The organism is Paraburkholderia sp. DHOC27, assembly GCF_003429005.1.
In the GTDB taxonomy this organism is placed as follows: Bacteria; Pseudomonadota; Gammaproteobacteria; order Burkholderiales; family Burkholderiaceae; genus Paraburkholderia.
Genome location: NZ_QVQV01000011.1, coordinates 184 through 56,000 on the forward strand (window position 1 = coordinate 184; position 55,817 = coordinate 56,000).

Consider the following 55,817-nt stretch of genomic DNA (forward strand, 5'->3'; position numbering starts at 1 on the left):
GAGATCTTCCCGGGACATGCCGTATCGTCCCAGAACGAACCCCGGAAGGCCGCCACATGGGCCTTCCGGGGTTTTTTCTTTTGCCGGACCTTCCCGCTTCATACCCCCCAATTGCAACCAGAAGTATGGGTAGTAGTATGGGTAGAAAGGAGGTCGACATGAGCACAAATCCGCGTTCCATCCACCGTCTTTCCGCGCTCGGCGTCGCGCGCCTGAAGAAGCCTGGCCATTATTGCGATGGCGGTGGTCTGTACCTTCAGGTGTCGGCGGCGCGTACACACTCATGGGTCTACCGCTTCCGGCGCAAAGGCCGGTTGCGTGAAATGGGGCTGGGGCCCCTGCATGTCGTCTCGCTTGCCGATGCACGCGAACATGCAGCGCGCTGCCGCAGGATGCTTTTCGAAGGTGTTGATCCGATCGAGGCACGCCGCGCCGAGCGCGCACAGCAGCTCGCGATGGCCGCACGTAGCCGGACCTTTGATGAGTGCACCAAGGCATTTATCAAGGCCAACCGCGCAGGCTGGAAAAACGAAAAACACGTCGCTCAGTGGGAAAACACGCTGGCCTCGTATGCTTCACCCATCATCGGAGCGCTTGCCGCACGCGATATCGATACGGCGCTCGTCGTGCGTGTGCTCGAGCCGATCTGGCAGACAAAGCCCGAGACGGCCAGTCGGGTTCGCGGACGCATCGAGTCAGTGCTCGACTGGGCTACGGTTCACCGGTACCGGGAAGGCGAGAACCCGGCACGATGGAAGGGCCATCTCGACAAGATCCTGCCCGCGCGCACGAAGGTGCGGAAGGTCCAGCACCATGCCGCTTTGCCATACAAGGACTCGTCCGTGTTCATGAAGGCATTGCGGGCGCAGGACGGCCTCGCGGCCCGGGCGCTCGAACTGCTCATCCTGACTGCAGCTAGGACCAACGAAGTTATCGGTGCTGTGCGCAACGAGTTCGATCTGGACGCGGCCACGTGGACGGTGCCGGCGGAGCGGATGAAGGCCGAACGGGCACACCGGATTCCGCTGTCTGATCCTGCGCTTGCACTGGCGCGCCGGCTGCTTGAAGAGACGGACGGGGACCTGGTGTTCCCGGGCGCGAAGAAGGGCAGGCCGCTGTCCAACATGGCCATGCTCACGGTTCTGCGCCGGATGAAACGCACGGGCCTGACAGTACACGGTTTTCGGTCGACGTTTCGTGACTGGGCGGCCGAGTGTACAGCCTATCCCAACGAGATGGCGGAGATGGCACTGGCGCACACCGTGGATGACAAGGTCGAGGCCGCCTACCGTCGCGGCGACATGTTCCAGCGTCGTAAACAGATGATGGACGACTGGGCGGCTTACTGTGCCGGCAAAAATAGCTGACCCGGGACTGCTCAGGAATGCTGGTCCTGGTCGACGAACGTCAGCGGCGACATGCTGCGTGTCGTAGTCCGTTCTCGCCGGTCGTTCTCATGTCGACCGGCGATGAAGGAAATAGCGAGGATTTTCTCCTCGACAGAAGGGTGTCGCAAGAAATGTCTTGTGGAGGTGGTTGAACGGGAACCGGTGGGAAGCCATGGGATGTCTCCCAGGGAGTTAATGGTTGCAATTCCCGCAATGATTCTCCTGACCGCGGCTTTGATGCGCCTGTGCACGTGCGTTAGTCTGGCAACGTCCAGTCGCATGCGACATCATCACGAGGGCCCGCATCATGAACGAGCACATTGGTGATCACAGAGGTACGAAAGCCCGCCTTGTTCGCCTCAGGGAGGTGCGCGCGCGGGTCGGGCTTGGCGCGAGTACAGTCTACCGCTACCTCGCGGCCGGCAGGTTTCCCAGACCTGTCGAGATCGGTGGCGGACGTGTAGCATGGATCGAGAGCGAAATCGATGAATGGATTGCGAGCCGGGCAGAAGCGGCGCGGCGCGGTTCGCGATAGCCTACTTGGTAGTCGCCGGAGAGGCTCGCAGCACTCGCAGCTCGGTCTGCCGACTAGTTGCACCTGGTGTGATCGCGACGTCGGTCGAGCAGATAGGTTGCGCCGACTTTGAGCGCGGACAGATCAACACCATCAGAAAGACCTACGACGATGCAACAACTTTTCGACGGCGCGAGGACGTGGATGACGAGGCGCGCGGCCTTCGGTGACCGTTACGTCGCAGCCTGCTTAGCGAGTAGCTCGCTAGGGCACGGCAGCGAGGGAGAACGTGCTGAATGTTGATGCATAGCGCCGGTTCGGTCTTCTATCGGGCGATGCAAGAGGCCGATGCTATCAGCTGGATTGCAACGTCACTGCCCGTCGAGAGAACGTAGCCGCCCTCCATTAGAGAACAACGGCTCGTACCGTGTGGGCGCTGCCGTTCAAGACCGATGTTTCCCGTCTGGTTACACGTCGCGCGCCGCAAGATCGACATGGTTCAGTCGAAACAAATAAGTCATTAGAAAAGTTGGAAGCCCTGCCACCGATTGCTTTGGCGAACGCCAGGTGATCGCGGAGAGGAGGGGCTGTGGATGCTAACGCTCTTAGTGATCGAAGCGCGCTGAGTGCGCTAGGCGATTGCGGCACGGGGCAGCAGAACCAATCACGGACGTGAGCGCCATCTCAAAAAAGTCTGTATGTACGAGTGGAATCTTTTCCTCCCGGCCATCACCAATTGGTAACTGACAAGCCGGGGCATCAGAGTAGGGATCATTGAAGGACATTTTCCGCGATCCAGTGGACATGGCGAGTCAGCTCTAGTGGCAGTAATTCCCTTTTGCAGACGTTCTCTACACTGTGTAAGCGTAGCAGAAACTTGAATCGTTTCGGTATACGAATTACTGTTGAAATCCGGCTGGCTGCCATATTTCAATGCAGCGTGCGACGAACGAGACTCACCCGGTATTCCTTTTGCCGGCGCACCTATGCATTATGTTTCGCCTTATCCATCGCAGGATGAATGGCCTCCATCCTGCCGCGTATCAAGCGTCTGTCGCCGACCGTGTCGCCGGTCGTCGGATTGCCCGCATTCGCGAACTCTTGCCTGGGGACGCCGATCAGTTATTGCCAGATACCGCACACATCAAGCCGATCAACTAGCGCATTTCCATGTCACCGTTGCACGCGAACTGCAGGTCGTCTTGCGTGATGGCGTAACGCCTGCACGGCACGCTGTTATGCATAAGTGCACGATATGTCATGCCTGGCTTGGACGTCACGCGTATTGATGTGCGGGTCTCTGGATGAATGTCGGCCACAATCTCCCGCAGTACGAGTTGGTGAAGTGCGTAGGTTGCCGCTGGATGCGCTGCCTCTGTCGCATAACCGTTTTCTCACGCTTCCCTGATCTCCATCATCTCAGGTCCAACAGCATGGTATGGGATGAGTAACACCCGCTCGAGAAAGCGCGCGGAATCCGCTTTGAGAACCTGGTCCAGTAACGCAGCCCTTCATCGAGCTCGCTTCGATCTGGCGCGTGCAAAAGCGTTGGTGTGTTCCAGAGTATCGCTCCATGGCCTGCGACAAATCGGACCGCTCCAGATCTCGATCCACGGCATGACAGGCGTCAAAGTTTTTCATCGTTCTAGATCGAAGCACGAGACGGCTGTTATGAAATGTTGCAAGCGGCATGGCTCAATTCGGCAATCGGGGACAAGTAGAAGAATTTTGTATCCTCCATTGGACGATGTTCGGACAGCGCCGCATCGTCAAGACTATGTTCCCTGAATGCATACATTATTGGAACCATGTGCATTATCTTTTGCCGGCGACGCCCGATCGCGTTTGCTGTGTGGCTAGTCGAAAGCCGACGCAGAGCGTTTGCGGACGTGGCGTAGACAGCACAGACGCGCGATTCACGCGAAGCAGCCATGACCCTCAATGACCGAATCCGAATATCCAATTCATTCCGATCAATTCGGACACAACCTGCTTTCTTTCGCAGTTGATATTTCGTCTGAGAAAAACGAAAAAGGAATTATATGCATGAGCCCTGACATGGATTGCCGTGCGATACAGCCGCGAGCGAGCCCCACGGAAATGGACAATTCCTTCCATCTCGTTCGGATGCCGGGAAGTCGCGTTCTCGAAACAATGCACATGCGCATTTGAGGCAAGCAAAATGATGAAAGAACTCAATGCTTGGACGGCGGATCGCTCGGAGGACCGCTTCCCGGTGCCGCCCACTCAGGGCACCCTCCATACGCGTCTGCTTCGGGCGGAAGCCGAGATCGGCCGGCTTAACAGGTGCGTGGAACTCAGGGACAGGCAGCTCTGCGAGCTTCGCAAGGCACTTGCCCATTCAGCGACTATTCATTATTCGGTGGAAGACCGCCTGCAGCGTGAGCTGGATTCACTGAGAATCATGATGCCTGCCGAAAAACTTTACGCACAGTGTCACCGCTGCACCTCCGGCCGGACAGAAAATGCCATCGTGATAACGCTGCCTTACGTGACTTCCATACTGTCCGTTCTGTTCGATGCCATGCGCACGTTCTGGGCGGACTGCGATCGCGATCATCCACCGAAGTCTACGATCGTTGCGCGCGCGATTGACGAGCGCTTGGGCCTGAATTCACAGGCGAATGGAGAGGCATCACGTAGCGGTCAGGCGTATGCATCGGCGATCAGACCAGACTGGATGAAGGAGGCCGACAACCGGCACCATTGTCGGCCAGGCGGGGTGCGCTGATGTTTTGGTCGGTACGTTAGATAGCCGGGCGCGCAGGAATCGTTCGTTTGCCATCAGCAGTGAATGGTGCAATGTTCCCAGACTCGGCCGAAGATGGTCGGGGCACGTGCGGTCGGACCGGCGTGCCGTGCTCGGGAAGACAGGGATGTCCGAAGAACGAAATCGAGTTCAACAGAGCGTCCGGATCGCATTGGATTTTCTGGAAGGTAGTGGCATCGATATCGATTGCGCATGCAACGATATCAGTGTGGTCCGGCGACGTGCCTGCGCCGATATCGTGCAGATCGAGTCCGAAACGTCGGTACAGCCGCGCAACGGAGCGCGAGACGACACCGATCACTCGTGTCGCGCCGAACGAGATGGCGAGTGCCATCGCATAAGGAAACAACGACATGCCCGAGGTTGAACCGGTGCGGTGATCCGGCAGCCCTGAACCCGCGAATCGCGACATCTCCCATACCGAAGGCGACGATGGCGGGAAATCGGGACCTGCAAGTTCCGGGAATACATCGCGAAGCAGATAGGGGCCAGTTGTGGGCATCAACCGCGCACATCCGCAGACCTCGCCGTCGAGGGAAAGTGCAACTAGATGGACCGTGGCGCTTCCGTCGAATGCATCCCACTCGCTCAAGGCATCGTGGGGCACGCCAGGTATTTCCCAGTGCAGGCGCTGGACAAAGACCTGGTGGCGAAAGGTTCCGAGACGGTGACGGATAGATGATGGCAGGTCTTCAAGCCTGCCGGCGATGATTGATGACATGAGCTCCTCCTGGTGTTAGCCGTCGACACGAAACTATCAGCGGCTCCGTGACCCAGAAACCCGGAGCTTTCGGAGGGGTGGCAGGCAAATCTGCGCGCACGCTTGTCCGTGCGCGTTCGGCGCAGCGGCGCGGGAATCTGGTTGTGGTACCGGGAAAAAGCGATTCAGGGTTTGATGATGCCCTGCACGGTGGCGTGGACGGCGGCGGCCGTCCTGCTGTGAAAGTTGAGTGCCTCCATCGCGCCTTCGATGTGGTAATCAACGGTATAGCGGGAGCGCCCGATGATCCCAGCGATTTCGACCGAGGTTTTTCCACGGGCAACCCAGGTCAGGCATTCGAGCTGACGTCGTGTAAGCAGATGTGCCGGTCTTTTTGCATGTAACAGGGCGAGGCGATGTAGTTCGTAGTGAAACTGCGCGCTGACCAGATATGCCATCCGTAAAATGATGGCGTCGTTGACGGAGCGCAGAGGGCCGGACAGGTTGAACAGCAGGATACTGCCATCGGACTGATGGACGGGGATGCTGAGTCCTGCGGGTAACCCTGCCTCTTTTGCTTCGTCAAGCAGAAGACGTTCGGCTTTACTCAAGCCGACAATGTCGTGCCACCGGTAAGGAGCGGACTGGATGAACGCGGCCCGGTGAACAGGGTCGGTGGACGCGTAATCGCGTCCTTGGTAATACCGCACCCATTCTTCGGGGTAATGGGCGCCGATCATTTCGAGCGCCGTTCGGTGCGGACGGGTCGAGCGGCTGCGCGTAACACGGCTGATCACGTAATGCGGGAAGCCGAGTGTGCTGGCCGCACTGCCGAATGACTCAACGAGCGAAGGAATGTCGGTGGCAGATGCAAGACGCATCACCAGCGCTGGTGCACCGGGCAGCACATTTTCAGGTGCAGGTGATGGACTGCTCTGGAGCTCGTTCGAACGGCGTCGACAGACATGTGTCATCTTCGTCACCCAGGTGCTGTCCCGCACAATCCGGAACCCCGTCTGTCACACTAAAAGCACAGATATCCGTGCCACGATAGTAAGTCGACACACGCTTTCCGGGAATGAAGAGGCAGTCAAAGGATCGCGTACGACTGCCGCAGGCGCGGCGCTCCCAGTGGCGAGCGGAGACCTGCCGAGGGCTAGGCCAACCGCATCGAGCGGTTTTTTTATTATAGTCTGTAGATTGCTGCACGCTGGTTCACGGTGCACATTTTGGGAGGGCAGAGCAGGACAGGGTTTTAGCGGACGACTGAAGAGCAAGTCAACCCTCCGGGCGAACTAGCGGACCAGCAGCGCGGCAGCCGAAAACCCGCCTACGCCGCGTGCAAAAAGCAGGAACGGCCTGCCAGGAATGAGGCCGTCGCAGTCGGCCAGATTGATGAATGCGTCGCTGACGGTAACGTGACCGATCCGGGCAAAATTGTCGGCGAAAAGCCGGTCCTGGGGGATCCGAAGCGAGTCGAGCAGGCGGTGCCACGCAGGCAGATCGAGGTGTTGGGGCAGGATCCTCTGGATGTCGTCCAGTGTGAAATGTGCCTGCTGCACGGTGTGGGTGATCAGTGTGCGCGCCGTGAAGAAGTTCTGCGCCGCCAGGCGCGGTTCGTCATTCGCCAGTACCCCACGCCAGCCCTGGCCGCTGGCGTGCGTCGCGATCGCGACCAGGCGGTTGACGGCGGCGTCGCGCTCGATGAATGCAGCAAACGCACCATCACCCAGAATTCCTTCGGCTTGCATTAACCTTTCGGATTCGAGTGGCATCACGTCGGCGCCGACAAGCAGGACCCGTTTTATGTGGGGCCGGGCGATGAACATCGCGCGAATCACGCGCAGTGCGCCAAGTGCGGATGCACAATGTTGCTGCGCGAACGAGAAAGCTTCAGCGTTGGTGAAGCCGAACCGGTCACAGAGCAGGCCGGGTAGCGACTGAGGTGGCGGTGCAACGCTGCCCTGGAGCGTGTGTACGTAGACGATGCAGTCAACTTCACCGGGTGGGATACCGGAGGCGAGCAGAAGACGCTGGATCGCGCTGGCCGCGAGTCCAATTGCGCTCTGCCCATTCGCATTGCGGTAGTAACGCATCCCGGCCTGCTCCAGATTCTGCACCGTGGAGAATTTTTGCCGGGTTCGCTTTCCCCAGAAGCGGACTTCGTCAATGTGTTGGGGAAGATGGCAGGCGACGTGCGGTATGCCGAGATCGGGGATCATGAGACGGACCGGACATCGTCCTGCCGATAGCCGAAGGGCATGCCGCGCGCCACCAGAAGCGCAGTGCCGACAAAACCGCCGATGCCATAGCTCCAGAGCAGGATGTGGTGGGGTCGAAGACAGGTGGCGCGACGGAGCGTCTGCGCAAGTCGCACGATGGATTCGGCTGTGCCGAGATGAATCCCGACCTCATGCTGCGCCCTGGCATCTGGCCGGCCGACATGTTCGCGTACGGCATCCGCGAGCGACGGTATGCCCGGGTGCCCGACTATCTCATCAATTTCACCGTGACGAAGGCCATGTCGGGCGAGGGAAAAGTCAATCATCGATAGCAACGTGAATGTCCTGGCATCGGGGACGCCGGCGGTACGTCGACCGATGTCGACGGGAACGTGCCGGGCTGCAGCATCGAGCAGGTACAGGCCGTCTGTTCCATGGTCGGCTCGTTCGACGAGCAGCGCGCCGGCGGCATCACCGTGGACCATATGAGGTCCGCACATTCTGGAAAACGGTGGAGACCACTTCTCCGCTGCGACGATCAGTATCGTGTGGACGTCCGGCTCAGCGATGAGCAGATCGGAAGCAAGCCGCAATGCAGTGAATGGCGACACACCATGCTGCTGGGAGACTGAAAAAGCAAAGCAGGGTGATCCGATTTCGGCACACAGACGCCCCGCAACCGTGGTCGAAACGTGCTCATCGGGAGTGCTGTGGCAGAACATCGCGACGTCCACGGGGCGCGCCCCATGCGGCCGTACCGAACAGATTTCGCTCGCCACTTTGGCGGCGAGTCCTGCCAGATCGGTCCCGGTTTCGACCGGCACCGCGCAGGCCGGGTCGAGTGGCAGAAGATCGGGAAGCACAGGTAGAGAATCACTTGCTTCCCCGCCTGGCCACGCCTCGAGCCAGTGCCCGTAGTTGGGATGCCATGACTTCACCCACGCATCCCAGCCGGAACGCCCAGTCGTGCGCAGTGACGACTCAATCGCCGTCCATTGGGACAGCGGTATGGCGTCTGGCACCCAGGCCGTCACTGCGGTGATGACGGGCAGGTTCATGCGCGATCCCCGGCTGACCCGGAGCCGTTGGAGAGATTGGCTGGCAGCAGATCATAGAGGACGCGCCCAAACCGCGATCCATGCATGACGTGGCAATCGCGCTGCAGCCCGATGAGGCGAAAGCCGATGCGTTCGAGCAGACGCCGGGAGCGTACGTTGCTGTCCACAGCCCACGCAGTGATGCTGTGCAGCCGGCCGGTTTCGAACGCCTCGCGGAGGATCTCCGTGGAGGCGAGAAGCGTCATGTCCGTGCATGCCGGGCGCCGGCTGTCGCGCAGTACCCAGAACGAGCCGGTGCCAAAAGCATGCGTGAGATCACTGACGGCCACAAGTCCGCTGGGGACGTTGTGGCCTTTGGGTCCGAAGACGCGGAGACGGTGTCGACCGCTTTGCATCATGAGTTGAAGAGCGAGTACGGGAAGCGCCTGACGACCCTGCCCGAAGTCGAACCACCGGTTGATGTCCGGATCGGCGAGCCACGCAGCGATGTCATTGACGTCATTACCGTCGGGTTCACGAAGCCAGCATGAACCGGATTCTCCGCCCATCTGGCGGGATCCGTCAGTCTGGTGTGCGGGTTCTGCCGACGGACCCTGGCTGCTCACGTTAAATCCCCTGCTGGCGAGTGTCGGGCGCAGTGAGCACGCGTAGCCCGGCTTCGAGCTTCAATAGCAGCATCGCAAACCAGTGCACCGTCTGGAAGCGTGCGGCTGGCGGCAGCCCCTGCACGTAGCCATGGCCGCCGCAAAGCTGCACAAGCTCCCGCACAGTATCCAATGCCTCGGTGGCAACGTGGCGGGCCATTGACCGTATGGTTTCGATCAGCGCGCGCGTGTCCTGTGCTCCGACGGACCGGAGAAAGAGGTGGATGGTGTGGGCCGATATGAGCATGTCGGCGAGCCGTACGGCGACGAGCTGATGTGCGGCGATCGGCTTGTGAAACGTCTGCCGGGAAGCGCTGTAGGCAAGGGCGAAGTTCACGCCGTGCTGGACGGCGCCCGAGAGCAGCGCAGCGAGGTAGGTTGTAGCATCGAGAAACCACTGGCGTACCGGATTGCCTTCCGGGGTTGTGCCCTCGGGCACGACCAGACGCTGCACATGGCCGGTTGACGCTGTGGTATATCGCTCGATAGAAAGTGCACCGGGCAGGGCAACGGCGAGCCCCTGAGTGCCCTGTGTTGCAGGCAGCGTGGCGAGCACGAGCTGCGGACGTTCACCGTCCATCCGGACCATCATTGCCTGCGAGCATGCGTGCTGGCGCAACACCCAGAAACCCGAAGCATCAACGTCGGGGATACCCGGTGCAACCGATGTTGTGCCGTCGAAGTAATGCTGGATATTCCGATCAGGTAGCAGGTCAAGCGCATTGAATTCGCGTAGCGTCATCAGCGCGGCACTGCTGAGTGTCAGCTCGGCGGCCCGCTCGAGCGGGCCTGCCGCGAACTGTTCAACGACAAGTGCAAGGTCGTGCCGGCTGATACCCATGCCGCCCATCTGTTGCGGCAGGATCATGGTCGCGAGGTCCAGCGTCGCGGCGAGCCGGACCGTTTCGCCCCACCGGGCGGAATCTGGCTGATTACCCAGCAGTGGCTCGAGGCGATCACGCGTAAACTGTCCTGCGGCCGTAACCAGGCCCTGCTGGTCGTCGTTGAGTGTCCAGGATCCCGGTGCGAGGTCCGCGACGACGGATTCACGGAATGGCATGACGTTTCTCCGGATGTTGTGGTTTCACACGAGCATTTCCACGGGTTCGGGATGGCTGAGGAAATGCACCGGACTCGCCGAGCGGCCATAGGCACCCGACTGCTTCACCACCACGAAATCCCCGATGTGCGCGTCAGGAAGTTCAACGTCGTCCGCGAGACGGTCGAGCGGCGTGCAGAGGCACCCGACCACGTGACACCGCTCGCGTGGTTCGCCGTCGGGACGGTTCCCGATCACGACCGGAAAGTTGCGGCGCAGGACCTGGCCGAAGTTGCCGGAGGCCGCCAGGTGATGATGCAGTCCGCCGTCCGTGATGACGAATGTCCTGCCGCGCGACACTTTCCGGTCGATGACACGGCACACATAGATGCCGGCCTCGCCCACGAGGTAACGCCCAAGTTCGAGGATCGGCGTCGCTCCGGGCAGACGTTCGCAAAGCGGTGGTAGCCAGTCGTGCATGGCTTCGCAGACCGCCTTTACATCGAGCGATGTCTCGCCGGGAAAGTAGGGGATGCCAAAGCCGCCGCCGAGGTTCATGAACTGCGGCGGTTGCGGCAGACCGCTGGCGAGGCGAAGGATGAGGGCTGCACTCTGGCGCTGGGCCTCGATGATGGTTGGCGCATGCAGGCATTGCGAGCCCCAGAAGATGTGGAAGCCGGCGAGCGCGACTTCCCGCGTTTCGAGCTCGCGCAGCAATGCCGGCACCTGATCGACATCGACGCCGAAGGGCGCCGCACCGCCGCCCATGCGCATGCCGCTGTGTCCGACATGAAAATCCGGATTGACGCGGATCGCCACGTTGGGCTGCACGCCCAGCTCCCATCCGAGCGCGGTAACAAGCCGCAACTGGGTTTCCGACTCGACGTGAACATTGACACCGCTGGCAACTGCGCGGCGCAGGTCGTCGTGAGACTTCCCTGGCCCGGCAAAGCCGATTGTGTCCGCAGCGGCGCCGGCATCGAGCGCCAGCGCCATCTCCTGCGCAGAGGCAACATCGAACCCGTCGACCCGTTGGGCCAGGTAGTGGATCACGGCGGGCATCGGATTCGCCTTGATCGAGTAGTGCAGCTGCATGACGGACGGCAGCAGGCTGCGCAGTTTTCGCACGCGGGTGTCGATTGCAGAGCGGTCGTAGGCGAAGAACGGCGTACGCCCGGCGCGGTCGGCCAACTGGCGCAAGTCGATGCCGCCGAACTGCAGCCCGGGGGGCCGCCTGATGAAGGTGAGGCTCATGATGGTTTATCCCCTGAATCGCGTGGGAGCGAGGTGAGCCCGGACGACGCAACGCCGGATGATGCAATCTCGACACGCAGTGCTGTCCGGTCGAATTTCCCGTTGGGATTGCGTGGAATATATGGATAACTAACGATGTGTCGCGGAACCATGTAACGCGGCAGGTGCTGCGTGCACCAGTTGCCTAGCGCTTCGACGTCTGAATCACCGGTCAGGACGACGAGTAGCACTACGGCTTCGCCCAGCACGTCATCCGGGATGCCCAGCGCGACGGCTTCCACGACAAGTCCACTTGCGTGGACCGTTTCCTCGATCTCCTCCGGACTGATCCGGTAGCCGGAACTCTTGATCTGGGCGTCGTTGCGGGCGATGAAATAGAGAAAGCCTTCGGCGTCGAACCGTACGAGGTCCCCCGACCACACCGCCATATCACGTGCGGCGCCACCCGGCTTTGCCTCAGGAGAAGGGCGGTAGCGTTGCGCGGTGCGTACCGCGTCGTTCCAGTAGCCGAGCGTGACGCATGCGCCGACATGCACGAGTTCGCCTGCTTCGTCTGGGGCGCACGGCGTACCGTCTTCATGGACCACGAGGATCCGCGCATTGGGCACGGCCTTGCCGATCGAGTCGGGCCGACGGTCAACCTCGGCAGGGTCGAGGAAGGTGGAGCGGAACGCCTCCGTCAACCCGTACATCAGGAAGGGTGTGGCCCGCGGAAACAGCGCTCTCAGCTTCTGCAGGACAGGCAGTGGAAGGCGACCCCCGGTGTTCGCGAAGTAGCGTAGGGTATTGCGCGCCCCGTCTGGCCAGCTTGCGCCCGTGAGCTGCATCCATAATGGCGGTACACCGGTGATCGCGGTGATGTGTTCGCGCTCGCACGCGAGGACAGCATCGTGCGCCGTGAGGTAGTTCAGCAGCACCGCTGTCGCACCTGCCGACCAGGCCGAGGTCAACTGGCTGAGGCCCGCATCGAAACTCAGGGGCAGGACGGCAAGAATGCGGTCCGACGGATCGTGCCGCAGATACTCGGCGACGCTCCAGGCGCCTTCGAGCAGGTTCCGGTGGCTGAGCATCACGCCCTTGGGCAATCCGGTCGAGCCGGATGTATAGAGCAGGGCTGCGAGGTCGGTGTCGATGCATGTTGCAGCCGGGGCCGGCATCGGCGCGTCGTCGGGGCTGGAGATCGAGTCTGGCCAGCGGTGAACCCTGAGCCCGGTCGCCTGATCAGAAGGAGCCGGGTCTGGTTCGTCTACGAGAATGACATCGGACGCCGGCGCAACACCCGTAGCGGCCAGGGAGCGGGCACGCAGCGCAGTGGTCACGAGGCACCGGGCGCCGCTGTCACGAAGCACATGAGCCACCTGGTCCGGTTTCAGGAGTGGATTCACCGGAACGAATACGCATCTTGCGGCACAGGCGCCGAGCATCGACACCACGGTCTCGATCCGTTTGTCGAGAAAGATGGCGACGCGTTCGCCTGGAGCCACGCCGAGGGAAGACAGGACCTGTCCGAAAGCATGACTGCGCTGCAGTAGCTGGCGGTAGGTGAGGCGCACATCGCCGCAGACCAGCGATGGCGCATCGGGTGTGCGGCGCGCTGCCGACTGGACAAGATCGAGGAGGTTTCTCATGGCCGGGTAGCGATCAGGTTCGGGATCAGTGGCGGATCACCATGGCGCCAAAGCACCCGGCAAGTCCGCTGGAGAACAGCAGGGAACAGGAGCCCGGTTGCCCGCGTGGCGCGGAGTGGAAGTTGATGAACGGATCGGCACCGAACACGTGGCCGATGCGGCCGAAGTTCGCTGTGTAAAGACGTTCCGGTGGTACGGACAGCATGGCCGTGAGGCGTCGCCAGCCGGGGAGGTTCACATGGTGAGGCAGAATATGGACGAGCTCATTTCCGGTGATGCCTGCCTGTTCCAGTGCCGCACGCATCGTCGTAAATGCCGACCAGTAGTAACGGTCATCCGGTACGGGCTGAAGGTCATCGTCGGTGCCGCGGAAGTAGCGACCGTCGGTATAAAGGTGCAGCCCCACGATGCAGTTGCGGTCGGTGCCGCGCTCCAGCAGGATTGCGCACGCCCCGTCGCTATGTAGCGCGAGGTCTTCGATGGCGCGCAGATGGTCACAGCCCGAGCCCATCACATCTGCACACACGACAATTGCCCGTTGGATGGGGCGACCTGCGAGGGTGAGCACGCGCAGCACGCGGATGGCGGCCATCGGTGAGACGCAGTTCTGCTGCATCACCGAGAAGGCGAGTGCGCGCTCGAAGCCCATACGGGACTGGATGAACGCGGCAGTACCGGCGGGCGGCGCCATGACACTGCTCTGGATGGTGTGGGTGTAGATCAGGGCATCGATGCTTGCCGGCGTCGTGCCGGTATCTTCAAGCAGGGCGGAAACCGCTTCGCATGCCAGTGTGACGGGTGAAGCTGCTGCGGCGTCGTGGAACTGCTGCACCCCATTCCTCAGCAGTGCGCTCGTGCGAGCCTCGGGAAGTCCGCAGCGACGGACCCAGGTGTTCGCATCGACCGTCTGGGCCGGAAGGCTGAATGCGATGCCGGACAGCGATAGCAGGCAAGGGGTTGGGCGCGCAGGCATCGCTAGCTCCCACAATATTGGAGGATGGCGCAGCCGGCCTGCCCCTGGAAGCCGGTCCCCCAAAGCAGGATGCGTTGCCCGTCCGTCGGAGCAACCGATTGCAGCAACACGTGGAGCTGCGCCAGGGCGTCTGCGGCACACAGATATCCGATGTCGCCCGGTTCGGGGTACCACATTCGCCACACAGGAAGTCGGGCATCTGCGCTGACGTCGCATGCCAGGGTGGTATTGATGCGCGGGGGCACGACCCAGCTGATCTCCGTGGGGTTCAGGCCTGCCTGTGTGCACGTCTGCCCGATGACTTCGACCAGGACCGCTTCGTCGACACACATATCGGGGGACGGGATTGGGAGGCCGGGCGTGTGGACGATGACGTTGAGCAGGCGCCATGCGGGTCCCGCCTGGCGCATGACCAGTGCGGCGGCTGCACCGTCACCCAATGCGGTGAGCGTCCCGACCGTCCGGGAGAAGGGCGGCAGCCAGCGTTCAGCGCCGACGATCAGTGCACTGCGCATGCGCTCGTCGCTGGCCATCATGTCGGACACCATCTGCAGCGCAAGAAAGAAAGAGACGCCCTGCAGCTGTCCAATCGCGAACGGCACACCTGTCGATCCCAGCTCGCTGTGCAGCCGACCCGCGCACGATAGCGCGAGATCGTCCTCAAAACTTGTCGCACAGACTATGACCTGATACGGCGGGAGGTTGTCCTTCCCGCGAGACCGGCGCATGGTTTCCCTTGTGACCATCGATGCCATCTCGGAGAGCAGGAGGCGTTGCTCGCAGGCGACGTACTCCGGCATCGCGGTGCTCAGCGGGCTCGCTGAATCATGGACGGGCGCTGCATCCACCTTAGGGCGCCAGCGCAGCGTATCGGCATAGACTGACCGCATGACGGCCTCACGTGCGGATGAAGGGATCGCCGGGTACTGCGAAGCAACGTCGGGCCGCGCGCGCACCGCCGGTACATACCGGGCCGTGGCCATGATGCATGGCCGCTGGCGAACGGCGTCAGTTGCGGCGGACATGGGATTCCACGAAGGCGACGAGGTTGGCGAAACGCATGAACAGATCGGCCGAAAGATCCTCCGGTGCGAGCGTGAAGCCGAAACGCTGCTCGAGCTGCAGGAGCAGGTCCGTCATGTTCATGGAGTCGATGCCGACGTCGAACAGGTTCGTGTCGTCGGCGATCAGGTCCGCAGCCATGGTGCTGCCAATGGCCGATACCAGGCATGACCGGATGGTGGCTGCGATTTCTTCGCGCTCGGGGCTGTGCGTGTCATGCGTCATGAGATGTCTCCTGCCCGGATTGATGAGCGTTGGCGTTGTCAGGCGATGAGTCAGGTGTGGTGGGGTAGCTGCCGGGCGGTGCCGCGATGTCCCACGGACGCGACGTCGATCGCTGGGCTGCCCGCGCAATCATGAGTCGCTGCAGCTCGCCGGTACCTTCCATGATGTCGAATGCCCTGGCATCCCGGTAAGCCTGCTCAAGTGACGGACAGGCAATGATTCCGTCGATACCGGCGAGGTCCAGTGCCGCACGTGTGACCCGTGCGGCGACACGCGAGGCAAACGCCTTGGTCATGGATGAATCCATGGATGTCGCGATGCCGCGATCCGTCTTCCAGGCCGTGCAGTGACAGAGCAGCCATGCGGCCGCAATCTGGCGGTCAATGTCGAGCAGGCACGCCTCAACGTTCGCCACGCTGCGATGCCTGTCCGCGGGCGTGCCGCCCGCATCGAACCAGGCCGCAAGGTCCGCGCGCACCCGCCGGCAGGTGCCGACCATGACGGCGGAAAGCAGTGGCCTGAAATAGTCCCAGGATCGCTGTGCACCCGAGAAGGCGTCATCGAGCGGCTTTTCGTCGCCGCGGGCAAGGAGCGCATCATCGGTGAGTTCGCAGTCGGCGTAGGAGAGCACGGCGAGTTGGGTCGCGCGCAGGCCTGCCATCCGTTCGATGCGCGACACTGTGAATCCCGGTGTATTGCAATCCACCAGGAATGCGCGGATCCCATAGCGACCCATCTGCCGGTTGATCGTTGCAAACGTGATCACGCAGTCGGCGCGCGCACCGTTCGTGATGAAGCACTTGGTGCCATTCAGGATCCAGCCGCGACCGGTTTTTCGTGCACTGGTGCGCATGGCAGTTGCGTCCGAACCGCAGTCTGGCTCGGTGATGGCGAAAGCGCCCCAGCGTGGCGTGCCGGACTGGAACGGCTGGAAGAACCGGGCCTGCTGTTGCGTCGAGGCGAGGGCAACGACAGGCGGCATGGCGAGCCCCGGGCCCGGCAATGCCAGCGCGAGGCTTGCGTCGGCCTCCCCGAGACAGGCCATCAACTTTACCTGTGCCATGAGGGATTCCAGCGCCGGGCAGCCGCCGTACCGAGCGGGTACGAGGTTCATGTTCAGGGCGCTTACGTCATCGGCACGCCAGGGAGGACCGGCGATCTCGCCGGTTGCGTCCGATTCCGGACTGGCGGTGCGCATACGCCTGGCAAGCAGGTCGAGATCGAGCCCACGATCGGCGAGCGCTGTGCTGATGTCGTCGATCGTGTGAGCCTGCTGTGACGTCTGTGCATCTCGCGTCATGACGACTTCTCCCAGGTGGGCGAATCAGCGCCCAGGACCGAAATTCGCGCGACCCCACGGATGAGGTTTGCGTTTCGTATGGCAATGAGGGTAGGTATGAGGGCGGGGGGCGTCACCTCCGAACACTAGGAGGGTGTTGTATCGGGACGTTTGTGGGGACGTTGGGGCGATCACGCGGCAGCGGATGACCGATAATGACGTTTCAGACCAAACGATGATGGCCAACTACGGGTGTGACGTATGGCAGCACGAAAACAGACGACAGAGAAAAAACCGTTGCTTCAGCCAGACAACAAGGGCCCGCGTACGACCAAGCGGGGAGATCAGGTGGCCGAGCTCATCAAGAGCTGGATTACCGATGGAAAGCTGCGTCCCGGCATGCGACTGAACAAGGAGGCGGAGCTTCAGGAAATGTTCAACGTCAGCCGCGGCTCGATGCGGGAAGCTCTCAAGTCCCTGGAGGTACAGGGACTTGTGCGTCTGAGTACCGGGCCGGACGGCGGAGCGACGATTACACGCGTACCGCTCGCCCGCGCATTCCAGTCACTGCAGAACTACCTGTTTTTCGAGAGCATCAGCCTTGAGGACATTTATGCCGTGCGGCGTGTGCTGGAGCCGCTACTTGCGGCGGGCGCCGTGGAGCATCTGACGGACGCGGATATGGAGTCGCTCGAACGCAGCGTGGAGGTGTGCGAGCCATTCGCCGCGAGTCATGAACGTGCCCTCGATCAGCGCCAGGAGGACATCCGTTTTCATGACGTGCTGGCTGGGGCCAATCCGAACGCGTTCCTTCGGTGCGCCTGCCAGATCATCAACCAGATGCTGCATAGCCTAGTGATCGTTGCGGGAAATGTGACGCAAGATGATTATCAGGCGTTTGGTCGGCAGACGGTCGCTGCTCATCGTGCGATCCTTGATGCGGCGAGGCGCCGGGACGCAAGGGCCGTCGAGAAGCTTATGGCGACTCACATGGAAGAAGCGGAGGCGCAGCTTCGCAAAGTGCATGCAGCCTTGCGGCAAAAGCTGGTACTGGATTCAGACCTTGGTCTGCACGCGGGCAGGAAGGGCGCTTCGTGATACCGCGTGTGGCACGGCGGACAGCCGGTCCGGATATCCGGGCCGGCGTGTAGTGTCAGTGCGTGTTGCGGCCAATAATGGATGAGGAAAGCGTGCGCGCTAGCTCAGCTAGCGGAGCGCGTCCGAGCGCGAGTTCGAGGATGTGGCTTGCCCAGAGCACAAGCGCGTCGGCATGACGGCCGCCGACGATCTGTATCCCGACCGGTAGCCCTTCTGAAGTGGTGCCCGTGTAGACGCTTGCCGCAGGAAGACCGAGCTGGTTGCACCAGGCAGTGAAATGGGGAAACAGCCCGTCGCTGGCTGGGAGTTCCGCAAGCGGCATGGCCACTCGAGGATACACCGGGCAGATGACAAGATCGTACCGCTCGAAGAACGCGTTGACAGCGGCGCCGATCTCCCCTCTTTCTATGAGGGCGCCAAGCAACGTCTCGCGCGATATTGCCGCGCCCGCATCAGAATAGGCCTGCAATGACCGATCGAGCGTCGCGCCTCCGTCAGCCATGCCTTCGGTGAGCTGGCGACAGCAGGCTGGCCAGATGGTGGAGTGGATCGCGTTACAGCGAGCGATACCCGGCGGATCTTGCGCCTGAACCCTGGCGCCAAGCTCACGGAACGTGTCGACCGTACGCATGAGCCCGTCGTGGACGGCGGTTTCGGGCGTGACAGCGAGGCCCAGGGACGGACTGTACGCTATGCGGACACCGCCTGGTGTTGGCTTGCACTTGAGGCCAAGTTCATAGTCGCTGGCGTCGAACGGCAAGGCGTACCAGTCGCGGCTGTCAGGGCGGCTGATGACGGTCAGGATGCGTGCGGCATCAGACACGCAGCGGGTCATGGGGCCAACGTGGCTCAACAGCCCGAACGGCCCGCGTGGCGCATGCGGAACGCGTCCGAAGCTCGGCTTGAAACCAAATGTGCCAGTGAACGCGGCTGGAATCCGGATCGATCCACCGCCGTCGGTACCGATTGCTGCGGGCGCCATGCCAAGCGCGACCGCCGCGGCGGCTCCGCCACTACTTCCGCCGGGAGTACGGTCGGTATCCCAGGGATTGCGCGTGACTCCGGTAAGCGGACTATCGGTGACGATCTTGTGGGCGAAATCGGGCAGGGTGGTCTTGGCGAAGCAGATCGCACCGGACTCGCGGAGCCGGGCTACGCACGGGCTGTCATCAAGCGCTGGCGTTTCGTCGGTGACGCGTGAACCGTATCGGGTAGCTAGTCCGGCGACAGCAACGTTGTCCTTGATGCTGACCGGCACGCCATCCAGCGGCCCAAGCGGGCGCTTGCGGTACCACCGTGTTTCGGACGCACGGGCCATGTCGAGTGCATCCGCTGCTATCTGGCAGAAGGCATTCACGGCGGGATCGAGCTGTTCTACGCGCAGGAGTACGGCCTGCATGACCTCCACGGGGGAGGTGCCGCCTGTTTTATAAAGCGCATGAAGCTCCTGCGCTGTCAGATCGCAGATGTCATCGCCCATGTTGTCTCCAAATTAATCATCATAAATAGACCATAGATGTGAGGCTCGCTCATGTCAAGTGATCTCGAAGTGGTGAAAAATCAGGGTAAACGAGCGATTATTTGGCGTTGACATCCAGATTCTGTGGACGTAATTTTATGATCACAAATCGTCACGCGAGCCCGCTGCCAGTGACCGGTAGTCTCGGCTTGATACGTGACGCAAGTTTGAAGGGCGTCGTGGTTTTGCGGCACAAGCGGTTCACACGGGTTGTTGATCAATCGAGGCTAATGCTGCGATCCGGCGAGGGCGTCAGTTATGGCGCCGTCTGAGTTTGGTCCGGAGACTCAGGAAATCTTAGTTTATTCCTGGGCCAGCTTCTCGGCGCTGGCGAGGAGGGCTCTCTTCTTTTCTTTGCTGAGCCTGCCGGCGATTGCCAGCAGGTTCGCCAGCAGATCGTCGTCCTCGTAGAGGAAGCCCGTGGGGACAAGGAGTGCTCGCGCCAGACGCTGGCTGGTCTGTATGGCAGGGGTGTGTTTGCCCTTTTCGTACTGGTTGACGCGGGTGCTGGCTGAGAATTCGTCGATACCGGCGTGGATGCCAAGCTGCTCCTGGGTCAAGCCCGAGCGCAGTCGCGCCTGTTTCAGGCGTCGAGGGAAGACGGCATCAGAAGTGGGTGTATCGCGCGACATCCGGCGAGTGTCCCGGATTCGCTCAGGGATTTTACTAAGTAATTCTTAGTTGCAAGGCTAAACATTACTTGGTTTTGTCGCCCTGGAGGACGCTGATTGTCTCAGCGTCTCGGCATTCGCGAGGAGGATCTTCTTTTTTCCCCGCGTGAGCCGGGCCGCAGTTACGAGCAGATCGGCGAGCAGATCGTCCTCCTCGTAGAGGAAAGACGTTGGGACGTGCAGCGCCCTGGCCAGACGTTGCCCCATCAAAAGGTGGGGCAGGTGCTTGCCTCTTTCGTATTGATTGATGCGGGCACTGGCGGAGAATTCGTCGATTCCCGCATTGATACCGAGCTGCTCCTGGGTCAGGCCCGCGCGTATCCGTGCCTCTTTCAGGCGTCTGGCAAAAACGGAGGATGTCGTGTGCTTAACCGGCATCCTGCGAGTCTCTGGGAATTGCTTGCCATTTTTACTAAGAGTTTCTTAGTCTTCTACCTAAGAAATTCTTGGCTGTGAGGAAGGTGCCGCAATACGGCCCGTTTGCCAATTACACGCGCGGGGTAACAGCTCCGCAGATATGAAGACCGGGACTTATTCATATGACGACGATTCTTAACATTCTGGGGTACGTGAGCATTCTGATGCTGGTGGCGCTTGGGCTCGCGGTCGTCTTCGGCATGATGGACATCGTGAACCTTGCACATGCCGAGTGGGTCACGATCGGCGCATACGCGTTAGCCATCGCGCAGGCAGTCGGCGGGAAGGAGGCTTTCTGGCTTGCCTTGTTCGTCGCGCCCGCTGTCGGGGCAGCCCTTGGATGGTGCCTCGAGCGTTTCATCATCCGGCTGCTCTATGACCGGCCACTGGACACGCTCCTCGCGACTTATGCGGTGAGCCTGATCCTGCAGAAGGCACTGGAACTCGTCTTTGGCACCCAGCCGATGCTCGTGTACGCCCCGTTCAGCGGGGCCGTCCCGGTCCCGGGCGGAAGCTATCCGGCCTACCGGATCTTCGTGATTGGCGTCGCGCTGACCGTGACGGCAGGGTGCTGGCTGCTGTTCGCCCGCACGCGTTTTGGTACCCAGTTGCGTGCCGTGATCCAGCACCCGGCGATGGCCGAGGCCACCGGCATCGACACCCAGCGCCTGAATCGCATTGCTTTCTGCGGCGGCGCGGCGCTCGCCTCGCTCGCTGGCGTGCTCATTGCGCCCATGGTTTCGGTGGAGTCACATCTGGGCGTCTCCTATCTCGCCAAGGCGTTCTTCGTGATCGTGCTGGGCGGCATCGGATCGATCGCGGGCAGCATCCTGGGCAGCGCAGTCATCGGCACTGCCGAGACGTTACTGAGCTATCGCGTCGATCCCTCTCTCGCCTCGGCTGTGGTGCTGGTCCTCTCCATTGTGGTGATCCGGTTCAGACCGCAAGGGCTGATTCCAGGATTCAGCGCGGCCCATCAGCTTCTCGGAAAAGGATAAAGCGTATGTCCGGAAAACACGCAGGCTGTCTGCGGCTCTGGTTCGCACAGACCGCCCTCGGCCCCAGGGATGTTTCGCCGCTGTTGATGTGGAGCGTGGCGGTGGTCGCCGCGGCGCTCGTGCCTTTTTTTGCCGGTCCCTGGTTGCTGTCGACGGTGCGCGATGCACTGGTCATGGGGATCCTCGCATTGAGCTATGACCTGCTCTGGGGACGGGCCGGGGTGCTCACGCTCGGGCACACCACGTTCCTGGGTCTCGGCGCCTACGGATTTGCCATTACGACCATGCAGTTCGGACATGCATCCGTGACCGGGTTGGCGGCGGGTGTGGTCTGCGCTGCGGCTGTCGCCGCCGTGATTGGCTATTTCCTGCTCTTTGCGGGGGTAAGGCTCCACTTCTTCGCCATCATCAGTCTGGCCGTGCTGATCGTCGCCCAGCAGCTCGCCGTCAGTTGGCAGTCGGTTACCGGAGGCGACACGGGCATCCTGGGCATCCCGGGACTGTCATTCAGCGTGGCCAACCACACGTTCGACATGAGCGGTCCTCGCGCCTCCTGGTACACGGTAGCTGTTGTGCTGCTTGCCGCGACTGGCCTGATATGGCTCGTGTGCCGCGGCCGCTACGGCAAGGTGCTTGATGCGATCGCCACCAACGAGTGGCGCGCAAAGGCGTGCGGTTATCACACGTCGCTTCACCTGCTGCTCGTCTTCGTCGCTTCGGCGGCGCTTGCCGCAATCGCCGGCGCGCTGATGGCGGCCTGCTCGGGGGTGGTGGCCCCGGACGTGTTCTCGCCGCTGCTCGCGACCGAAGTCATCCTCTGGGTGGCCATCGGCGGCCGGGGAAGAATTGGTGGACCCGTCGCCGCCGCGGTCGTTCTGACACTGCTCAGGCAGACCGTCTCCAGCTACAGCACGGACGGCTGGCCCCTGATCCTCGGCGGTCTGTTTCTCGCCTGCGTGCTGTTCATGCCGAACGGACTGCGACTCCATGAATTGTTGGCGGTTGCGCGTCGGGCTGGTCGAGCGGTATGGAGCAGGCCGCCGGTTCACCGCGCGGGACATGCACCGGAGGAACGGTAATGGATGGCCAGCTTCTACAGGGCACCAACCTGTCACGCGCGTTCGGTGGAATCAACGCCGTGGCGGGCGTCGACATCAACATCGCGCGACGCGATCTGCTGTGCGTGATTGGCCCGAACGGCGCGGGCAAGAGCACGCTTGTCGGCCTGCTCTCAGGCGCGATTGCCCCCGGATCCGGCGAACTGTATCTCGATGGTAAGCGGATGACCGGCCGTCCGATGCACGCGTTCTGCCGGCGCGGCGTCGTGCGCAAGTTCCAGGGAACCAACACCTTTCTCACAATGACGGTGCGCGACAACCTGGTGGTGGCGGGTCTTGGCGTCGCGGCTTACCGGGCGACGTCGATGCCCGATCCCGACGCGGTGCTGGAGGAGGTGGGTTTGGTCGGGCAGGCGGGCGAGCTCGCATCGCATCTGCCGCATGGTGAGCGGCAGTGGCTCGAAATCGGCATGGCGATCATGTGCCAGCCCGCACTGCTGCTGCTCGACGAACCCGCGGCCGGACTGTCCGCGAAGGACGCGCAGCGGCTGGTGCGCCTCATTCATCGGTTGCGTGAGCGATGCGCGGTGCTCGCCATCGAACACGACCTCGGCTTTGTGCAGTCCCTCGCATGTGAGACCTGGGTGATGCACCGGGGGGAGGTGGTCCGGCGCGGATCGTATGCGGAGATCGCTGGTGACGAGGAGATCCGACGCATCTATCTGGGCAGGGGAGCGACACATGCTGCGCATTGAAAACCTGTGCGCCGGATATGGCGATGTGGATGTGATCCATAACCTCTCGCTGGACGTGCTGCCGAACGAGGTGGTCGGTGTGCTCGGGTGCAATGGCGCGGGCAAGACCACCCTGGTGAAGGCTGTCATGGGGCTGCTGCCTCGTGTGAGCGGACAGGTCGCTTTCCTGGGGCAGTCGGTGGCCGGCCTGCGTACACATGAGATTGCACGCCGGGGTATCGGTCTGGTCCCGCAGGGGCGATGGATCTTCCCGAAGTTGACCGTGCGGGAGAACCTGCTGATGGGTACGCAGGCCGCCGGTGGGGCGGACATCCTCGATGAGGTATTCGATTACTTCCCGGTGCTCAAGACGCGCCTGTCGCAGCAGGGCGGCACGCTCTCGGGTGGCGAGCAGCAGGTCCTCGCTATCTCACGCGCCCTGTGCGGCCGTCCAAAACTGCTCCTGCTGGATGAGCCCTCCGATGGCGTGCAGCCCAATCTGGTCGAGCGTATCGGCGAGGTGATTCCCGAGCTCTGCGGCCGTTCGAAGCTGGCGGTGCTCCTTGTCGAACAGAACCTCGACTTGGTCGTTCAAAGCGCACGCCGTTGCATCGTGCTCAGCAACGGGCGGCTCGTGCATGCCGGCGCCGTTGAGCCGCGACACAGCGGGAGGGGCGAACACCCGCTTGCGCGCTATCTGTCTCCGGCGACGGACAACGCGCCGGAATTCCATCAACAAAACATTCAGTGAATCGAGTGAGAAGACGCATGAACCGACGTGAATTTTCCCGAACCGTGCTGCTCGGCGCAGCGGCATCCCTCGCCACATCGGCTGTCTCTCCGTTCGCGCGTGGCGCCGAGCCGTTGAAGATCGGCCTGCTCGCGCCACTCAGCGGTCCCCTGACACGCGTGGGACAGACCAACCGTAACTGCGCCGCACTTGCGGTGGACGAGATCAACGCGGCAGGTGGACTGCTTGGCCGACCGCTGCAGCTAAGCGTCGAGGACACGCAGATGTCGACAGCCGTGACGCTGGAGAAGGCGCGGCAGCTTTTTATGCGCGACGACGTCGCGATGATCACGGGCATGGTGCTGCCGTCGGAGCGCGAGGCGGCCCTTCAGGCGGCGAGGGCAGCGCGAAAGCTCATCGTCTATCCGAACTTCGACGAGGGGCGGTGCGACCCGCAACTGCTCACGACAGGCCTCGCCGCGAGCCAGCGCATCGAGCCACTCATTGCGTGGCTCATGCGCGGCGGTGGACAGTCCGTCTGCGCAGTCGTCTCGGACATCGGCAGCAACCGGAAGGTGCTGATCCCGCAGTTGCAGGCGGCGGTGGCGCGCCACGGCGGGAAGTTCCTCGACGTCTTCTGGCTGCCCTTCGGCACGCGCGACTACGGGGCCGTCCTGCAACAGGTCGCCAGTGCTAATCCGCAGATAGTGTGGCACAGCATCGGGGACGACCCGGTGACGTTCGTGAAGCAGTACCGGTCGTTTGCGATGAAACCGCAACTGGTGACGGATATCGCACACGAATCCCTCTCGATCGCAACCACAGGTGCATCGACCGGAACGATCGGCGTGTCGTCGTACTTCATGAGCATCGACAACCCGGAAAACCAGTCATTCCTCGCACGCTATACGGCGCATTACGCCGATGCACGCGATCCGAGGCTCGGGCGCTATGCCGTGGTGCTGCCGCATGGTGAGAACACCTATGCGGGTGTTCGTCTTTTCGCCGAAGCCGTCCGGGCGGCGGGAAGTGTTGATGCTGCTCGTGTCAAGGCCGCGTTGTCGGGCGTGTCAGTAGCACTTCCACGTGGCAAGACTGGCGTGAGTCGCGATGGTGGTCATGTGCTTTGCCAGACGCGGATCGGCCAGGCCCTTGCCGATAACAGCTTTTCGATCCTGGAATCCACGGGCCCGGTTATGCCGGTCTGTGAAGGATAGACGTCTTCTCGCCACGCTTCGGAATTGTTCGTGCAAAGAAATAAGGACTGCAAAATGAGCGAAATTTTCATGTTGAATGCGACTCAGCTGGTTGCCGGCTTCCGGCAGCGCAGCCTCTCGCCTGTGGAGGTCATGTGCGCGGTACTGGACAGGGTCACGAAACTCGATCCGGTGGTCAACGCCTTCTGCGCTCTCGACGAGGAAGGGGCGATGTCGGCCGCCGGCGAGGCCGAGCGCCGATGGATGCGGGGCGAGCCGTGCGGTCCGCTTGATGGCGTCCCGGTATCGGTCAAGGATCTCGTCACCGTGGCCGGTTTTCCGACACGGCATGGGTCATGGACCGCTTCGCCGGACCGCGAGAGCGTCGATGCGCCGGCCGTAGCACGGTTGCGGCATGCGGGCGCCATACCGTTTGGCAAGACCACGACGTCCGAGTTCGGCAACAAGATCGTCACCGACTGTCCGTTGACAGGGGCGACGCGCAATCCGTGGGACACGCGGCTCTCGCCTGGGGGCAGCAGCGGCGGATCGGCGGTCGCGGTTGCGCTGGGCATGGGCCCGCTGTCGCTTGCGACCGATGGGGGCGGGTCTATCCGGATTCCGGCCTGCTGGAGTGGTGTGGTCGGGTTCAAGCCTACGTTCGCGCTGGTGCCGGCGGGCAATGCGGCGTCGTGGACTGCACTGTCCACGCTCGGCCCGATTACGCGAACCGTGCGCGATACAGCGTTGATGCTCGATGCGATGACCTGCGCGAACGACGACAGCCCTCCTGGAACCGGGAGTCCGTCTGGCTATTCCGCCGGACTGGACGATGGTGTAGCGGGTCTGCGGATCGCCTGGTGCCCCGCCCCGGACAGTGTCTCGGTGACGCCGGAGATTGCGGCGTGTGTCGAGAGGGCGGTGGGCACGTTCGGGGCACTCGGCGCGACGGTCATCCAGACTGACGTCGCGCCGATCGCGGACTACTACGGCAATGGCCGCATGCATTCGGTCCAGTGGTCCGTGTTCTTCGCGCAGCGTGTGCGGCATATGGAGGCAGCCAACAGGACGCTGCTTGATCCTGATCTGATGGCACTGTCGGATGCAGGAACCCGGATCGACACCGCGACATTCGTCGATGCGCTGCTTGCCCGTCACGCCCTCGGCGCATCGATGGAAACGTTCTTCGAGCGTTACGACCTGCTGATCACGCCGACGTTTCATTGCGGGCCACCTCCGGTGCCCGGCTTGCCCGGCCATCTGCGCAAAGCACCGCTGCTGACTGCATGGTGCAACCAGGCTGGCGTGCCTGCGATATCCGTGCCGTGCGGATTCGCGGGGGATGTGCCCACCGGCCTGCAGATCATCGGGCGTCGGGGCAGCGATGCCCTGGTCCTGCGGGCAGCGCGCGCATACGAACTGGCGAGAGGGGATTTTCCGGCACCAGGACCGGATTTGCAGCTTCCGGACGGCACGGGGATCGCGCCATGAACGTCCAGATTGCGCGGATCGTGGTCAATCTCGTTGAACGGCGCGCGGAACTCGGCATGCCGGTGGCCCCACCGCACCGTCAGGTAGTGGCTGCGGCGGTGCTGAAGCCGACTGACCTGGATATTGCCGGCGAGCTTGAGGCGCTCTATGCGACGGGCGCCGATCTCGGCCAGATGCTCACCGCACGGGCGCTGCTTGCGCTCGGTTGTACAGGGGAAGCCATCCAGGGTTATGGGAAGGCCGCGCTCCTGGGCACAGCGACACCGCTCGAATGGGGAGCGGCGCTGCTGCATCCACGGCTCGGCAAGGCGGTGCGCGACTGCCTGCCTGGCGCGTCCTCGATCATGCCATCCGTCACGAAGCGCGGGCCCCCTGGTGCCTGCGTCGATATTCCCTTGCACGGCGTCACGGACATGTGGAGCTTCGACCACTTCGACACGGTGTCGCTCTGCATACCTGACTCCCCAGCACCGGACGAGCTGCTGATTGCCATTGCGCTCGCCGAGCGCGGCAGGCCGCTCGCACGCGTCAGGCCGGGGTGACGCGCGGCGATAAGCCGTGCCGTCAGGCAGGCACACATCAAACGAACACTCACAAGCGATGAAGGAGAAAAACATGGGCAGGGATGTGCGGGGAAGATGGAGCAAGGGGCTGACAGCGCTGTCGTTATGCGTCACAGTGGGCGCCGCACACGCCCAGTCGTCGGTCTCTCTCTATGGGCTGGCTGATGCATTTGCCGGGGTGGTGCGTACGCCCGGCTCGGCGGGCAACGCGTGGCAGGTGGGCTCGGGCGGGCTCTCGACATCGTATTGGGGCATGTCGGGCGCCGAGGATCTGGGCGGTGGCATGAAGGCGATTTTCACGCTCGAAAGCTTTTACCGGATCAACAGTGGCCAGTCAGGCGCGTACGACGGGCAGTCATTCTTTGGGCGCAGGGCATTCGTCGGCCTGAGCGGGCAATTTGGTCAGGTGACGCTGGGGCGTAATGATTCACTGCTGTTCGTCTCCACGCTGCTGTTCAACCCGTTCGGCAACTCGTTCGTCTTCTCGCCCATGGTGGTCCACACGTTTCTGGGTTCCGCCATGGGCGCGGCGTCCGTGCAAAGCGATACGGCGATTGACGACTCGATCGTCTACCAGTCGCCGGAGGTGGGCGGTCTGACAGGAAGTGTGCTGTACAGCAATGCAGGCATCGCGGGCCACGCCGGACAGGCGAACTATAGCGCGAACGTGCTGTACTTCGCGGGGCCGTTCTCGGCGACCGCCGCAGTCCAGAGTCTTCACACTGCATCGCTATTCCTGAACGGCGCCACGGAGCAGACAGCGTGGATGGCCGGAGCGGCCTATCGCCTGCAGGCAGTGAAGCTCTATCTCCAGTACGAACGGGTGACCAACAACAATGACCTCACCGACGATACCGTTCAGGTGGGGGCGAGCGCGCAGGTCGGCACGGGCAGCATACTGGCGTCCTGGGCGGGAACGCTCCGGCGGCCTGCACAGGGCGCCGATATCCGCTGGTCGACAGTGGTGCTCGGTTACGACTACCCGCTCTCGAAACGCACGGATGTCTACGCCGCGTGGCGGTACGACACGATGACCAGTGTGTCGTCAGGCAACAGCCTGGGTGCGGGCATCAGGATGAAGTTCTAGCTGGCCCTGACCAGCATGCTGGCATGCCCGGAAGACCGGTGACCAAACTGGCAGGTCGGCGCATCGGAATCCTTCCATAAAGCGGCGGATGACGCCTCGGATCCCAGCGGCGCGTTGCAACGTGTCGCACTCGCGTCGCGAGGGCAGTCGGCGCATGACGAAAAATCTCTGTAGCGCATGTCGTGTGCCCACGCTCGGGAAGCCAGGGCGCCCGGTCGCGCGACGTCGCTGGCGATTTCCTCTGAGGCGCAGTTAAATCGCTCCGGACGCGCGCGCTCCAGTGACTTGCAGGCCCGCGACGCGTGCGCCTGTAGCCGTATCCGGGGTTCCATGCCGGGGTGCTCACTCGCTTTCTGGCGGAACAATACCTCAGGCGTTGCCGTCCTCGTTATTGCTTCCAGGCACGCACCCGATCAGACCAAACATGGCCTGGAATTCGTACCCGCAGTCTTCACACACATACTCCTGGTAGACCGTGTACGCACCCACCGCACAAGCCCCCATCGTAACATTCGGCGTGTCGCATGCCGGGCAGCGCACGGCGCCCTCGTCAACGGTACGCTTTTGCCATTCATCGGAAGACAGCACGAATGTCTCTCCTGGTTGGTGCGAGGGTACGACCTTTGCCGGACTACCGCCATACGTCTGGTGCTGGTCATTCTACGCTCTGCGTTCGTGAGACTGGCCGCGATAATCATCGCCGGCGTTCCCTGATACGTTACGCGTTGCCCCGCGTCGTTCGCGATGCCCGACGGGAGCTTCCCGTCGATAAGACGGGTTTGGAGGAGGGGCCCGACTGCTGCTTGAATGCCCCCATGTACCGGCAACACCAGACCGGCATCTTTCCTGGGGGAAGACCATGTCAATCGCGAACAGTGAGGCGCACAGGATCCTGCGCCGCAAGCAGGTCGAAGAGAGAACGGGGCTGTCGCGCTCAACGATTTACCGTCGTATGCAGGCGGGAACATTTCCACAGGCTGTGCCGTTGGGCGGTCGCCTGGTGGGATGGCGCGCGGCGGACATTGAACAGTTTCTGGAAAATCCCGTGCGCTACCGGGCGTCTGTGCCAGCGCGCGACGACATGGGGGGCACGCCATGAGTCGCGATCTCGCTTCGGCACCCCTGCGCCGGCGGCTGGAGAACTGGGGCAACGCATCGCGCGGCGCCTACGATCCGGTCGATGCGGCGCGTATCACGAAGGCCTGGCAGACACTCCATGTCCGCCATCGCGATATGCTGCGCATGGTCTATCTCTGGCATGCGCGTCGGGAGGTGGTCTGCCGGCGACTGCGTATTCCGCGGCGCCCCGCCCAATGCTTTGAGCTGGAACTCGCCGCAGCACGGGCCGCGCTCGCACGGGTCCTGGATGGCGGGAACCCGGATCGTGAAGGCAGTTAATCTCCCAAGGACGGGGCAAGTAGTGGGCGCATCGCCGATCCGGTTCGGGTGGGTGCGCAGCCGGCACGTTGTGCCGGTGAGCGACGCCGCTGCAGCAGGGAACTTCAGGGTGAAGGTGCGGATGTGAAAATTTTTTTGGGACGCCGTGGGAACACCTGGGAACACGTGGGTAAAGGCATGGATGGCGGGGCGCCTGAAGGTACTTGCATAGCGTCGCGCGCCCGCCTACATTGAAGCCAACAATCTGATCCGGTCAACGTGCCACGCACGACCGAGTACGCGTTAGCGGCCCCGCAGTTCGATGTCTGTGCGACGACGTGGTGTGCCGAGACGCGTTCGCAAAAAGCCTGCATCTGCAGGCTTTTTTGCTTTCTGGCGCCGATGCAATGATCCCCCGTTGAGCCCGCGGTCAGCCTCCCTGGCGCCGCGGGTTCTTTTTTCGCAGGTTCATCGACCGCGGGCGCGGCTGAGGACGATGAGCCATGAAATCGCTTCTGATCATTTCGGCGAAAGGCAGTTCAGGCAGGACGACACTGACCTGTCTGCTCGCCCGCCACCTGCAATTCACCTGCCACTGGCGCGTGCTCGTGCTGGACCTGGCTGAGCCGCCGCGCTGCGCACAGATGCTCGCCGGCCGCGGACATGACACGACAGGTTCCGGCAACCGTGCGCCGGATCTGCCTGAGTGCGCCAACCCGATAAGGGGTGGGTGCCTTCGCGTCCTCAGCGCCGACGCCATCGACGCTCTGCACTCGCCCGATGATCCCGCACGCACCCGCTATTACGCGAACCTTCGTCACCTGCTGTCTGCCGTGGCGCCGTGGTTCGACGTGTGCCTGATCGATGCGCCCGTCCTGCCGGACCTGCGCGCTGTCTGTGCGGAGGCGCTGGCGGATGCGGTGCTGAGCCCTCTCTCGATGTCGCCGGAATGTATCGAATGCGCGTCCGCCGTCATCAATGGTACATACGGAATCCGCAATGTCCGCGCGCGACTGAATCCGGCATTGCGCTTTGCCGGCCTTCTGCCGGTTGTCGATGTTCCTTCGCCGATGGAAGAGGCGTGGGTGAAGATGATGGAAACGACGCTGTGTGAATGGCTGATCGCGGACCCGGCCTTTCCCCACGGATACGCGTGGCTGCCGCGTCTGAGCTCCGTCGGGCGCATTGAACAACGCCTGGTGCCGCACGGCGATGCTACCGCGCTGGACGTCGGGGTAGCCGAAGCGTCGCGGACGGTGACCGCCTGTCTGAATGTGCTCACACGGTGGCTTGATGCAATCGGGAACGATGCGGTGCACGGCCTTGGCGATGCGGAGGTGTGCGATGCATGACGCTGCCATCTCATTCGATTTTGCGGGCCCCGATCGCGCGCTGCTGCGGGCGTTGCGTCGCTGGTCGAGCGTCATCGCTGCATTCGTCGGCGTATCAATCCTGGCGCCGGGCACTGCCCGCGCCGATGACTGGGGCTGCCAGGTGATCCTGTGCCTGTCCAATCCGGGTGGTCCTGAACAATACGGTGAGTGCGTTCCGCCAGTCGAGAAACTGTGGGCGGCCTTGCGCCACGGCGACCCTTTTCCGACCTGCGACTTCGGCGCAGGCGGCTCACAGGGAACGTCGGCGGTGAACGTCTTTGCGGGTGCCGGCTACTGCCGCGAGGATCTGCTGTACTGGGGTGGCCCCGAGCAGAGCGAGCTGCTGTGCAACGCGCGTGGCGCGATCAACGTCGAGATCGACGGGGCACTGTACACGCGGGTCTGGTGGGACGCGAGAGGCGCCGACCGCACGATCACGGAGTTCTACGGGGGCGGCACCACACAGGTGTCCTACGACCCGACACAGTCGGCGCGCCTCTTTCTGGAGCACGAGTACGAAAACTCGGGCGGTCAGGGAGGTGGCCAATGATACCGCTCGCCGCATTCCTGACCCTGGCACAGCAGTGCGCGCCTGCCGTGGCGCCGGCCACGATGGCGGCCATCGTGCGCGTCGAGTCGGGTTTCAACCCGTACGCGATCGGGGTGGTGCATGGCGGCCTCCTGCGACAGCCCGCGAGCCTTGATGAGGCCGTAGCGACAGCACGTGCGCTGGATGCCGCCGGGTGGAATTACAGCGTCGGTCTCGCGCAGGTGAACCGGTCGAACTGGGCCCGGCTCGGCCTGACGCCTGAAACCGTTTTCGATCCGTGCCGCAATCTTGCCGCGGGCGCAGCGATCCTCCAGGGCTGCTTCGAGCGCGCGAAACAGGCACAAACGCAGGCACAAACGCGGGCAAATGCGGGGGCTCACGCGCAGGCACAGGACGCACTGCGCGCAGGACTCTCGTGCTACGCGAGCGGCGACTTTTCCAGTGGCTTCCGTACGGGCTATGTGCAGCGGGTCGTCGCCCAGGCAGCGCGGCCTGATCCGGAGGTTCCGGCCATTGCTACCGATGTTTCGCCTATTCCCGTCATTCCCTCCCGACCGGCTGCCGCGCGATCCGACCCGTCTCGTAGTCGCGCTGGCTTCGGGTCCCTCACGGACGGCAGGACGGACCGGAAGGCTGATCGGGCAGACGACATGACACAGGAAAGCGCTGTGGTGTTCTGAGAAAGCAGGGACAACGCGTGTGACAGGAGTGATTCATGAAATCAGGACTACATATCAAATGCAGGCGGGTTTCTCGGCAGTTGCGGACCCCCGGTTCGGCGCGATACGTCTGGCGCAGCCTCTCGGTTGTGTCCATGGTGATGCTGACGGCGACACCAGCATATGCGCAGCTCTCGCAGGTCAACACGCTGCTCACGACGATCCAGACCACGCTGCTCAGCGTGGGCGCGGTGGTGTGCTCGATCTCGATCATCTGGGCGGGCTTCAAGATGATGTTCCAGCACGCACGCTTTGGCGACATTGCGAACGTGTTCATCGGCGGCCTGTTCGTGGGCTGCGCCACGGTGATCGCGGCGATGCTGATCCCGACGAGCTGAGGCGGAGGCGCACATGAATCCGCGCATGAATCCACTCAGGGATCCCGTCTTCAAGGGCTGCACGCGACCCGCGATGCTCTGGGGTGTGCCGCTCGTGCCGTTCCTCATGGTGGGCGGCAGCATCCTGATCCCTGCGATCTGGGCGCTGCTCGCAAGTCCGCCGGTGGGTGTCGGCATCGTGCTGATCCTCATCCCCGTCTTCGTCACGATGCGCTCGGTTACGCGCCACGACGACCAGCGCCTCGCGCAGTTCGCATTGCGCATTCGCATGGTGTCACGCCAGCGCAACCGTCGCTTCTGGGGCGCGCACGCCTACGTGCCGGTCCGCGTCAAGAGGAGAGGCTGAGATGAGCGCACAGCCACAACTCATCGAGGTGGCCGAACGCGAGGTGGTGCTCGCGGACTTCGTGCCATTTTCGTCGCATGTGGATGACTACGTGATCCGCACGCGCGAAGGGGACTACCTGCGTGTCTGGAAGATCGCCGGCATCGCCTTCGAAGCGGCCGACCCCGCTGACATCCTGGTGCGTCACGAAGGATTCAACCAGCTCGTGCGCAGCCTGCCGGGTGGTCACGTCGGCCTGTGGTCGCACCGCATCCGCCGGCGGGTGACCGACCACTTCGCGACACCATACGGCAACCCGTTCTGCCAGGAACTCGCGACGCGCTACTACGCGAGCTTTGCCGGCTACCGGATGATGGCCAACGAGCTGTATCTGACGCTCGTGTATCGTCCGCGCCGCACGCGCCTGGGGCGTCTTTTCAGCCAGGCGGCGCGGCGCACTTCCGATGATATCCGGCGGGACCAGCATGAGGCCCTGAAAGTGATGACGGAGCTTGCCGCGCAGGTCGAATCCGGCCTGAAGCCGTGGGATCCGGTGGCACTTGGCGTCTACAGGAAGCCGGTCCGTTACACGCAGCGGCCCGTGCGTTTCTCCGCGGCACTGGAGTTCCTGGGCTATCTCGTCAACGCCGCATGGGAGCCGGTGCCGGTGCCGTCTGGCCGCATCGCCGACGCACTGCCGACGTCGCGGCTTTTCTTCCGCACCGAGAAGGTCGAAATCCGCATGCCGGGTGCGACGCGCTACGCGGCGTTGCTCGACCTGAAGGACTACCCCGAGGAAACCGAGCCGGGGATGCTCGACGGCCTGCTCTATGGCGATTTCGAATACATCGAGACCCAGAGCTTCACGATCCTCGACCGTCCCACGGCGAAAGAGGCACTCGAGCGTCAGCGCAACCAGATGATTGCAGGCGAGGACGTGGCGGTGTCGCAGGTCCAGGCAATGGACCAGGCGCTGGACGATCTGATCAATGGTGATTTCGTCCTCGGTGAGTATCACTATTCGCTCGCCGTGCTCGGTGACCGGCCGGATGAGGTCGCGCGGCACGTGGCGAAGGCGCGTACGCAGCTCGCGGACGTGGGCTTCCAGACTGCGCTGGTCGATCTGGTCGCGGACGCGGCCTGGTTCGCGCAGCTGCCTGGCAACTGGCGCTACCGGCCCCGCGAGGCGAAGCTCACCTCGCGCAACTTCTGCGGATTCGCGAGCCTGCACAACTTCGCGACCGGCAAGCGCGATGGCAATCCGTGGGGCGAGGCGATCACGATCGTGAAGACGCCGAGTGGGCAACCGCTGTACCTGAACTTCCACGCCACGCCGGAGAAGAAGGAGTCCGCTGACGAGAAGGCGCTCGCCAACACGCAGATCATCGGACAGGCGGGTGCCGGGAAGACGGTGCTGGAGCTGTTCCTGCTCGCGATGGCGATGAAGTATGGCCTCACCGGCGTCGTCTACGACAAGGACCGGGGCACCGAGATCGCGATCCGGGCGATGGGAGGTCGCTACACGGTGTTTCGACGGGGTGTCCCGACGGGACTCAATCCCTTCCAGCTCGATCCCGATGAGGCGGTGCTGGATTTCTGGGAGCGGCTGGTGCGCCGGCTGGTCGACACTGGCACGCTGCTGTCGGCGAAGGACGAACTCGATGTTTCGCGTGCCGTGCGGGAGGTCGCACGCATGGAGCGGCGGCTCCGGCGCCTGTCGATGGTTCGGCAACTGCTGCCCGCCGTGGGCGAAAACAGCCTGCATGCGCGGCTCACGAAGTGGTGCGCCGGCGGCCGGCTCGGCTGGGTGCTGGACAACCCGTCGGACCTGCTGGATTTCACCCAGAACCATCTCTTCGGATTCGATGATACTGAACTGCTCGACGATCCGGAGGTGTCGACGCCGGTCACGATGTACCTTCTGCAGTTGACCGAAAGCCTGATCGACGGGCGGCGCTTTGTCTATGTGATGACCGAATTCTGGAAGCGCTTAGGCGATCCGGTCTTCACGGATTTCGCAAAGGACAAGCAGAAGACGATCCGCAAGCAGAACGGCCTGGGCATCTTTGATACGCAGTCCCCGGCCGATGTGCTGCGAAGCGACATCGCGCGGGCGCTGGTCGAGCAGACCGCGACGTTTTTCTTTCTGCCGAACCCCCGCGCCGACTACGACGACTACGTGCAGGGCTTCAAACTGACCGAGGCCGAATTCAACATCGTCCGGTCTCTCGGCGAGAACAGCCGCCTGTTCCTTGTGAAGCAGGGTCACCGTTCGGCCATCGGCAGGCTGGATCTCGCCGGGCTCGGTGACGTGCTCGATGTCCTGTCGGGGACGACGGACAACATTGAACTGCTCGACGGTATCCGCGCCGAGGTGGGCGACGATCCTGCGGCATGGCTTCCCGTGTTTCATGAGCGGCTGGCAAAGCGTCGTGCGACCGGGGGCGCCCTCAACGCGCCGGCCCGGCGTCTGTCGGGAAGAGGTGCACGATGAGCGGCCTTTTCACTTCAGTCGGCGGCACGCTCGAGAATGGCATGTCGACGTATGTCACGAACGTGTCCTCAGCGCTCTCCAGCGCGCTGGTGCCCGTGGTCACGACGGCCCTGACGATCTGGATTATCACGTACGGGTTCGCCGTCGTGCGGGGCGAGGCTCATGAGTCGGTACCTGCATTCGCGTGGCGTGGCCTGAAGGTGGCCGTCATGCTCGCCTTTGCGCTCGGCGCGGGCATCTATCAGTCTCAGGTCGTCACCGCAGTCGAAGGGGCGACGACGGGCCTCGCCCAGACGATCCAGACTGCGGCGGCCAATGCCGGTGCTGGCAACCCCGGCTGCGGAACGGTGAGTGGCAGCAGCGTGACCGGTACGAGTGCGTCCGCCATCTACCAGACCCTCGACTGCTACGACCGTCAGATTGACATCGTGATGGATGCCTACTTCGACAAGGCGACGCACGAAGGATTCAGTGTCAGCGGCATCGTCGCAGGCATCGGTGATCTCGTCGGCGGATTCATCGTGGGGCTGGGGGGAGCTATTTTCCTGATGGTCCTGGCCTTCGAGGTCACGATGGCGAGGATGCTGCTGGATCTGGTGCTCGGTCTTGGACCTCTGTTCATTGCTTGTGGCGCATTCGGCCCGACCGCCCGATTCTTCGAGGCGTGGACCGCGAAGATTGCCAACTATGCGCTACTGCAGATCCTCATCGCCGCCTTTCTCGGCATGGCACTCACGGCGTTCTCAGCTGACCTCGCGCCGTTCAACGTCACCACTTCATCGCCCGACGCAAATGCGTCGTCGCTCTCGGCAGCGGGCCAGGCTGTGCTGACCGCTATTGCCCCCTGGGGTGCGGCATTCGGCCTGTTCATCACGTCCCTGCTGCTGGCAACCATCGGCTGGCAACTGCCGGCCGTTGCCTCGGGACTCGCTGGCGGCGCCACGCTGTCCGGGTTCGGTGCCTTCGTTGCCGGATTCGCGTCGCGTGGTGCCGTGAGAGGTCTCGGCTCGCTCGTAAGTCTCGGACGCGGGCCGCGTCGGCCCGGGGGACGCATTTCCGGCGGCAGCGGACAGGGCGGCAGCGCGAACGCGGGCGGCGGTGCCGGCCAGATCCCTGCCTACCAGCGCGCCGCCCGCGAGCACCTCGGCGACCAGGATAACTCGGGAGGGTCATCGTCATGATCAGGCCATTCATGCAAACCGGTCTTGTCCCCATTGCGGTGGTGATGATCGTCGCAACGATACCGTCAGCCCGTGCACAGGGCATTCCAGTCTACGACGCGCAGAACGTCGTGCAGGCCATCGCGACTGTCGGTCAGCTGAAACAGGAAGTGCAGCAGGAACTCCAGCTATATCAGTCGCTCAGTGGCACGCGCGGCTTCGGTGAACTGATGAGCAATCCGGTCCTGTCGAACTCGTTGCCGTCGAACTGGCAGTCGGTCTACACGGCGATCCAGAACGGTGGATATGCGGGTCTGACGGGCAGCGCGCAGACGCTGCGCTCGGCGAGCGAAATCTACAACTGCGAGGACCAGAGCGGCATTGACCAGCAGGTCTGCCAGCGCGCGCTGAACAAGCCGTTCCAGGACAAGGCCTTCGGCACCCAGGCATACCAGACCGAACTCCAGGAGCTTGACCAGATCCAGGGCCTGATGCAGCAGATCGATGTGACCCAGGACCAGAAAGGCATCGGGGAACTACAGGCGCGCATCCAGATTGAGAGCACGGCGGTTGGCAATGAAATGACGAAGCTGCAGCTTTTCAGGATGCTGGCCGATTCCGAAGACCGGCTGATTGCCGAGCAGCAGCAGGAGCTTCTGCTCAAGCGCGCGGGCAATACCGCAAGGCTGCAGGACCAGATGGTGCCTGCGAACTTTGGCAACTGAGGTTGGCAACTGAGTTCGGAAACCGAGGAGGCTGACATGATCCGTTCTGTTGTGGCCGTCATTGCCATTCAATTAGTCATGCTGATTAATGGTTGCTCGGGCAGCCCACCCAAACCTGTCCTGCCAGATGGCTTGCACCGTGTTCCAGTGAACCGCGTACCACCGGTTCCCCCGTCCGATGGAGGCGGCCATGAGTAGTGAGCGTGATTCGCGTGAATCAAGTGACTATCGCCGGGCACTCGATTTCGAGGTGTCGGTCACGCACCTGCAGGAGCGCTCGGAGCGTCGGGCATGGCACGTGGCCATGGGCTCCGTGGTGGTCGCGATCGTGTGTGCTATCGCACTGGCCGTGATGGTCCCGTTTTATCGGGTGGTGCCGCTACCGATCGAGGTCGACCGTCTGACCGGTGAAGCACAGGTGATCGACGTGCTCGACGCGAAGCAGATGCATATGCGCGACATCGAGGACAAGCACTGGGTGGAAGTGTATGTGCGCTCGCGCGAGCGCTACGACTGGGGCCTGCTGCAGATGGACTACGACCGAGTGCTCGACATGAGCGACGACCGTGTTGCACGGGACTACCGGTCTATTTACAGCGGCCCGGATGCACTGGACCGGCAGATCGGGGCGAACACGCAGCGGCGCATCCGCATCCTCTCGACGACGCTCGTGCCGGACGAACCCGGCCGTGCTGTCGTGCATATCGAGCAGACGACATGGAAGAACGGCATCGATAACGCGGAGCCACCGCAGCGCTTCGTCATCACACTTGCCTTCACATACCGGCCATCCATCTTCACGCGTGAGCGCACGGCCATCGAGAATCCCTTCGGTTTCAGGGTGACGGCGTACAGCCGCGATCCCGAATATACCCCCGCGGCGTCACGGCCGGCATCGTCGCCGACATTGTCACCTGCACCGGGAGGAGCGCCATGAAACTGAATACCGTGGTGAGCGCCGCTGCGCTGGTGATCGGACTGGCAGGGGGTTACGGCAGCGCCTTTGCCTATGACGTGCCTGGCTGGTCGGGTGACTCGCGCGTGCGGCAGGTCGTGTACCGGCAGGACGAGGTGGTGCGGGTCATCGCGCAACGCGGCTTCGCCACGCACATTGCGCTCGATCCGGCCGAGCACATTCTCGTCGTGGCCCCGGGCGACCGGGACGGATGGCAGGTGGTCGCAAACCGCGGCGACCACGACGTCTACCTCAAGCCGCAACTCGCTGCGCACGACACGAACCTCGAAATCCGCACGGACCGGCATAGCTACAGCTTCGATCTGGTCGTGCTGCCACTCAAGGCCCGTTTCGGCAACGATGACGAGATGTACCGCATCACCTTCGTCTATCCGGATGCGCAGGCTGCGAAGACAAAGGCCGAAGACGATGCCGCTCTTGTGCGCGAGCGTCTCGACAAGCCGCCGGTGGTACGCAACCCCGCTTACTCGATGCAGGTGATGCCGCACTCGGAGGATATCGCGCCGACGGCGGCGTGGGATGACGGGCGCTTCACGTACATCCGTATTCCGAATAACCGCCGCATACCGGCGATCTTCCGCGTCGCCGACGACAGCAGCGAAAGCGTGGTTGACCGGCACATGGCAGACGACGTGATCGTCGTGCACGAGGTGGCCCGGCGTTTCGTCCTGCGCCTGGGCGACGAGGTGGTCGGTCTGTGGAACGACGCGTTCGATGTGGACGGCGTCCCGCCGGCGGATGGTACGACGGTCGGCGGTGTGAAGCGTGTCTTGCGGAGCGGCGGCCATGAATGAAGAAACGTCGCGCAATGTTATTGCGCCTGACACTGACCCGGCGAAAGTCACCGATACCATAAACGGTGACCTTCCGAACCAGTCGATCGATCGCGGCATGCCGGAACTGGGGCAGCAGGGTGGCCGAGCCCGTGTCTGGTGGCTTGCGCCGCTGCTGGTCGTCGCTGTCGTGATCGGTGGAGCGGTCTGGACGATCCACGGGTTTCTTGCGCGGCACGATGCGGCCGAGAAGGCGAGACGCGACGCCGTGCAGGATCAGCCGGCCCAAGGCCGGGTGTTCGGCGACGGGAACCCACCGGCATCGGCTGCTGCCGCCGCTAGCGGCCCGGCGGGGACGGCCACCGTTGCGTCGGCTCCCGCTGTGGTCTCGACGCGGCAGAAACCCGTGCATACCGCACCGGCTCGCAGCTATTACGACGCACCGCTACTCATCAGCGGAAGTACGGGCGCAGGCGATGGCCCTGCCGAGGGAGGAGCAGACACGGCGGCATCAACGCCAGGCGCTTCGCCGGGAGCGACTGTCGTATCGGGCAGCCAGTCTCAGGGAAGCAGTCCTTTGGCCCAGGCATTGACGCCGACGGTGACGCCCAAAGTGCGCGCGGGCTTTCTCGGCAATCGCAGCCTGATCCTCGCGGAAGGAGCCAAGATCGACTGCGTCGGCGATACGGCTTTCGATTCAACCCAGGCCGGCATTTCTACCTGCACGGTGACGAAGAACGTCTATTCGGATGACGGCCATGTCGTGCTGATCGAGCGCGGTTCGCAGATCAACAGCGAATACCGCGCGAACCTGGCGCCCGGACAGAAGCGGGTGTTCATCCTGTCGGCACGCATCAAGACCCCTGAAGGTGTGACGGTCGAGATCGATTCTCCCGCGGCGGACGCGCTGGGACGCATCGGCGTGAGCGGCTACGTGAACAATCACTGGGGCGAGCGTATCGGCGCGGCGATGCTGCTCGGCATGACGCAGGATGCGATCGGGTATCTCGCGACGCGTGGCGGCAACAGCAACGGCTCGGTCGTATTCGAGAACACGCAGCAGCAGGGCAATGACATGGCCTCGCGCGTGCTCGACAGCACGATCAACATTCCGCCTACCCTGACACAGAACCAGGGGACCGAGTTCACGATTATCGTCGCCCGGGATCTGGACTTCAGTCCGGTCTACGCGCTTGAGCCGGGGGGTACGCGATGAACGCGTCGGCCCATATCCTGAGCGAAGCGCCGATACCGGCAGACGGCCTGCTGCAGAGGCTGGCAGAGGATGCGTCGGTGCGCGAACTGATGCGCCCGCTTGCGGGGCTGCTCGAAGACCCGGCGCTCACGGAGCTGGTGATTAACCGGCCGCAGCGCGTGCTGACCGAAACCCATCTCGGATGGCAGGCACACGACTGTGCGGAGCTCGACTTCGAGCGCCTGATGTCATTCGCGGTGGCGATCGCCACGCTCACGAGCCAGGAGGTCTCGGCGCTGCATCCGGTGCTCTCCGCGCTGTTGCCCGGTGATGCGCGCGTCCAGATCGTGATCCCGCCGGTGGTGCCCCCGCGTACCGTGTCGGTGACGATCCGCCGTCCGTCGTCGCGCGAGAAGACACTCGACGCCTACGGAAACGAGGGCCTGTTCGCGCAGACTGTGTGGCACCGCCCGGCTGGACTCGATGAGGCGATGCCGGCACTGCGCCCCCTCGATCGCGATCTCGCCCGTTGCCTCGAAGCGCGCGAGTTCCCGGCGTTCTTCGAGCGGGCGGTGCGCGGCCGGCTGAACCTCGTGATCGTGGGCAGCACAGGCTCGGGCAAGACGAGCTTCATGAAGACGCTGTGCCGGTCCATCCCGGCTACCGAACGCATCGTGACGATTGAGGATGTGCGCGAACTCTTCATCCATCACATCGAGAACTGCGTGCACCTGATTTACAGCAAGGGTGGTCACGGCCAGGCACGGGTGACGCCTGCAGATCTGATCGCAAGCTCAATGCGCATGCGCCCTGACCGAGTGCTGCTCGCCGAACTGCGAGGCAGCGAAGCGTACGACTTCCTGAAGCTGCTGACGACCGGACACTCCGGTTCGATCACGAGCTATCACGCGTCTAGCGCTTCGGTCGCCATCGAGCGGTTCGCGCTGATGGCGAAGGAACATCCCGAAGCCGCCACATGGGACGACGTCGCGCTGCGCCGACTGCTCTTCATGACGATCGACGTGGTGGCGCACATGGAGGCCACCGCACTCTTCGATGAGACAGGTGCGCAGACCGGCCGGCACTGGTCGATGACGGAGGTCTGGTTCGATCCGTTGCGCCGCCAGCAGACGGACTATCACGCGGATTTCCGGTGAAAGGGGAGCAGGCCATGGACATCGGAAAGGGAACCGGAACGGGACGGTCAGCCAGCAGGGCGATCGGGTACCACGCGATGCTTGCGCTGCTCACGCTTGCGGTCATGGCCGCAGTGGCAGCGGGACTCACGCTTGCCCTCTGGCTGGCTTCGTTTTTTTTCGCCGCGAGCCAGCACGTCAACCCGCTTCATGCCGGATTTCATGCGTGGCCAGATGCCGCGCTGGCCTGGCATGACGGACGCCTGCCGAAGGAGGGGCGGCGGCTCGCCGGTGCTGCGCTGTTCGGGGTTCTGCTGGCGTTTGGCGCACCCGCGTTCGGCGTGTACACGCTTCTGGAACAGTCCGGGCGACGGCGCCTCTACGGCAGCGCGCGGTTCGCAAACGAGGCGGATATCCGCCGGGCAGGACTGTTATGAGCACGATGATGACTTCAGGCGCGTCCAGCGGTCCGCCGCTGGTCGTGGGCATCTGGCGCGGCCACTATCTGCGGTTCACCGGGCAGCAGTTCGTACTGCTCGCGGCACCGGCCCGCTCGGGCAAGGGCGTGGGAATTGTGGTGCCTAACCTGCTCAGCTACCCGGATTCGGTGATTGTGCTCGACATCAAGCAGGAAAACTTCAACCTTACCGCGGGTTTCCGTCGCACACACGGGCACGAGGTGTACCTGTTCAACCCGTTTGCTGAGGATGGCCGTACGCACCGGTATAACCCGCTGTCGGCGATCTCGGATGGCATATTCCGCGTCGGCGACATCCTGGCTATCGGCTACGCGCTGTATCCGGTCGGCGGTCACGACGACTTCTGGAAGGACCAGGCACGCAATCTTTTTCTCGGTATCGCGCTGCTGCTATGCGAGTGGCGCGATGCGCGCCGCACCGGCAACACCGATGTGCCCGACTTCCCGGTGACGATGGGTGAGGTACTGCGGCAATCATCGGGAAACGGCATGCCCGTCAAGGCGTACCTGCAGCAGGCGCTGCTGCAGAACCGGCGGCGGCTCACTGGCGCGTGCGTCGATGCGCTCAACCGCTTTCTCGCGAACGACGACAAGGTGCTCGCGAGCATTCTCGCAACCTTCAATGCGCCGCTCACGATCTGGGCCAATCCGATTGTCGACGCCGCGACGAGTGCCAGCGACTTTGACCCACGTAACGTCCGGAAGCGCCGCATGTCGGTCTATATCGGCGTTACACCGGACCATCTGACGGAGGCTGCGCTGCTGGTGAATCTGGTGTTCTCGCAGGTTGTGAACCTGAACACGAAGGAATTGCCGCAGGACAATCCGGCGCTGAAGTACCAGTGTCTGCTGCTGATGGATGAATTCACGTCGGTCGGCAAGATTCACATCATTGCCCGGGCAGTTGCCTATATGGCGGGATACAACCTGCGGCTGCTCTCGATCGTGCAGTCGGTGTCACAGCTGGAGTCGGTCTATGGCCGGGCAGATGCCAGGACGTTCGTCACCAATCACGCGATGCAGATCATCTACGCGCCGCGTGAGCAGAAGGATGCGAACGAATACTCGGAGATGCTCGGCACCTTCACGGACCGCTCGCGCAGTGTGAGCCGGTCGAACGCGATCTTCGGCGGGCGCGGTGGGTCAAGCGAGAGTTTCTCCGAGCAGCGCCGGCCGCTGCTGCTGCCGCAGGAACTCAAGGAGCTCGGGCGGGACAGCGAAATCATCCTGCTCGAAAACACGAAGCCAATCCTGGCCGGGCGGATCTGCTACTGGCGTGATCCGGTCTTCACCTCGCGCCTCGTGGCTGCGCCAGCGATTCCATCGATGGATCTCGTGCGCTTCATCGCCCAGGTCGAGCGGCGGGTGAGGGATGTGCGGCTGGACGACCTGGATGAGGCTGGTGTGATCCACCTTCCTCCGGAGTATCTGGAAGTGCTGCAGGCCTGGGATCCACGCGATCTGCCACGGCACCTCAACGACGTGAGCGACGAAGATGTGGCCGCCTACGTCGAGCGGCACTTCATGCTGCTGGGTGTACCAGCTGCGCGCGTTGCCGTGGCAGCGCGCCGGCTGTCGCCGTCCGATCTTGATGTTGCGGAACTGCGCCCCGCGGATCGCGCGCCGAAACGCAAGTCCTCGCGCGGCACAGGCGCCTCACGGAAACAACATGGGCGCGCGACATCTCGCCCAACTGATGGTTCGAACGTCGTGCCGCTGCATGGAGAACGCCGATGAATACGCGGTACCTGACCGAAGAAGAACGTGCCCGTGCGGCGCTCGCCATGATCCCTGCCGAGGACTATGCGACGTGGGTCGATATGGCTTTTGCGCTCAAGCAGGGATTCGGCGAGGCCGGCTTCGACATATGGGACGAGTGGAGCCGTACCGCCCACAACTACAGCGAGCGCGCGGCACGGGTAACCTGGCGCTCGGCCGGTGAGTCAGGCGGGAAGACGCTCGCCTCTCTCTTCTGGCTCGCGCAGCAGCACGGTTTCGACGTCAGGGGTTCGCGTGCAGCGATGGATCCTGCGGAGAGGCTGCGCATGTCGTCGGCCCGTCCGTCCATGGACCGGGCGCAGCAGGCCGGCGGCGTCGCGGCTCGTGTGCGCGCGCGACAGACTACGGTCGCGCGGGAGGCGCTGGCAATCTGGAAGTGGGCGCGACCGGTGGGCCCCGGGCATCCGTATCTCGAACGCAAGCAGGTCCGGTCGGTCCCCACACTACGCGAACTGGAGGCAGAGGAGCTGCATGCGCTGCTCGGATACGCGCCGCGTAGTGCCGAAGAGCTACTCACGGGCCGCGTTCTGGTGGTGCCGGTCCGCATCGGCGACACCCTCTCGACACTGGAGCTGATCGATGCCGAAGGGCGCAAGTCAGCTCTCGCGGGCGGCGCGAAGTCGAGCGGCTACTGGGTGGTGGAACCCGACCGGTTCCGTGATGGCGCCGTGACGCCCATCCTGATTGCCGAAGGCGTGGCAACAGCACTGGCAGCGTGGCAGGCGACCGGCTGGTTCAGCGTCGCCGCACTGTCGAGCGGCAACCTGCGGCCGGTGGCGGCGATGTGGCGCGGCCGTTACCCGGACGCGGAGATGCTCGTGCTCGCCGATCTCGGTGCCGGGTATGAACATGCGAAGCAGGCCGCGCTCGGCACGTCTTCACTGCTGGCCGAACCGCACTTTGCACCGGAGGCGCGCATTGCCGGCGAAGTCCCGACTGACTTCGACGACATGGCGGTGCTGTCAGGGTTCGGTGTCGTTGGTGAGCTTTTACGGGAGTCGCTTTATGTCGTGCCGGCGCGGGATGCGATGGGCGGGGAAGAGACGGGACAGGCAGTAGCTGCAGACGGATTGGGCGACGCACTGAAGGAGGGTAATGCAATGGGTAACGTGAAAGAGAAACTCGTGGGTGATGGAGAGGTGTCGGGGCGGCGCCGTACGTCGCGGCGCGGGGCCAGCAGTCAGGACGCACCGGAACCAGCACCGTCGGAACCAGCACCGCAGGAAACCCTGGCACCGGCAGCCGGGCAGGCATTGTCCCAACCTCCGGACCCGGATCGGCGTGAAGCCGATGCGCCGAGGGCTGAACCACCGCCCGCGCGTGCGGTGGGTGCTTCGGCACGGCGTCAGGTGGGCGAACCGCTGTACGGACTCGAGGAGGTACCGGGGGAGATCAAGGCGCTTGCGCAACACCGCTTCGGCGCGCAGATCCGTATGGCGACGCCCCGCGAGAACGGCGGTCCGTACCGCGGTGAGGTGTTCAACACCGAGCACTACCTGATCCAGGAGGTGTCCACGCGCAGCGTTGTATTCCACGCGAAGGCGAACGTGGAGTTCGTCTCGGACCGGCTGCGGTGGATGGACGAGAACCAGCGCCTCAATGGGGCGGAGGTGCAGGTCGGGTACGACGGCACCCACGGGAAGGTGTATCCGTGGGACCGTGCGCGCGACCTGCTCGAGCGCACGGTTGCCTCGCTGAAGAAGTCCGCCCGCGAGGCGGGTTTCGGTAACGACCTCGACGCGACGCTCGACCAGCTGCAGGCCACGTCGTGGACCCGGGTGAGGGAAGCACGGGCGGCGGCACTCGCGCAGTCGAAGGAGCGTGCCGGCCGCGAGCAGGAGCAGGGACAGGGACAGGGACAGGGACAGCAACGCTGAGCGTGCGACGCTCCCGCCAGTGCAGTGATCAGAGGGAGATCCATGATGGATGAAACCGCAACTTCTTCCGGCCCGCATGCGGACGAACCGGTCATCAATGTGATCGAGCCGGACCCGCCGCCCGTCCCGGATCCGCAGGGCGGCGCCGCAGGCGCGCAGCGCTTCGATCAGACCGCGGCCGACGCAATGGTGGCACGCCGACGCCGCGAGTTCGATGCAGTGCGGGCGCGGCTGCGCGATCAGGCCATCCAGGCGGATGGCCCGCCGCAGGCCGCTGCACAGCAACCCGCGTCTCCGGCGGCGCCCCATGGCGCCGAAGATGCATCGGCCGCGCGCTGGGCACCGCTTGGCAGTCCGCCGGAGACGGTGCGCAAGCGCTACCTGCGGGCTGGCAACCAGTATTTTCTGAAAGACGCGCCGCATCAGCTCGCGTTCGAGGATATCGGTCCGTACCTCGTGACGGAACACAACCGCCCCGATGTCGTTGAGTCGATGGTGGACATGGCCCGTGCGAAGGCGTGGGGGCGCATCCGGGTGTCAGGCCACGAGCAGTTCCGCCGCGAGGTGTGGGTTCAGGCAACGCTGCTCGGCATCGAGGTGAGCGGGTACGCGCCGAAGGCAGTCGACTTCGCGCGTCTGGCCGAAGGCCGCCGTGACCGGATGACCAATCGCATTGACGTGATGGAAACGCCCGCGGCCGCGCAGGTGCCTGCGAATCGACCAGAAGCGCTCGAGGCGGCGCCTGGCCCCATCGAATCGCAGGTGGCGCAACCAGCGAGGCGCGATGCTTCCCGGGCGCCAGAGGCTCGTGCATCGACTCCACCACCAGCGCCGGCGGCGCCGCCCCGAACCGCTCCAGCTTCCGAAACGGGACCACGCGTGTCCGAGCCCGAGGGGCAGGAGCGGCAGCGCTACATGGGCGAACTGGTCGAGCACGGCGGCGCGCCCTATCAGCACAACCCGGCGCGCAGCGACTCGTATTACGTTGTCTATCGCGATACGGGTGGCGCGGACCATGTCGTGTGGGGTGTGGACCTGGAACGGGCCGTGGCGGAGTCCGGCGCGCTTGCCGGACAGCAGGTCATGCTCGAAAACCTTGGCCGCCGTCTCGTGACAGTGACGGTTCCGGTTCTCGACGCGACGGGAAATGTGATCGGCGAAGAGGAGAAGGAGGTCTATCGCAATACCTGGCAGGTTGATGTGATAGGGCAGGAGCGGGCGCAGTCGCGCCCCGGGGCGACAGCGAGACAGGGCGATGCCGGAAGAAGTGAAACCGCAGCGCCGGAGCAGGCGCAGGCCGTCCGTCGGCGCGAGTCTTCCGCCGTGTCGAGCGAGGAGCGTGCCGTGCAGATGGCGGTGCTGACCGCCGCGATGCGGCAGCAGGGTTTCAGCGAGCGATCCATCGCACGCGTGCAGCAGCACGCGCAACGGCTGCTTGCCGCGTTCGTGGCGGAGGGCGTTGCGGTTCCGCGACCGCGCGTGTTTGATCCCGAGGCGCCCTCTGCACGCAGTCGCCGGACCCGCACGGCTACGGAGCGCGCCCCGACCCGTGAGGTAGAACGTGGGCCAACAGAACCGGCGCCTCCGTCCCTGTAGGAGCACAGACATGGCCTCGCGTGCGCGACTGTGTGTGGATCTCGGGCCGGCGAAGTCACGCTGGGAGGCGTGGTGTGCCCTTCACGGCGTAACGGCGGCCGATGGGGTCCGGCAACTGGTCCACGGTGTGTTGAGTCGGGACGAGCCGTCAGACGGGTTACCTGGCCGTGAGCGTCGCCGCCTTCTCGTCGAGGGGCATCGCGAACGCGTCGAAATCCGTCTCACGCAGGAGGAACTTGAAGCGGCCAGCCGGTGTGCGTTCTCCAGTGGGCTGAATGTCAATCGCTGGATGGTCACGGTGATCCGCACGCAGCTCGTGCATGAGCCGCAACTGGGCGAGCGCGAGATGCGACTGCTTGCGGACTCGAACCAGCATCTGGCCACGATCGTGACGTTGCTCGGACGGTTGCAGGCAAGCGGTGGTGCGCGCGACGCTGGGCGCATGTTCGAGGACACGCGTGCCGTGATTGATGCGCACCTGCGCACAGTGACGCAGGTGTTGCGCGCCAACCTCGATCGCTGGAGCCGCTAGCATGCCGTTCCCGAAGACATACGTCGACCAGATGCTGCTGAACTGGGGAGACCGGCTTTTCCACGATCCGCTGCGGCACGTGCGTGCGCCGCGCATGTCACGCGGCGAGCTCCGACGCGATGTACGAAGCATGCGCGAGCAGCTTGCCCGCACGCTCAGGCGCACCTCCGAGGTGATGGTCAAGATCACGAACAAGGCGTCTGGCGCGCAGGGCATGGGCGCGGTGCGCCGTCATCTGCGCTACATCTCGCGTAACGGACGGGTCGAACTCGAGGATCAGGACGGGATGGCCATGCTCGGCCGCGAGGCACTGCACGATCTGACGAATGCGTGGCACCTCGGTGGCTGGGGTATCCCGGAAGAAAGCCGAAGGCGGGAAGTGTTCAACGTGCTGCTCTCGATGCCGCCGGGCACAGACCGGCAGGCGGTGCGCAACGCTGCGCGCGCGTTCGCGGCGGAGGAATTCGGCGACGGCAGACGGTACGTCTTTGCCGCGCACGATGACGAGGCGCATCCCCATGTGCATCTGAGCATTCAGGTACGTGGACCGGACGGAAAGCGGCTCAATCCGCGCAAACAGGACCTGCAGCGCTGGCGTGAGCGGTTCGCGGCCCAGTTGCGTGAGCACGGTGTTGACGCCAATGCGACGCGCCGACTCGCGAGGGGCGAGACACGACGTTATCCGAAACAGGCCGTCGTGCATATGACGACCCGGGGTGAAATGCCGCGTTACTGGCGATCCGAGTTGGACGAGCCGACTCGTCGCACCTTGTGGGCCGCGCATGCCGCGCCGCTTGAAGCATGGCGGGGCGTGTTGCATGCCATGGAGGGCTCGCAGACCGCGGACGATCGCAGACTGGCAGCGGTGATCACCGACTTCGTGAGGACGATGCCGGTTCAGCACGACAGGCCAGAGATGGAGCGCAGTGATCGGGATGTACGGCAACGCGATCGCAAACCCGTTCACGCCCACGATTTGCGTCACGCACGTCGTGGTGAAGCGCAACCGGATCTGTTTCCGGAGGCTCCGGACGTCGGAGTGGAACGTTGAGCAGAGGAGGGAGGTATGGCGATGCCGATCATTCCGTGGGTAGGTGGCAAGCGGCGGCTCGCGGACGTGCTCATTCCGCGCTTTCCTTCGCACAGCTGTTACGTTGAGGTGTTTGCGGGTGCAGCGGCACTCTTCTTCATGCGGCCGCCGGCTGAGGTCGAAGTGTTGAACGATGTGAACGACGAGCTCATCAACTTGTATCGCGTGGTGCAGCACCACCTCGAAGAGTTCGTGAGGCAATTCAAGTGGGCTTTGAGTAGCCGCGAGGTTTTCCGGTGGCTGAGCGAGACGCCACCACACACGCTCACTGACATCCAGCGGGCCGCGCGGTTTTATTACCTGCAGCAGAACTGCTTCGGTGGCCGTGTGGAAGGGCGCACCTTCGGCACGGCCACGACCTCGCCGCCTGGGCTCAATCTTCTACGTATTGAGGAGACGCTGTCCTCGGCACATCTTCGACTGTCGGGCGCGTACATTGAGAAACTCGACTGGCAGACATGCATGGCCCGGTATGACCGGCCTCACACGTTCTTCTACCTCGATCCCCCGTACTACGAGACAGAGGGCTACGGCGTGCCGTTCGAATTCGGACAGTATGAACGCATGGCAGCGGCGCTGAGGGGGCTACAGGGGCGCGCGATCCTTACGCTCAATGATCATGCGGCATTTCAGGATCTGTTCTCAGGGTTTGAACGGGAGCGTGTTGAACTGCCGTATACAGTTGGCGGTCCTGCCAACACCGCTTTGCGCGGCGAGTTGATCATCTATAGCTGGGACAGAGCGAAGGACCCGGTGGGGTTGTTTTGACAAAGGGCCCGCTACCCGCTGGCCTCGTCCCGTCTCTCGGCGCGGCGTCGAGCCAGCAATGTGCCGATGCTTCGGCTTCAGCGATCAATGAAGAGGGCGGGCCCACCCTTGTACGAGGCGACGACGATGACCACCATCGCGACTAGAAGAAGGGGGAAGCTGCATATGGCCAACGGAAAGAACAGCGCAAGTTGAAGGGATGATCCACCGATGCCATGCAGCAGATCTGTGTCGCGGATGTTTTCATGGAGCAGCCATACTGTCGCAGCGAGACCCAGGGCAATGAGAATCAGCCCATCGGACGTGGGAGCATGCTGCTGGATCGCTTTCGCCCAGAAATACAGACCCCACCAGATAAGGTTGACGGCGATGGCAGTGAGCAAGAACCCGCGCATCGTAAAAAAAGTATGACCGAAACGGCGTCGGCAATGCTGGTTGAATAACTGAATGCCCTTTGAAATACCGACGACGATAACGATAATCAACGCGAGTTTCATCCAACCCATGATTCTCTCCTTTGGGCACGGAGTGCAGCGTCAGACCACTCCCTTCAGCACGGCGAACCCAGACAGGAGCGTACTTTCACCTGTCAAATATAGACGTTTGGCTGACGAATGCAACGTCGTGGGTCGTACAAGAATTGAGATAGGCAAACACCTGCTCAATTAATCGCATTCCTGTGATATCACGCATTGTTCCGCGTTATGTTCCGATGGCGTTTGGCGCTGCTGTTTTGGGCGATCCTGTGATCAGGACGGAAGGAAATTCGCCGGCGGAGGCCCGGCATCGACGTGGCAAGGCGGGGCGGTCGTTGACCCGGACAAACGCGTTTCAGCATCACGGCCACCGACCGGTGCCGACGTGGCAGGCTCGTGCAACGGACACTTGGTGGCGTTGCAGTTCCTACAGCACGAACGAGCGGGTTGACCCTTGACCATCTGTTCGGGGCAATTGCGGAGAAGCATACCGATCGGGTAGGGTGACGGTATCACTCATAACAAGGAATTGGTAATGAACAAGCAGGAACTGGTGGACGCTGTCGCTGCGGCGACTGGCAGCAGCAAGGTTGCGACAGCCGAGGCGATCGACGCAGTGATCGCGGCCGTCACCGGCGAGCTGACGAAGGGAAAAACGGTGCAACTGGTCGGCTTCGGTTCGTTTTCGACGGGCGCGCGGGCCGCGCGGGTCGGTCGTAATCCGGCGACCGGCGCTGAAATGCAGATCCCTGCGGCAAAGACCGTCAAGTTCACCGCAGGCAAGGCGTTCAAGGATGCGGTGAACCGCAAATGACTGTCAACGGCATTCGCCGGTCAGGCCATGCAGACTGATGACCGGGTCTTCACCTCCCCGACCGGAGGTTGACGCATCCTGCCCAATGGATGGTTGTGCCCGCTCCGGGTCCGGCCTCGTGGGTGCGCGGACGCAGGCCTCGTTTTCGAATTCGCCGTACAACGTTGGGGTGCGCCGGTCGACCTCGGTGTTCCGAGCGGAGGGGCATTCCCAAGGCTGCGGCTGGAGGTAGGGGTGCGCAATGTTGCGTTCTTATCTCCTGCTCGGTTAGACTAACTACCAGATGGAGATGGCATTCCTCCGATAACCACCGGGACTATCCGGTTAATGATGCCTACACGTACCTGAGCAGTCAGGGGGTGTAGGTTGCCTTCCGCCGCACGCTCGGGTTTGATTCGATTTGAACCTTGGAGCTATCCCGACGCCTGTCTTTCCACTCATCATTTCCCAAAATCGTTGGCCGGCAAGTGCGCGGCCGAATTGTCGAACGGAGCGCTGTCGCGCTTGCCTCGAAAAAAATTCCGAGCTCGGCATCCTGTGCCAGCGTTGGGGGAGATTTTCATGAAGAAAGTGCATACGGCTTTCGGCACCTGGCCTCATGGCCATCGCTTTGCGACCCAGAGGTGCTGACAACCGCAAGATCCAACCGGGCGGCTACGGCATTGCGCCTGCGACGCATGTCCGTTAGCGACCATCATTCCAGCAGCATCTGAAAGGACCTCCACGGGGCTCAATTGCGTTCAGTTTGTGGGAATGTATCCAGCCATGGAGATCAAGCGAGGAGTGGACATGCAAGCAATCGATCTGGGCGACCTGAACATTGCTATCGGGCGCGCTGTCGCGAAACACAGGGCGAGAAGTGGCTTGACACAAGAGCAGCTTGGCCAGGAACTTGGACTGCACGACGAGGCGATATCCCGCCTCGAGCGGGGCGTCGTGATGCCAACTGTACCGCGACTTGTCGAGTTGGCAGAGATATTCGGATGCAATGTCGCTGATCTGATGACGGAGGGCAGCTCCCGGAGCAGTGACCAGGCCAAATATCTACGGCAATTGCTCGGCGTATTGAGCACGGACGATCGGGCGATGGTGCTTCAATTCGTAGAGAGGCTCGCGGGGAGACTGGCCCAGCGGTGACGCTCTGGCAACGTGAGATGGCCGGACAAGGCACGTCTGGAGCATGGGCTTTGCTGCACCTTTGCTCCCGACCGGAGTAGTCGCAGCCAGCGGTGATGGTGTGCGCTGCCGACTGCGGCAGGTGTGTCCTGCGGCACTGCCCGACGAACTGCAGCATGCCGCACTCTCGCTGCATCGAGGCGCCGAGCGGGCCGGTGCGGAACATTGCCCCAAGCAGTCCTCGTCGGCGCCGTTTGCGGATTTACACGTGCCGCTTGCCAGCGGCCGTACGCCGCGCGTATTCTGCATGTGGAGATGGCATTCTCCTTCAACCGCCACGTCTGTGGCTGATGATGCCTATAGTCCGTTCTGGCGTACCGTGCCGGCATTTCCCTGACTATAGGTGAAACGATGATCTGCTTTCTCCGACTGCAGCATATGCCGTTGTGCTCAAGGCCGCTCCTCGTTTCTCTCTCACGTCCCGTATCGCCATCCTTGAGTTGGCCCAGCGGGCAACGTCGGCGCATTCCATTTCGATCCTTTCCGGGAACAAGTGTCCGGGGAGGGGATCATGTCTGCTGACCGGGGCTCGAACTTACTCTTTGCCCGCCTGGGCACTCGCAATCCATATTGGCGACTGACTGGCGACAGTAATGCTCTGCAATTAGCTTCTTCGATCGGAGAGGCGGCAGATGTGGTGGTCTCCCTGGCTCGCGAGCAAGCCGGCCAGATCCGCGAACTGACGGGCGTCACCGCGCACATGGCGTTGGATGTCTGCGTGCTCGGGGAGCCGCTCTGTCTTCACTTGGTCGGCAGGAAGCTCACCGGAACCCTATGGGCGGGCAATGCAGCGGCAGCGGACGATTCGGCGGCGGTAGCGCGTGAACTCGTTCACTGCCTCTCGTTTGCTGAGCAGGTCGTGTCTGAGGTCAATTCCGTCGTCCTGATTATTGACCGCTGTGGCCATGTCCGGCGCTTCAACCGGCTCGCTGAAGAAGTAACGGGTTTGCGCGAGGCCGACATCATCGGGAGGGACATCGGGGAAATTTTTGTTCGGCCTGGCGGGAAACCTGTATCCGGTAAACGCATCCAGCGTCTGCTGGCTCAGGAGGAACCCGACGACATCGAGCTGGCGATTAAAACCGAAGACGGTGAGCGACTTTTCCTGTTTCGCAACAAACTTATAAGGTGGAGCGAAGGCGGCGAAGGGCGCTTTCTGATCTGCTGCGGCGCTGACGTTACCGAGGAGCGTCTCGCCCAGCGGCAACTGCTGGCACTTGCAAACACCGATCCGCTTACCAGCCTTCCGAACCGGAATTCGATCCACGACAAAATCGCCGTCAGCATCGCCCGAAGTGCCCACGCGCAGTCCGTCGGCATCCTGTTCCTAGACCTGGATAACTTCAAGAAAATCAATGATCACTATGGTCATGTCTTCGGCGACCGATTGTTAAAGGACGTTTCCGTGGCGATTGCGACCTGCCTGAACAAAGGAGATACATTGGGCCGCGTCAGCGGCGATGAGTTCGTTGTGCTAGTTGTCGGTGCCACTGCCGAAAGCCTGGAGGCGATCGCCCGGCGCATTCTCGATCGAATGCGTGTGCCGTTTAGCGTAGGCCTGGTCGAGGTCAATACCAGCTGTTCAATTGGCATCGCGCTGTCGCCCCTGCACGGAGGGGACGTCGAAACGTTGATCCGGTCGGCTGACACCGCGATGTATGTCGCGAAGGATGAAGGAAAGCACACCTTCCGGATGTTTTCGCCCGAGATGGACCGGATGGTGGCTGAATATGTCTGGCTGGATAGCAACCTGCGACACGCCATTGGCGCGGGCGAGCTTACATTGCATTACCAGCCGAAGCTCGTCCTTGCCACTGGGGCCGTGCGCAGCGTCGAAGCACTGGTACGCTGGAACTCGCCTCAGAGAGGACTTGTCATGCCGGGCGAGTTTATTCGCTACGCGGAGGAATCAGGCTTGATCGGCGCGCTTGGCCGGTGGGTAATGCAAACCGCCGCCGCTCAGGCCGCACATTGGAAAATGCAGGGTCTTGACCTGCGTATCGCAATCAACGTCTCCGCGCGACAGCTCGTCGACAGCACGGCGGTTCATGACTTCCGTGAAGCCCTCGAAAACGCCGGGCTTGAATCCAGTCTTCTCGACATTGAATTGACCGAAAGCTGCCTGATCCAGAACGAAGCGACCGCGATTGAACTGATCGCACAGTTCAAGGAACTTGGCGCCGAAGTTCATCTTGATGACTTCGGTACCGGATATTCGTCTCTCGCGCAACTCGGACGAATTCCCCTCGACATGATCAAGCTTGACCCGACGTTTGTCCGGTCTATCAACGCGGAACCGAGGGCTCAGGCGCTTATGCGCTCAATGATCGCCGTGGCGCAGGAGCTCAGTCTCAAGGTGGTTGTGGAGGGTGTAGAGACGGAGGCCGAGGAGCTATTCATGAAGGCGCTCGGCGTGGATTACGTGCAGGGCTACCGGTACGGACGTCCAATGCCGGTGATCGAATTTGAGCGATGGTTGGCGAACCGACCGAATATCAGATTGATAGCGTGATACGTCGTTGGCAGCCTCCGGCTCCTGCCCAAAAAAGCGCGGCAATATAGCTGTGGCTCCGCATCATGAAGTGCACGCGATCGTTGTTCGCCCAGATGAAGAGTTGCCGGAGTCGCCGCGACATTCGCCTCCTTTGTCGCGTATTCCCCATCCAGATCGTCGCGCCATAGCGCGCGCTGCAGCCACCGACAGTACGGGCCGCGTGGCAAATTTTGGCCCGTGCGGGGTGGCTATGTGCGTGCGTGAGCGACCGCCTCAATCCATGCCGGGCAGAAAAATTTCCGGAGGTGGATGCCTTGAGAACCGTCCTCGGCCACCTTCCTTCCGGGCGCTTCTCCAACAAGCCAAGGTCGCTGTCTACCTCGTATTGAAAGTCATGATGACCAGGATCGCTCGAGAGCAAGGGCCACCTCCAGGTGGCACCAGTCCACACCGGCCGGGAGATAGGCCGCAACCTCGCGATAGACGTTCCGTTCCGAGGCCCGGACATGCCCACTGAAACTCCCGAGGCTGGAAGGAACGCCATGCCACAGACCGAAACCATTGCCCACAATGTACAACCGGATCGGACGCATCGCCTGCTCCTCGGGAGTCAGGGGCGACGAGACCACCGGCAGGCAAAGTTATGAAAGTTATGATACTATTCGATAGTCTGAATAACCCTTTGAGGATCTACCATGAGCGTCGTTGCAGACCATCCCGGCGTGTCGACCCTGGTGGGCACACCCAAGGAAATACAGGCCCGGCTTAGTCGGTCTCATGCTGATCACGTGCTGGTGGTGACGTTCGATCACATCAAGCCCAACGTTTTCGCTACGTTGGCAGAGAATTTCACCACTGTCGCCTCTTCCATGTTCGAGGTGCTGCTCGAGCGCCAGGACCGCGAATCGCTCGAACGGCTGGCCGAAGTGTTGGTGCCGCGCAACCCGCCGTCTCCCCGGCTGCTGAAGGAAGCGAGCATGCTGGTCCAGGCGCGCAAGGCTGTGCTGGAGAGCGGCGATTGGCTCACCGCCGCGCACATCGCGCAACTGGCTGGACTGAGCACCCGGAATCCAAGCGCACAACCCAACAAATGGAAGAAGCAAGGGCAGATCTTCGCCATTAACCACGGTGGCATCGACTATTTCCCGGGCTACGGTCTGGATCAGGATGCAGGCTTTCGACCGCTGAAATCGCTGGCCAAAGTCATTGAGACCTTCGCTGGGCATAAGGATGGATGGGGCATGGCCTACTGGTTCC

The 55,817-nt window shown here is 62.8% G+C and carries 55 protein-coding genes, 1 pseudogene and 2 riboswitches (1 of these 58 running past the window's edge); of the genes and pseudogenes, 37 read left to right on the top strand and 19 right to left on the bottom strand.

The window, feature by feature from the left end:
- Positions 1–158 precede the first annotated feature (158 nt).
- Together D0B32_RS28525 and D0B32_RS28530 are read left to right on the top strand one after the other, a co-directional pair.
- Positions 159–1,367, top strand: coding sequence for a site-specific integrase (locus tag D0B32_RS28525; RefSeq protein ID WP_117337683.1), 1,209 nt, complete (start codon positions 159–161; stop codon positions 1,365–1,367).
- A 328-nt stretch (positions 1,368–1,695) separates the two neighbouring features.
- Positions 1,696–1,923, top strand: coding sequence for an AlpA family transcriptional regulator (locus D0B32_RS28530; protein WP_117337684.1), 228 nt, complete (start codon positions 1,696–1,698; stop codon positions 1,921–1,923).
- Positions 1,924–3,059: 1,136 nt separating this feature from the next.
- Here the strand turns inward: D0B32_RS28530 and D0B32_RS33255 are convergent.
- A pseudogene (locus D0B32_RS33255) lies at positions 3,060–3,281 on the bottom strand (hypothetical protein); the annotation flags it as partial.
- A gap of 803 nt (positions 3,282–4,084) precedes the next feature.
- On the opposite strand from D0B32_RS33255, the gene D0B32_RS28540 reads away from it, so the two are divergent.
- Positions 4,085–4,654, top strand: coding sequence for a hypothetical protein (locus tag D0B32_RS28540; RefSeq protein WP_404935612.1), 570 nt, complete (start codon positions 4,085–4,087; stop codon positions 4,652–4,654).
- 16 nt (positions 4,655–4,670) lie between these two features.
- On the opposite strand, the gene D0B32_RS28545 is transcribed toward D0B32_RS28540, so the two are convergent.
- The 12 genes from D0B32_RS28545 to D0B32_RS28600 all read right to left on the bottom strand — a co-directional run bounded on the left by D0B32_RS28545 (position 4,671) and on the right by D0B32_RS28600 (position 16,798).
- Entirely contained in the window at positions 4,671–5,414 is a 744-nt protein-coding gene (locus D0B32_RS28545; protein ID WP_117337686.1) for an acyl-homoserine-lactone synthase, read from the bottom strand.
- Positions 5,415–5,578: 164 nt separating this feature from the next.
- Positions 5,579–6,367, bottom strand: coding sequence for a LuxR family transcriptional regulator (locus D0B32_RS28550; RefSeq protein ID WP_117337687.1), 789 nt, complete (start codon positions 6,365–6,367; stop codon positions 5,579–5,581).
- A 321-nt stretch (positions 6,368–6,688) separates the two neighbouring features.
- Positions 6,689–7,615, bottom strand: coding sequence for a 3-oxoacyl-[acyl-carrier-protein] synthase III C-terminal domain-containing protein (locus D0B32_RS28555; RefSeq protein WP_117337688.1), 927 nt, complete (start codon positions 7,613–7,615; stop codon positions 6,689–6,691).
- Positions 7,612–8,673 (bottom strand): 3-oxoacyl-ACP synthase, encoded by a 1,062-nt coding sequence (locus tag D0B32_RS28560; protein ID WP_117337689.1) that lies wholly within the window; start codon positions 8,671–8,673, stop codon positions 7,612–7,614. Before D0B32_RS28560 ends, D0B32_RS28555 begins: the two co-directional genes overlap by 4 nt.
- Positions 8,670–9,221, bottom strand: coding sequence for a GNAT family N-acetyltransferase (locus tag D0B32_RS28565; protein ID WP_181969942.1), 552 nt, complete (start codon positions 9,219–9,221; stop codon positions 8,670–8,672). The genes D0B32_RS28560 and D0B32_RS28565 overlap by 4 nt, the downstream gene beginning before the upstream one ends.
- Before the next feature lie 58 nt (positions 9,222–9,279).
- The gene (locus D0B32_RS28570) at positions 9,280–10,377 is read right to left on the bottom strand and encodes an acyl-CoA dehydrogenase family protein (protein WP_117337691.1); all 1,098 of its coding nucleotides are present in this window, start codon (positions 10,375–10,377) and stop codon (positions 9,280–9,282) included.
- Positions 10,378–10,401: 24 nt separating this feature from the next.
- Positions 10,402–11,610, bottom strand: a complete 1,209-nt coding sequence (locus D0B32_RS28575; protein WP_117337692.1) for a pyridoxal-dependent decarboxylase, exosortase A system-associated — start codon at positions 11,608–11,610, stop codon at positions 10,402–10,404.
- Positions 11,607–13,238, bottom strand: coding sequence for an acyl-CoA ligase (AMP-forming), exosortase A system-associated (locus D0B32_RS28580; RefSeq protein WP_117337693.1), 1,632 nt, complete (start codon positions 13,236–13,238; stop codon positions 11,607–11,609). Before D0B32_RS28580 ends, D0B32_RS28575 begins: the two co-directional genes overlap by 4 nt.
- 25 nt (positions 13,239–13,263) lie before the next feature.
- Positions 13,264–14,211 carry a ketoacyl-ACP synthase III family protein gene (locus D0B32_RS28585; RefSeq protein ID WP_117337694.1) on the bottom strand — a complete coding sequence of 316 codons (948 nt, stop codon included), beginning with the start codon at positions 14,209–14,211 and terminating at the stop codon, positions 13,264–13,266.
- A gap of 2 nt (positions 14,212–14,213) precedes the next feature.
- Entirely contained in the window at positions 14,214–15,236 is a 1,023-nt protein-coding gene (locus D0B32_RS28590; protein ID WP_117337695.1) for a 3-oxoacyl-[acyl-carrier-protein] synthase III C-terminal domain-containing protein, read from the bottom strand.
- The gene (locus tag D0B32_RS28595; RefSeq protein ID WP_117337696.1) at positions 15,220–15,498 is read right to left on the bottom strand and encodes an acyl carrier protein; all 279 of its coding nucleotides are present in this window, start codon (positions 15,496–15,498) and stop codon (positions 15,220–15,222) included. The genes D0B32_RS28590 and D0B32_RS28595 overlap by 17 nt, the downstream gene beginning before the upstream one ends.
- Entirely contained in the window at positions 15,488–16,798 is a 1,311-nt protein-coding gene (locus D0B32_RS28600) for an acyl-CoA dehydrogenase family protein (RefSeq protein ID WP_117337697.1), read from the bottom strand. Before D0B32_RS28600 ends, D0B32_RS28595 begins: the two co-directional genes overlap by 11 nt.
- 240 nt (positions 16,799–17,038) lie before the next feature.
- Here D0B32_RS28600 and D0B32_RS28605 point away from each other — a divergent pair, with 240 nt between their 5' ends.
- A complete protein-coding gene (locus D0B32_RS28605) occupies positions 17,039–17,875 on the top strand; it encodes a FadR/GntR family transcriptional regulator (protein WP_117337698.1) in 837 nt (278 codons plus the stop codon).
- Between the two features lie 55 nt (positions 17,876–17,930).
- On the opposite strand, the gene D0B32_RS28610 is transcribed toward D0B32_RS28605, so the two are convergent.
- The 3 genes from D0B32_RS28610 to D0B32_RS28620 form a co-directional block, all read right to left on the bottom strand.
- Entirely contained in the window at positions 17,931–19,355 is a 1,425-nt protein-coding gene (locus tag D0B32_RS28610; protein ID WP_117337699.1) for an amidase family protein, read from the bottom strand.
- A 341-nt stretch (positions 19,356–19,696) separates the two neighbouring features.
- The gene (locus D0B32_RS28615) at positions 19,697–20,026 is read right to left on the bottom strand and encodes a helix-turn-helix domain-containing protein (RefSeq protein ID WP_117337700.1); all 330 of its coding nucleotides are present in this window, start codon (positions 20,024–20,026) and stop codon (positions 19,697–19,699) included.
- Positions 20,027–20,083: 57 nt separating this feature from the next.
- On the bottom strand, positions 20,084–20,443 hold the full coding sequence (locus D0B32_RS28620) for a helix-turn-helix transcriptional regulator (protein ID WP_117337701.1): 360 nt from the start codon (positions 20,441–20,443) through the stop codon (positions 20,084–20,086).
- A 161-nt stretch (positions 20,444–20,604) separates the two neighbouring features.
- Between D0B32_RS28620 and urtB the strand changes: the two genes are divergently transcribed.
- The 8 genes from urtB to D0B32_RS28660 all read left to right on the top strand — a co-directional run bounded on the left by urtB (position 20,605) and on the right by D0B32_RS28660 (position 28,339).
- Positions 20,605–21,480, top strand: a complete 876-nt coding sequence (gene urtB, locus D0B32_RS28625) for an urea ABC transporter permease subunit UrtB (protein ID WP_117337702.1) — start codon at positions 20,605–20,607, stop codon at positions 21,478–21,480.
- 5 nt (positions 21,481–21,485) lie between these two features.
- Positions 21,486–22,559, top strand: a complete 1,074-nt coding sequence (locus D0B32_RS28630; protein ID WP_117337703.1) for a branched-chain amino acid ABC transporter permease — start codon at positions 21,486–21,488, stop codon at positions 22,557–22,559.
- Entirely contained in the window at positions 22,559–23,293 is a 735-nt protein-coding gene (locus D0B32_RS28635; protein ID WP_117337704.1) for an ABC transporter ATP-binding protein, read from the top strand. The genes D0B32_RS28630 and D0B32_RS28635 overlap by 1 nt, the downstream gene beginning before the upstream one ends.
- Positions 23,280–24,023: an ABC transporter ATP-binding protein gene (locus tag D0B32_RS28640; RefSeq protein WP_117337705.1), complete on the top strand. Its 744-nt coding sequence runs from the start codon at positions 23,280–23,282 to the stop codon at positions 24,021–24,023. The genes D0B32_RS28635 and D0B32_RS28640 overlap by 14 nt, the downstream gene beginning before the upstream one ends.
- Positions 24,024–24,040: 17 nt before the next feature.
- On the top strand, positions 24,041–25,219 hold the full coding sequence (locus tag D0B32_RS28645; RefSeq protein WP_117337706.1) for an ABC transporter substrate-binding protein: 1,179 nt from the start codon (positions 24,041–24,043) through the stop codon (positions 25,217–25,219).
- Positions 25,220–25,273: 54 nt separating this feature from the next.
- A complete protein-coding gene (locus D0B32_RS28650; protein WP_117337707.1) occupies positions 25,274–26,689 on the top strand; it encodes an amidase family protein in 1,416 nt (471 codons plus the stop codon).
- Positions 26,686–27,231 (top strand): amino acid synthesis family protein, encoded by a 546-nt coding sequence (locus D0B32_RS28655; RefSeq protein ID WP_117337708.1) that lies wholly within the window; start codon positions 26,686–26,688, stop codon positions 27,229–27,231. The genes D0B32_RS28650 and D0B32_RS28655 overlap by 4 nt, the downstream gene beginning before the upstream one ends.
- Before the next feature lie 73 nt (positions 27,232–27,304).
- Complete coding sequence (locus tag D0B32_RS28660) at positions 27,305–28,339, top strand: porin (protein WP_117337709.1); 1,035 nt, start codon at positions 27,305–27,307, stop codon at positions 28,337–28,339.
- Positions 28,340–28,708: 369 nt separating this feature from the next.
- On the opposite strand, the gene D0B32_RS28665 is transcribed toward D0B32_RS28660, so the two are convergent.
- On the bottom strand, positions 28,709–28,927 hold the full coding sequence (locus D0B32_RS28665) for a hypothetical protein (RefSeq protein ID WP_117337710.1): 219 nt from the start codon (positions 28,925–28,927) through the stop codon (positions 28,709–28,711).
- A gap of 271 nt (positions 28,928–29,198) precedes the next feature.
- Here D0B32_RS28665 and D0B32_RS28670 point away from each other — a divergent pair, with 271 nt between their 5' ends.
- The 21 genes from D0B32_RS28670 to D0B32_RS28770 all read left to right on the top strand — a co-directional run bounded on the left by D0B32_RS28670 (position 29,199) and on the right by D0B32_RS28770 (position 49,600).
- On the top strand, positions 29,199–29,438 hold the full coding sequence (locus D0B32_RS28670) for an AlpA family transcriptional regulator (protein WP_117337711.1): 240 nt from the start codon (positions 29,199–29,201) through the stop codon (positions 29,436–29,438).
- Positions 29,435–29,737, top strand: coding sequence for a hypothetical protein (locus D0B32_RS28675; protein ID WP_117337712.1), 303 nt, complete (start codon positions 29,435–29,437; stop codon positions 29,735–29,737). Before D0B32_RS28670 ends, D0B32_RS28675 begins: the two co-directional genes overlap by 4 nt.
- Positions 29,738–30,219: 482 nt before the next feature.
- Positions 30,220–31,068 carry a ParA family protein gene (locus D0B32_RS28680; protein ID WP_117337713.1) on the top strand — a complete coding sequence of 283 codons (849 nt, stop codon included), beginning with the start codon at positions 30,220–30,222 and terminating at the stop codon, positions 31,066–31,068.
- Complete coding sequence (locus D0B32_RS28685) at positions 31,061–31,639, top strand: hypothetical protein (RefSeq protein WP_117337714.1); 579 nt, start codon at positions 31,061–31,063, stop codon at positions 31,637–31,639. The genes D0B32_RS28680 and D0B32_RS28685 overlap by 8 nt, the downstream gene beginning before the upstream one ends.
- Positions 31,636–32,319: a lytic transglycosylase domain-containing protein gene (locus tag D0B32_RS28690; protein ID WP_117337715.1), complete on the top strand. Its 684-nt coding sequence runs from the start codon at positions 31,636–31,638 to the stop codon at positions 32,317–32,319. Before D0B32_RS28685 ends, D0B32_RS28690 begins: the two co-directional genes overlap by 4 nt.
- A 35-nt stretch (positions 32,320–32,354) precedes the next feature.
- Complete coding sequence (locus D0B32_RS28695) at positions 32,355–32,696, top strand: TrbC/VirB2 family protein (RefSeq protein WP_117337716.1); 342 nt, start codon at positions 32,355–32,357, stop codon at positions 32,694–32,696.
- 25 nt (positions 32,697–32,721) lie between these two features.
- On the top strand, positions 32,722–33,042 hold the full coding sequence (locus D0B32_RS28700; RefSeq protein WP_181969943.1) for a type IV secretion system protein VirB3: 321 nt from the start codon (positions 32,722–32,724) through the stop codon (positions 33,040–33,042).
- A gap of 1 nt (position 33,043) precedes the next feature.
- Positions 33,044–35,515, top strand: coding sequence for a VirB4 family type IV secretion/conjugal transfer ATPase (locus D0B32_RS28705; protein ID WP_117337718.1), 2,472 nt, complete (start codon positions 33,044–33,046; stop codon positions 35,513–35,515).
- Entirely contained in the window at positions 35,512–36,696 is a 1,185-nt protein-coding gene (locus tag D0B32_RS28710; RefSeq protein ID WP_117337719.1) for a type IV secretion system protein, read from the top strand. The genes D0B32_RS28705 and D0B32_RS28710 overlap by 4 nt, the downstream gene beginning before the upstream one ends.
- An 11-nt stretch (positions 36,697–36,707) precedes the next feature.
- Complete coding sequence (virB5, locus tag D0B32_RS28715) at positions 36,708–37,400, top strand: P-type DNA transfer protein VirB5 (protein ID WP_404935617.1); 693 nt, start codon at positions 36,708–36,710, stop codon at positions 37,398–37,400.
- Positions 37,401–37,590: 190 nt separating this feature from the next.
- The gene (locus D0B32_RS28720) at positions 37,591–38,337 is read left to right on the top strand and encodes a virB8 family protein (RefSeq protein ID WP_117337721.1); all 747 of its coding nucleotides are present in this window, start codon (positions 37,591–37,593) and stop codon (positions 38,335–38,337) included.
- Positions 38,334–39,170, top strand: a complete 837-nt coding sequence (locus D0B32_RS28725) for a TrbG/VirB9 family P-type conjugative transfer protein (protein ID WP_117337722.1) — start codon at positions 38,334–38,336, stop codon at positions 39,168–39,170. The genes D0B32_RS28720 and D0B32_RS28725 overlap by 4 nt, the downstream gene beginning before the upstream one ends.
- A complete protein-coding gene (gene virB10 / locus D0B32_RS28730; protein ID WP_117337723.1) occupies positions 39,163–40,365 on the top strand; it encodes a type IV secretion system protein VirB10 in 1,203 nt (400 codons plus the stop codon). Before D0B32_RS28725 ends, virB10 begins: the two co-directional genes overlap by 8 nt.
- Positions 40,362–41,501: a P-type DNA transfer ATPase VirB11 gene (virB11, locus tag D0B32_RS28735; protein WP_117337724.1), complete on the top strand. Its 1,140-nt coding sequence runs from the start codon at positions 40,362–40,364 to the stop codon at positions 41,499–41,501. The genes virB10 and virB11 overlap by 4 nt, the downstream gene beginning before the upstream one ends.
- 14 nt (positions 41,502–41,515) lie before the next feature.
- Positions 41,516–41,917 carry a hypothetical protein gene (locus tag D0B32_RS28740; RefSeq protein ID WP_117337725.1) on the top strand — a complete coding sequence of 134 codons (402 nt, stop codon included), beginning with the start codon at positions 41,516–41,518 and terminating at the stop codon, positions 41,915–41,917.
- On the top strand, positions 41,914–43,695 hold the full coding sequence (locus D0B32_RS28745; RefSeq protein WP_117337726.1) for a type IV secretory system conjugative DNA transfer family protein: 1,782 nt from the start codon (positions 41,914–41,916) through the stop codon (positions 43,693–43,695). The genes D0B32_RS28740 and D0B32_RS28745 overlap by 4 nt, the downstream gene beginning before the upstream one ends.
- A complete protein-coding gene (locus D0B32_RS28750; protein ID WP_117337727.1) occupies positions 43,692–45,614 on the top strand; it encodes a PriCT-2 domain-containing protein in 1,923 nt (640 codons plus the stop codon). Before D0B32_RS28745 ends, D0B32_RS28750 begins: the two co-directional genes overlap by 4 nt.
- Positions 45,615–45,656: 42 nt before the next feature.
- Entirely contained in the window at positions 45,657–47,210 is a 1,554-nt protein-coding gene (locus tag D0B32_RS28755; RefSeq protein WP_117337728.1) for an LPD7 domain-containing protein, read from the top strand.
- Positions 47,211–47,220: 10 nt separating this feature from the next.
- Positions 47,221–47,742 (top strand): plasmid stabilization protein, encoded by a 522-nt coding sequence (locus D0B32_RS28760; RefSeq protein WP_117337729.1) that lies wholly within the window; start codon positions 47,221–47,223, stop codon positions 47,740–47,742.
- Position 47,743: 1 nt separating this feature from the next.
- Positions 47,744–48,793, top strand: coding sequence for a relaxase/mobilization nuclease domain-containing protein (locus tag D0B32_RS28765; protein ID WP_117337730.1), 1,050 nt, complete (start codon positions 47,744–47,746; stop codon positions 48,791–48,793).
- 15 nt (positions 48,794–48,808) lie between these two features.
- Positions 48,809–49,600 (top strand): DNA adenine methylase, encoded by a 792-nt coding sequence (locus D0B32_RS28770; RefSeq protein ID WP_117337731.1) that lies wholly within the window; start codon positions 48,809–48,811, stop codon positions 49,598–49,600.
- A gap of 77 nt (positions 49,601–49,677) precedes the next feature.
- On the opposite strand, the gene D0B32_RS28775 is transcribed toward D0B32_RS28770, so the two are convergent.
- Entirely contained in the window at positions 49,678–50,106 is a 429-nt protein-coding gene (locus D0B32_RS28775; protein ID WP_117337732.1) for a hypothetical protein, read from the bottom strand.
- Positions 50,107–50,611: 505 nt separating this feature from the next.
- Between D0B32_RS28775 and D0B32_RS28780 the strand changes: the two genes are divergently transcribed.
- The 3 genes from D0B32_RS28780 (at position 50,612) to pdeR (ending at position 54,578) form a co-directional block, all read left to right on the top strand.
- Positions 50,612–50,890, top strand: a complete 279-nt coding sequence (locus tag D0B32_RS28780) for an HU family DNA-binding protein (RefSeq protein ID WP_117337733.1) — start codon at positions 50,612–50,614, stop codon at positions 50,888–50,890.
- Positions 50,891–51,166: 276 nt separating this feature from the next.
- Positions 51,167–51,234: riboswitch (Fluoride riboswitch) on the top strand.
- A 445-nt stretch (positions 51,235–51,679) separates the two neighbouring features.
- Entirely contained in the window at positions 51,680–52,027 is a 348-nt protein-coding gene (locus D0B32_RS28785; RefSeq protein WP_117337848.1) for a helix-turn-helix domain-containing protein, read from the top strand.
- Between the two features lie 281 nt (positions 52,028–52,308).
- A riboswitch (Fluoride riboswitch) is annotated at positions 52,309–52,373 on the top strand.
- A gap of 204 nt (positions 52,374–52,577) precedes the next feature.
- Positions 52,578–54,578, top strand: a complete 2,001-nt coding sequence (gene pdeR, locus D0B32_RS28790; protein ID WP_117337734.1) for a cyclic di-GMP phosphodiesterase — start codon at positions 52,578–52,580, stop codon at positions 54,576–54,578.
- 374 nt (positions 54,579–54,952) lie between these two features.
- Here the strand turns inward: pdeR and D0B32_RS33260 are convergent, their stop codons facing one another.
- Positions 54,953–55,153 (bottom strand): AbiH family protein, encoded by a 201-nt coding sequence (locus D0B32_RS33260; protein WP_404935614.1) that lies wholly within the window; start codon positions 55,151–55,153, stop codon positions 54,953–54,955.
- A 102-nt stretch (positions 55,154–55,255) separates the two neighbouring features.
- On the opposite strand from D0B32_RS33260, the gene D0B32_RS28800 reads away from it, so the two are divergent.
- Positions 55,256–55,817 carry the 5' portion of a hypothetical protein gene (locus D0B32_RS28800; protein WP_117337735.1) on the top strand. 113 nt of this gene lie beyond the right edge of the window, so only the first 562 of its 675 coding nucleotides appear in the window; its start codon is at positions 55,256–55,258; its stop codon lies off the right edge, out of view.

Bases quoted from the DNA above. Each gene is read 5' to 3' on its own strand.
- urtB (WP_117337702.1), top strand. From the start codon at position 20,605: ATGACGACGATTCTTAACATTCTGGGGTACGTGAGCATTCTGATGCTG.
- D0B32_RS33260 (WP_404935614.1), bottom strand. From the start codon at position 55,153: ATGCGTCCGATCCGGTTGTACATTGTGGGCAATGGTTTCGGTCTGTGG.
- D0B32_RS28585 (WP_117337694.1), bottom strand. From the start codon at position 14,211: ATGCCTGCGCGCCCAACCCCTTGCCTGCTATCGCTGTCCGGCATCGCA.
- D0B32_RS28740 (WP_117337725.1), top strand. From the start codon at position 41,516: ATGGACATCGGAAAGGGAACCGGAACGGGACGGTCAGCCAGCAGGGCG.
- D0B32_RS28695 (WP_117337716.1), top strand. From the start codon at position 32,355: ATGAAATCAGGACTACATATCAAATGCAGGCGGGTTTCTCGGCAGTTG.
- D0B32_RS28550 (WP_117337687.1), bottom strand. From the start codon at position 6,367: ATGACACATGTCTGTCGACGCCGTTCGAACGAGCTCCAGAGCAGTCCA.
- D0B32_RS28680 (WP_117337713.1), top strand. From the start codon at position 30,220: ATGAAATCGCTTCTGATCATTTCGGCGAAAGGCAGTTCAGGCAGGACG.
- D0B32_RS28685 (WP_117337714.1), top strand. From the start codon at position 31,061: ATGCATGACGCTGCCATCTCATTCGATTTTGCGGGCCCCGATCGCGCG.
- D0B32_RS28575 (WP_117337692.1), bottom strand. From the start codon at position 11,610: ATGAGCCTCACCTTCATCAGGCGGCCCCCCGGGCTGCAGTTCGGCGGC.
- D0B32_RS28610 (WP_117337699.1), bottom strand. From the start codon at position 19,355: ATGGGCGATGACATCTGCGATCTGACAGCGCAGGAGCTTCATGCGCTT.
- D0B32_RS28760 (WP_117337729.1), top strand. From the start codon at position 47,221: ATGGCCTCGCGTGCGCGACTGTGTGTGGATCTCGGGCCGGCGAAGTCA.
- D0B32_RS28590 (WP_117337695.1), bottom strand. From the start codon at position 15,236: ATGTCCGCCGCAACTGACGCCGTTCGCCAGCGGCCATGCATCATGGCC.
- D0B32_RS28540 (WP_404935612.1), top strand. From the start codon at position 4,085: ATGATGAAAGAACTCAATGCTTGGACGGCGGATCGCTCGGAGGACCGC.
- D0B32_RS28630 (WP_117337703.1), top strand. From the start codon at position 21,486: ATGTCCGGAAAACACGCAGGCTGTCTGCGGCTCTGGTTCGCACAGACC.
- D0B32_RS28770 (WP_117337731.1), top strand. From the start codon at position 48,809: ATGGCGATGCCGATCATTCCGTGGGTAGGTGGCAAGCGGCGGCTCGCG.
- D0B32_RS28705 (WP_117337718.1), top strand. From the start codon at position 33,044: ATGAGCGCACAGCCACAACTCATCGAGGTGGCCGAACGCGAGGTGGTG.
- D0B32_RS28645 (WP_117337706.1), top strand. From the start codon at position 24,041: ATGAACCGACGTGAATTTTCCCGAACCGTGCTGCTCGGCGCAGCGGCA.
- D0B32_RS28555 (WP_117337688.1), bottom strand. From the start codon at position 7,615: ATGATCCCCGATCTCGGCATACCGCACGTCGCCTGCCATCTTCCCCAA.
- D0B32_RS28745 (WP_117337726.1), top strand. From the start codon at position 41,914: ATGAGCACGATGATGACTTCAGGCGCGTCCAGCGGTCCGCCGCTGGTC.
- D0B32_RS28720 (WP_117337721.1), top strand. From the start codon at position 37,591: ATGAGTAGTGAGCGTGATTCGCGTGAATCAAGTGACTATCGCCGGGCA.
- pdeR (WP_117337734.1), top strand. From the start codon at position 52,578: ATGTCTGCTGACCGGGGCTCGAACTTACTCTTTGCCCGCCTGGGCACT.
- D0B32_RS28600 (WP_117337697.1), bottom strand. From the start codon at position 16,798: ATGACGCGAGATGCACAGACGTCACAGCAGGCTCACACGATCGACGAC.
- D0B32_RS28670 (WP_117337711.1), top strand. From the start codon at position 29,199: ATGTCAATCGCGAACAGTGAGGCGCACAGGATCCTGCGCCGCAAGCAG.
- D0B32_RS28560 (WP_117337689.1), bottom strand. From the start codon at position 8,673: ATGAACCTGCCCGTCATCACCGCAGTGACGGCCTGGGTGCCAGACGCC.
- D0B32_RS28675 (WP_117337712.1), top strand. From the start codon at position 29,435: ATGAGTCGCGATCTCGCTTCGGCACCCCTGCGCCGGCGGCTGGAGAAC.
- D0B32_RS28620 (WP_117337701.1), bottom strand. From the start codon at position 20,443: ATGCCGGTTAAGCACACGACATCCTCCGTTTTTGCCAGACGCCTGAAA.
- D0B32_RS28530 (WP_117337684.1), top strand. From the start codon at position 1,696: ATGAACGAGCACATTGGTGATCACAGAGGTACGAAAGCCCGCCTTGTT.
- D0B32_RS28595 (WP_117337696.1), bottom strand. From the start codon at position 15,498: ATGACGCATGACACGCACAGCCCCGAGCGCGAAGAAATCGCAGCCACC.
- D0B32_RS28725 (WP_117337722.1), top strand. From the start codon at position 38,334: ATGAAACTGAATACCGTGGTGAGCGCCGCTGCGCTGGTGATCGGACTG.
- D0B32_RS28525 (WP_117337683.1), top strand. From the start codon at position 159: ATGAGCACAAATCCGCGTTCCATCCACCGTCTTTCCGCGCTCGGCGTC.
- D0B32_RS28655 (WP_117337708.1), top strand. From the start codon at position 26,686: ATGAACGTCCAGATTGCGCGGATCGTGGTCAATCTCGTTGAACGGCGC.
- D0B32_RS28565 (WP_181969942.1), bottom strand. From the start codon at position 9,221: ATGGGCGGAGAATCCGGTTCATGCTGGCTTCGTGAACCCGACGGTAAT.
- D0B32_RS28710 (WP_117337719.1), top strand. From the start codon at position 35,512: ATGAGCGGCCTTTTCACTTCAGTCGGCGGCACGCTCGAGAATGGCATG.
- virB11 (WP_117337724.1), top strand. From the start codon at position 40,362: ATGAACGCGTCGGCCCATATCCTGAGCGAAGCGCCGATACCGGCAGAC.
- D0B32_RS28690 (WP_117337715.1), top strand. From the start codon at position 31,636: ATGATACCGCTCGCCGCATTCCTGACCCTGGCACAGCAGTGCGCGCCT.
- D0B32_RS28750 (WP_117337727.1), top strand. From the start codon at position 43,692: ATGAATACGCGGTACCTGACCGAAGAAGAACGTGCCCGTGCGGCGCTC.
- D0B32_RS28775 (WP_117337732.1), bottom strand. From the start codon at position 50,106: ATGGGTTGGATGAAACTCGCGTTGATTATCGTTATCGTCGTCGGTATT.
- D0B32_RS28660 (WP_117337709.1), top strand. From the start codon at position 27,305: ATGGGCAGGGATGTGCGGGGAAGATGGAGCAAGGGGCTGACAGCGCTG.
- D0B32_RS28785 (WP_117337848.1), top strand. From the start codon at position 51,680: ATGCAAGCAATCGATCTGGGCGACCTGAACATTGCTATCGGGCGCGCT.
- D0B32_RS28580 (WP_117337693.1), bottom strand. From the start codon at position 13,238: ATGAGAAACCTCCTCGATCTTGTCCAGTCGGCAGCGCGCCGCACACCC.
- D0B32_RS28780 (WP_117337733.1), top strand. From the start codon at position 50,612: ATGAACAAGCAGGAACTGGTGGACGCTGTCGCTGCGGCGACTGGCAGC.
- D0B32_RS28570 (WP_117337691.1), bottom strand. From the start codon at position 10,377: ATGCCATTCCGTGAATCCGTCGTCGCGGACCTCGCACCGGGATCCTGG.
- D0B32_RS28545 (WP_117337686.1), bottom strand. From the start codon at position 5,414: ATGTCATCAATCATCGCCGGCAGGCTTGAAGACCTGCCATCATCTATC.
- D0B32_RS28755 (WP_117337728.1), top strand. From the start codon at position 45,657: ATGATGGATGAAACCGCAACTTCTTCCGGCCCGCATGCGGACGAACCG.
- D0B32_RS28635 (WP_117337704.1), top strand. From the start codon at position 22,559: ATGGATGGCCAGCTTCTACAGGGCACCAACCTGTCACGCGCGTTCGGT.
- D0B32_RS28640 (WP_117337705.1), top strand. From the start codon at position 23,280: ATGCTGCGCATTGAAAACCTGTGCGCCGGATATGGCGATGTGGATGTG.
- D0B32_RS28605 (WP_117337698.1), top strand. From the start codon at position 17,039: ATGGCAGCACGAAAACAGACGACAGAGAAAAAACCGTTGCTTCAGCCA.
- virB5 (WP_404935617.1), top strand. From the start codon at position 36,708: ATGCAAACCGGTCTTGTCCCCATTGCGGTGGTGATGATCGTCGCAACG.
- D0B32_RS28700 (WP_181969943.1), top strand. From the start codon at position 32,722: ATGAATCCACTCAGGGATCCCGTCTTCAAGGGCTGCACGCGACCCGCG.
- virB10 (WP_117337723.1), top strand. From the start codon at position 39,163: ATGAATGAAGAAACGTCGCGCAATGTTATTGCGCCTGACACTGACCCG.
- D0B32_RS28765 (WP_117337730.1), top strand. From the start codon at position 47,744: ATGCCGTTCCCGAAGACATACGTCGACCAGATGCTGCTGAACTGGGGA.
- D0B32_RS28615 (WP_117337700.1), bottom strand. From the start codon at position 20,026: ATGTCGCGCGATACACCCACTTCTGATGCCGTCTTCCCTCGACGCCTG.
- D0B32_RS28650 (WP_117337707.1), top strand. From the start codon at position 25,274: ATGAGCGAAATTTTCATGTTGAATGCGACTCAGCTGGTTGCCGGCTTC.